Origin of the sequence: Pseudomonas sp. PS01301 (assembly GCF_029960215.1) — a bacterium.
Classification (GTDB): Bacteria; Pseudomonadota; Gammaproteobacteria; order Pseudomonadales; family Pseudomonadaceae; genus Aquipseudomonas; species Aquipseudomonas coleopterorum.
Map to the genome: position 1 here is coordinate 1 of NZ_JASCPM010000025.1, position 56331 is coordinate 56331.

General features: G+C 63.3%; 51 protein-coding genes, 2 tRNA genes and 2 pseudogenes (1 of these 55 only partly in view). 38 read left to right on the forward strand and 17 right to left on the reverse strand.

Translation table 11 applies throughout. The features are described 5' to 3' along the window. Window positions 1-83: 83 nt before the first annotated feature. The gene (gene cytX / locus QMX89_RS14225) at window positions 84-1409 is read left to right on the forward strand and encodes a putative hydroxymethylpyrimidine transporter CytX (RefSeq protein ID WP_282348679.1); all 1326 of its coding nucleotides are present in this window, start codon (window positions 84-86) and stop codon (window positions 1407-1409) included. Here the strand turns inward: cytX and QMX89_RS14230 are convergent. Continuing rightward, window positions 1378-2124, reverse strand: coding sequence for a DUF3298 and DUF4163 domain-containing protein (locus tag QMX89_RS14230; RefSeq protein WP_282348680.1), 747 nt, complete (start codon window positions 2122-2124; stop codon window positions 1378-1380). The two genes, cytX and QMX89_RS14230, sit on opposite strands and share 32 nt — an antisense overlap. 199 nt (window positions 2125-2323) lie before the next feature. On the opposite strand from QMX89_RS14230, the gene QMX89_RS14235 reads away from it, so the two are divergent. From QMX89_RS14235 to QMX89_RS14275, 9 genes are all read left to right on the forward strand, one after another. Continuing rightward, window positions 2324-2941: an NUDIX domain-containing protein gene (locus tag QMX89_RS14235; protein WP_049862069.1), complete on the forward strand. Its 618-nt coding sequence runs from the start codon at window positions 2324-2326 to the stop codon at window positions 2939-2941. Continuing rightward, on the forward strand, window positions 2932-3384 hold the full coding sequence (locus tag QMX89_RS14240; RefSeq protein ID WP_049862068.1) for a DUF1249 domain-containing protein: 453 nt from the start codon (window positions 2932-2934) through the stop codon (window positions 3382-3384). The genes QMX89_RS14235 and QMX89_RS14240 overlap by 10 nt, the downstream gene beginning before the upstream one ends. Window positions 3385-3475: 91 nt before the next feature. Next, the gene (gene cpdA / locus QMX89_RS14245) at window positions 3476-4291 is read left to right on the forward strand and encodes a 3',5'-cyclic-AMP phosphodiesterase (RefSeq protein WP_282348683.1); all 816 of its coding nucleotides are present in this window, start codon (window positions 3476-3478) and stop codon (window positions 4289-4291) included. Window positions 4292-4490: 199 nt separating this feature from the next. Continuing rightward, window positions 4491-5099, forward strand: a complete 609-nt coding sequence (locus tag QMX89_RS14250; protein WP_049862066.1) for a YqiA/YcfP family alpha/beta fold hydrolase — start codon at window positions 4491-4493, stop codon at window positions 5097-5099. Window positions 5100-5134: 35 nt separating this feature from the next. Further along, a complete protein-coding gene (gene parE, locus QMX89_RS14255) occupies window positions 5135-7039 on the forward strand; it encodes a DNA topoisomerase IV subunit B (RefSeq protein WP_282348684.1) in 1905 nt (634 codons plus the stop codon). A 20-nt stretch (window positions 7040-7059) separates the two neighbouring features. Continuing rightward, window positions 7060-8034 carry an esterase-like activity of phytase family protein gene (locus QMX89_RS14260; protein WP_282348723.1) on the forward strand — a complete coding sequence of 325 codons (975 nt, stop codon included), beginning with the start codon at window positions 7060-7062 and terminating at the stop codon, window positions 8032-8034. Further along, window positions 8031-8555, forward strand: a complete 525-nt coding sequence (locus tag QMX89_RS14265; protein WP_282348685.1) for a TIGR02281 family clan AA aspartic protease — start codon at window positions 8031-8033, stop codon at window positions 8553-8555. The genes QMX89_RS14260 and QMX89_RS14265 overlap by 4 nt, the downstream gene beginning before the upstream one ends. 7 nt (window positions 8556-8562) lie before the next feature. Next, on the forward strand, window positions 8563-10818 hold the full coding sequence (parC, locus tag QMX89_RS14270; protein ID WP_056844390.1) for a DNA topoisomerase IV subunit A: 2256 nt from the start codon (window positions 8563-8565) through the stop codon (window positions 10816-10818). Between the two features lie 170 nt (window positions 10819-10988). After that, window positions 10989-11690 carry a PqiC family protein gene (locus tag QMX89_RS14275; RefSeq protein WP_177327978.1) on the forward strand — a complete coding sequence of 234 codons (702 nt, stop codon included), beginning with the start codon at window positions 10989-10991 and terminating at the stop codon, window positions 11688-11690. Between the two features lie 51 nt (window positions 11691-11741). Here QMX89_RS14275 and QMX89_RS14280 read toward each other — a convergent pair whose 3' ends face one another. The 3 genes from QMX89_RS14280 to QMX89_RS14290 all read right to left on the reverse strand — a co-directional run bounded on the left by QMX89_RS14280 (window position 11742) and on the right by QMX89_RS14290 (window position 13980). Beyond that, on the reverse strand, window positions 11742-12047 hold the full coding sequence (locus tag QMX89_RS14280; protein ID WP_090355816.1) for a Txe/YoeB family addiction module toxin: 306 nt from the start codon (window positions 12045-12047) through the stop codon (window positions 11742-11744). Further along, on the reverse strand, window positions 12013-12297 hold the full coding sequence (locus tag QMX89_RS14285; protein WP_049862061.1) for a type II toxin-antitoxin system prevent-host-death family antitoxin: 285 nt from the start codon (window positions 12295-12297) through the stop codon (window positions 12013-12015). The genes QMX89_RS14280 and QMX89_RS14285 overlap by 35 nt, the downstream gene beginning before the upstream one ends. Before the next feature lie 183 nt (window positions 12298-12480). Next, on the reverse strand, window positions 12481-13980 hold the full coding sequence (locus QMX89_RS14290) for a histidine kinase (protein WP_282348692.1): 1500 nt from the start codon (window positions 13978-13980) through the stop codon (window positions 12481-12483). A 255-nt stretch (window positions 13981-14235) separates the two neighbouring features. On the opposite strand from QMX89_RS14290, the pseudogene serB reads away from it, so the two are divergent. Then, window positions 14236-15123: pseudogene (gene serB, locus QMX89_RS14295) on the forward strand (phosphoserine phosphatase SerB); the annotation flags it as partial. Between the two features lie 12 nt (window positions 15124-15135). On the opposite strand, the gene QMX89_RS14300 reads toward serB, so the two are convergent. The 4 genes from QMX89_RS14300 to QMX89_RS14315 form a co-directional block, all read right to left on the reverse strand. Further along, entirely contained in the window at window positions 15136-16917 is a 1782-nt protein-coding gene (locus tag QMX89_RS14300; RefSeq protein WP_282348693.1) for a molecular chaperone, read from the reverse strand. 164 nt (window positions 16918-17081) lie between these two features. Beyond that, window positions 17082-17981: an archaetidylserine decarboxylase gene (gene asd, locus QMX89_RS14305; protein ID WP_282348694.1), complete on the reverse strand. Its 900-nt coding sequence runs from the start codon at window positions 17979-17981 to the stop codon at window positions 17082-17084. A gap of 9 nt (window positions 17982-17990) precedes the next feature. Further along, a complete protein-coding gene (locus QMX89_RS14310) occupies window positions 17991-18806 on the reverse strand; it encodes a rhodanese-like domain-containing protein (protein ID WP_282348695.1) in 816 nt (271 codons plus the stop codon). Window positions 18807-18849: 43 nt separating this feature from the next. Further along, window positions 18850-20370, reverse strand: coding sequence for an HDOD domain-containing protein (locus QMX89_RS14315; protein WP_282348696.1), 1521 nt, complete (start codon window positions 20368-20370; stop codon window positions 18850-18852). Between the two features lie 169 nt (window positions 20371-20539). Between QMX89_RS14315 and motA the strand changes: the two genes are divergently transcribed. After that, complete coding sequence (motA, locus tag QMX89_RS14320; protein ID WP_049862054.1) at window positions 20540-21391, forward strand: flagellar motor stator protein MotA; 852 nt, start codon at window positions 20540-20542, stop codon at window positions 21389-21391. Between the two features lie 3 nt (window positions 21392-21394). Further along, a complete protein-coding gene (gene motB, locus QMX89_RS14325; RefSeq protein WP_282348697.1) occupies window positions 21395-22420 on the forward strand; it encodes a flagellar motor protein MotB in 1026 nt (341 codons plus the stop codon). Between the two features lie 13 nt (window positions 22421-22433). Here motB and QMX89_RS14330 read toward each other — a convergent pair whose 3' ends face one another. Next, window positions 22434-22901, reverse strand: a complete 468-nt coding sequence (locus tag QMX89_RS14330; protein WP_282348698.1) for a toll/interleukin-1 receptor domain-containing protein — start codon at window positions 22899-22901, stop codon at window positions 22434-22436. Window positions 22902-23085: 184 nt separating this feature from the next. Then, a complete protein-coding gene (locus QMX89_RS14335) occupies window positions 23086-24261 on the reverse strand; it encodes an aspartate aminotransferase family protein (protein WP_282348724.1) in 1176 nt (391 codons plus the stop codon). A 99-nt stretch (window positions 24262-24360) separates the two neighbouring features. Between QMX89_RS14335 and QMX89_RS14340 the strand changes: the two genes are divergently transcribed. After that, the gene (locus tag QMX89_RS14340) at window positions 24361-25281 is read left to right on the forward strand and encodes a LysR family transcriptional regulator (protein WP_282348699.1); all 921 of its coding nucleotides are present in this window, start codon (window positions 24361-24363) and stop codon (window positions 25279-25281) included. Here QMX89_RS14340 and rsgA read toward each other — a convergent pair. Then, the gene (gene rsgA, locus QMX89_RS14345; RefSeq protein WP_049862050.1) at window positions 25275-26306 is read right to left on the reverse strand and encodes a small ribosomal subunit biogenesis GTPase RsgA; all 1032 of its coding nucleotides are present in this window, start codon (window positions 26304-26306) and stop codon (window positions 25275-25277) included. The genes QMX89_RS14340 and rsgA overlap by 7 nt on opposite strands. Window positions 26307-26402: 96 nt before the next feature. Between rsgA and orn the strand changes: the two genes are divergently transcribed. Further along, complete coding sequence (gene orn / locus QMX89_RS14350) at window positions 26403-26945, forward strand: oligoribonuclease (RefSeq protein WP_282348701.1); 543 nt, start codon at window positions 26403-26405, stop codon at window positions 26943-26945. Window positions 26946-27126: 181 nt separating this feature from the next. Here the strand turns inward: orn and QMX89_RS14355 are convergent, their stop codons facing one another. Next, a complete protein-coding gene (locus QMX89_RS14355) occupies window positions 27127-28437 on the reverse strand; it encodes an aminotransferase class I/II-fold pyridoxal phosphate-dependent enzyme (protein WP_282348702.1) in 1311 nt (436 codons plus the stop codon). A 28-nt stretch (window positions 28438-28465) separates the two neighbouring features. Between QMX89_RS14355 and QMX89_RS14360 the strand changes: the two genes are divergently transcribed. The 6 genes from QMX89_RS14360 to QMX89_RS14385 all read left to right on the forward strand — a co-directional run bounded on the left by QMX89_RS14360 (window position 28466) and on the right by QMX89_RS14385 (window position 32861). Then, on the forward strand, window positions 28466-29164 hold the full coding sequence (locus QMX89_RS14360) for a glutamine amidotransferase (protein WP_282348703.1): 699 nt from the start codon (window positions 28466-28468) through the stop codon (window positions 29162-29164). Then, complete coding sequence (locus QMX89_RS14365) at window positions 29161-29868, forward strand: MOSC domain-containing protein (RefSeq protein WP_282348704.1); 708 nt, start codon at window positions 29161-29163, stop codon at window positions 29866-29868. The genes QMX89_RS14360 and QMX89_RS14365 overlap by 4 nt, the downstream gene beginning before the upstream one ends. 5 nt (window positions 29869-29873) lie before the next feature. Next, complete coding sequence (locus QMX89_RS14370; protein ID WP_049862045.1) at window positions 29874-30101, forward strand: hypothetical protein; 228 nt, start codon at window positions 29874-29876, stop codon at window positions 30099-30101. Between the two features lie 60 nt (window positions 30102-30161). Next, window positions 30162-31064: a diiron oxygenase gene (locus tag QMX89_RS14375; protein ID WP_049862044.1), complete on the forward strand. Its 903-nt coding sequence runs from the start codon at window positions 30162-30164 to the stop codon at window positions 31062-31064. Next, window positions 31065-32135 (forward strand): 2Fe-2S iron-sulfur cluster-binding protein, encoded by a 1071-nt coding sequence (locus QMX89_RS14380; protein WP_282348705.1) that lies wholly within the window; start codon window positions 31065-31067, stop codon window positions 32133-32135. It abuts the gene before it with no gap. 117 nt (window positions 32136-32252) lie between these two features. Beyond that, a complete protein-coding gene (locus tag QMX89_RS14385; protein WP_043191159.1) occupies window positions 32253-32861 on the forward strand; it encodes a trimeric intracellular cation channel family protein in 609 nt (202 codons plus the stop codon). Here QMX89_RS14385 and queG read toward each other — a convergent pair. Next, window positions 32846-33916, reverse strand: a complete 1071-nt coding sequence (gene queG, locus QMX89_RS14390; protein WP_282348708.1) for a tRNA epoxyqueuosine(34) reductase QueG — start codon at window positions 33914-33916, stop codon at window positions 32846-32848. The genes QMX89_RS14385 and queG overlap by 16 nt on opposite strands. A gap of 126 nt (window positions 33917-34042) precedes the next feature. Here queG and QMX89_RS14395 point away from each other — a divergent pair. The 12 genes and pseudogenes from QMX89_RS14395 to QMX89_RS14450 all read left to right on the forward strand — a co-directional run. Further along, window positions 34043-34864 (forward strand): annotated as a pseudogene (locus QMX89_RS14395) (NAD(P)H-hydrate dehydratase); the annotation flags it as partial. Next, window positions 34852-35322 (forward strand): tRNA (adenosine(37)-N6)-threonylcarbamoyltransferase complex ATPase subunit type 1 TsaE, encoded by a 471-nt coding sequence (gene tsaE / locus QMX89_RS14400; protein WP_049862040.1) that lies wholly within the window; start codon window positions 34852-34854, stop codon window positions 35320-35322. The pseudogene QMX89_RS14395 and the gene tsaE, both read left to right, overlap by 13 nt. 16 nt (window positions 35323-35338) lie before the next feature. Further along, the gene (locus QMX89_RS14405) at window positions 35339-36748 is read left to right on the forward strand and encodes an N-acetylmuramoyl-L-alanine amidase (RefSeq protein ID WP_049862039.1); all 1410 of its coding nucleotides are present in this window, start codon (window positions 35339-35341) and stop codon (window positions 36746-36748) included. Next, entirely contained in the window at window positions 36748-38643 is a 1896-nt protein-coding gene (gene mutL / locus QMX89_RS14410) for a DNA mismatch repair endonuclease MutL (RefSeq protein WP_282348709.1), read from the forward strand. The genes QMX89_RS14405 and mutL overlap by 1 nt, the downstream gene beginning before the upstream one ends. A 3-nt stretch (window positions 38644-38646) precedes the next feature. Continuing rightward, window positions 38647-39618 carry a tRNA (adenosine(37)-N6)-dimethylallyltransferase MiaA gene (gene miaA, locus QMX89_RS14415; RefSeq protein WP_282348710.1) on the forward strand — a complete coding sequence of 324 codons (972 nt, stop codon included), beginning with the start codon at window positions 38647-38649 and terminating at the stop codon, window positions 39616-39618. A 94-nt stretch (window positions 39619-39712) separates the two neighbouring features. Further along, entirely contained in the window at window positions 39713-39973 is a 261-nt protein-coding gene (gene hfq / locus QMX89_RS14420) for an RNA chaperone Hfq (RefSeq protein WP_043191144.1), read from the forward strand. 12 nt (window positions 39974-39985) lie between these two features. After that, entirely contained in the window at window positions 39986-41287 is a 1302-nt protein-coding gene (hflX, locus tag QMX89_RS14425; protein ID WP_049862036.1) for a ribosome rescue GTPase HflX, read from the forward strand. A gap of 96 nt (window positions 41288-41383) precedes the next feature. Continuing rightward, complete coding sequence (gene hflK, locus QMX89_RS14430; RefSeq protein ID WP_049862035.1) at window positions 41384-42568, forward strand: FtsH protease activity modulator HflK; 1185 nt, start codon at window positions 41384-41386, stop codon at window positions 42566-42568. Beyond that, complete coding sequence (hflC, locus tag QMX89_RS14435) at window positions 42568-43437, forward strand: protease modulator HflC (RefSeq protein ID WP_049862034.1); 870 nt, start codon at window positions 42568-42570, stop codon at window positions 43435-43437. The genes hflK and hflC overlap by 1 nt, the downstream gene beginning before the upstream one ends. Window positions 43438-43672: 235 nt before the next feature. Next, on the forward strand, window positions 43673-44860 hold the full coding sequence (locus QMX89_RS14440; protein WP_049862033.1) for an ATP phosphoribosyltransferase regulatory subunit: 1188 nt from the start codon (window positions 43673-43675) through the stop codon (window positions 44858-44860). Window positions 44861-44914: 54 nt separating this feature from the next. Then, window positions 44915-46204 carry an adenylosuccinate synthase gene (locus QMX89_RS14445; protein ID WP_282348712.1) on the forward strand — a complete coding sequence of 430 codons (1290 nt, stop codon included), beginning with the start codon at window positions 44915-44917 and terminating at the stop codon, window positions 46202-46204. A 142-nt stretch (window positions 46205-46346) separates the two neighbouring features. Further along, window positions 46347-48281 carry a methyl-accepting chemotaxis protein gene (locus QMX89_RS14450; protein ID WP_282348713.1) on the forward strand — a complete coding sequence of 645 codons (1935 nt, stop codon included), beginning with the start codon at window positions 46347-46349 and terminating at the stop codon, window positions 48279-48281. 105 nt (window positions 48282-48386) lie between these two features. On the opposite strand, the gene QMX89_RS14455 is transcribed toward QMX89_RS14450, so the two are convergent. The 4 genes from QMX89_RS14455 to QMX89_RS14470 form a co-directional block, all read right to left on the reverse strand. Further along, complete coding sequence (locus QMX89_RS14455) at window positions 48387-49940, reverse strand: iron ABC transporter permease (RefSeq protein WP_282348715.1); 1554 nt, start codon at window positions 49938-49940, stop codon at window positions 48387-48389. After that, window positions 49937-50953 carry an extracellular solute-binding protein gene (locus tag QMX89_RS14460; RefSeq protein ID WP_282348716.1) on the reverse strand — a complete coding sequence of 339 codons (1017 nt, stop codon included), beginning with the start codon at window positions 50951-50953 and terminating at the stop codon, window positions 49937-49939. The genes QMX89_RS14455 and QMX89_RS14460 overlap by 4 nt, the downstream gene beginning before the upstream one ends. Window positions 50954-51153: 200 nt before the next feature. After that, window positions 51154-51240, reverse strand: a tRNA-Leu gene (locus tag QMX89_RS14465). Between the two features lie 187 nt (window positions 51241-51427). Beyond that, a tRNA-Leu gene (locus tag QMX89_RS14470) sits at window positions 51428-51514 on the reverse strand. A gap of 226 nt (window positions 51515-51740) precedes the next feature. On the opposite strand from QMX89_RS14470, the gene rnr reads away from it, so the two are divergent. From rnr to QMX89_RS14495, 5 genes are all read left to right on the forward strand, one after another. Continuing rightward, window positions 51741-54374 (forward strand): ribonuclease R, encoded by a 2634-nt coding sequence (rnr, locus tag QMX89_RS14475; RefSeq protein ID WP_282348717.1) that lies wholly within the window; start codon window positions 51741-51743, stop codon window positions 54372-54374. After that, window positions 54371-55120 (forward strand): 23S rRNA (guanosine(2251)-2'-O)-methyltransferase RlmB, encoded by a 750-nt coding sequence (gene rlmB / locus QMX89_RS14480; RefSeq protein ID WP_049862028.1) that lies wholly within the window; start codon window positions 54371-54373, stop codon window positions 55118-55120. The genes rnr and rlmB overlap by 4 nt, the downstream gene beginning before the upstream one ends. A gap of 296 nt (window positions 55121-55416) precedes the next feature. Next, window positions 55417-55842: a 30S ribosomal protein S6 gene (gene rpsF / locus QMX89_RS14485; RefSeq protein ID WP_056844368.1), complete on the forward strand. Its 426-nt coding sequence runs from the start codon at window positions 55417-55419 to the stop codon at window positions 55840-55842. A gap of 28 nt (window positions 55843-55870) precedes the next feature. After that, a complete protein-coding gene (gene rpsR, locus QMX89_RS14490; RefSeq protein ID WP_008368574.1) occupies window positions 55871-56101 on the forward strand; it encodes a 30S ribosomal protein S18 in 231 nt (76 codons plus the stop codon). A gap of 38 nt (window positions 56102-56139) precedes the next feature. Beyond that, a protein-coding gene (locus tag QMX89_RS14495; RefSeq protein WP_049862026.1) for a hypothetical protein crosses the window boundary here: on the forward strand, window positions 56140-56331 show its 5' portion. The gene runs 705 nt beyond the window's last position; the window shows 192 of its 897 coding nt (coding positions 1-192); the start codon lies at window positions 56140-56142; the stop codon falls past the right edge of the window.

The following is a 56331-nucleotide window of genomic DNA, read 5'->3' on the forward strand; positions in this document are numbered from 1 at the left end:
GCCGATGACCGCTCCTGCGATTTCTCCGTAGGAGCGGTCATCGGCCGCGAAACCCGCACCGCGTCTGACCTGACACCTCACCAATGCTCCGACAACCCCGACTCCTTCCCATTCGAGCCCATCCATTGAAAACCTCCTACTCCCCCGATATCGCGGTCTCCACCGCCCAGCGCGTGCTGGGCGGACGTGATCTGTTCTCCCTGTGGTTTTCCCTGGGCGTCGGCCTCATGGTGCTGCAGACCGGCGCCTTGCTGGCGCCCGGCCTGGGCCTTGCCGGTGCGCTGGGCGCCATTTTTCTCGGGACCCTGGTGGGTGTGCTGCTGCTCGCTAGCGTCGGCGTGATCGGCAGCGACACCGGGCTGTCGGCCATGGCCGCCCTGCGCCTGACCCTGGGCCATGGTGCCGGCAGCGTGCCGGCGCTACTGAACCTGCTGCAACTGGTCGGCTGGGGCTCGTTCGAGATCATCGTCATGCGCGATGCCGCCAGCCTGCTGGGCACCCGCGCCTTCGGCGAAGGCAGCCTGGGCAGCAATCCGTGGTTGTGGACGCTGCTGTTCGGCGCATTGGTCACGCTGCTGGCGGTCAGTGGGCCGCTGACCTTCGTGCGCAAGGTGCTGCGCAAATGGGGCATATGGCTGCTACTGGCGGCATGCCTTTGGCTGACCTGGAACCTGTTCGCCAAGGCCGACCTGGCAGCTCTGTGGAACACTGCGGGCGACGGCTCCATGGACCTGGCCACCGGCTTTGACATCGCGATTGCCATGCCCCTGTCGTGGCTGCCGCTGATTGCCGACTACTCGCGATTCGGCAAGCGCGCTCGCAACGTGTTCGGCGGCACCGCCGTGGGCTTCTTCATCGGCAATTTCTGGTTGATGAGCCTGGGCGTCGCCTACACCCTGGCGTTCGCGCCCAGTGGTGAAGTCAATGCGCTGCTGTTGGCGCTGGCCGGTGCTGGCCTGGGCATACCGCTGCTGCTGATTCTGCTGGACGAGTCGGAGAACGCCTTCGCCGACATCCATTCGGCTGCGGTATCGACCAGCCTGTTGTCAGGCTTGAAGGTGGAGCACCTGGCCCTGGCCATCGGTATCATCTGCACGCTGATCGCCTGCCTGGCACCGCTGGCGCAGTACCAGAACTTCCTGCTGCTGATCGGCTCGGTCTTCGCGCCGCTGTTCGGCGTGGTCCTGATGGACCACTTCGTGCTGCGCAAACGCGCCATCCAGGTCGAGCCACGGGCTGTGCGCTGGAGCGCACTGCTGGCGTGGCTGGGCGGTGTGTGCCTGTATCACGTGCTGGCCAATCTGTACCCGCAGATCGGAGCAACCCTGCCCGCGCTGGTGGTGGCCGGGTTGCTGTACTACCTGATCGAGCGCGTGCTCAACCGCGACCCGGGAACAGCTCGGGCTTGATCACGCCATTGAGGCGCGGGTAGGCGATCTTCACTTCCGGGTGGCCCATGGCGTAGGGGGCGATGCTGTACACGTTGTACTTGAGCACCACGCCCCCATAGGTCAAGGCAATGTTCGGCGTCTGCTGGAAAGGCCACTGACGAATGAAGTCGGCATCCTTGTCCAGCTTGCTGGCGACCAGCCAGCCACGGTGGGCTTCTTCGGCAGCCTGCCAGAACGCGCGTTCCTGGCCCGGTACCAGCATGTCCTTCAGGGTCAGTTCGCGATGCTCGCGACGCGACCAGTTGATGAAGCCGCGTCCCGGCATGCCGTGGGCGCCACCGGTCATGACGTAGCTGGACAGCTCGACCACCACGATACCGTCATGCTGCTCGCGTACCTTGGCTTGCAGGTAGCTGCTGTAGCGCGGGTGGGCCTCGCGCATGAATTGATCTTCATAGGCCTTAAGGGTCGCCGGTACGCGGGCGTCGGGCGTGTTGACGGTCATCTCGCGCAAGCGTTTGTCGATGGCTGCATCCAGGCCGGGCTCGTCGGGAAAATGCACCACGTCGATGTTCACCAGTGGGCAGTCCTGATTGTCGCAGCCGGGCTTGATGTGCTCGAAAGCCTCGCGCTTGGTCTCCAGCGGCGCCCGGTAGTTGGTTTGGAAGACACTGGCGCAGGCACCCAGGGTCAAGGCGACGCAGGCCACGGAGGTGAACTTGAGAAACGACATGATGGTCCTTGGCGGATGATTGAATTGTCGTGCTTGGACTGCCGGTCGAACCGTCGGTTCGCACGTAGCACAATCTTAATGCCTGCTCGCCCAACCGCCTATCCCGAGGCTTGCGGCTTACCTTCGAAGGGGGGCTGCAATACGGGCGCATCGCGGTTAGGATGGCCCCATGCTGCACGCACGAGTACGAGGTTTTTCCATGCCAGATTCATCCCGATCCACCCCCAAGGCGGTCGAGATCGACAAGACCGAACGTTGCTTCCAGGGCTTCTACAGACTGGACAAGCTGTTCCTGCGCCACGAGCTGTTCAACGGTGGCATGAGCAAACAGATCAGCCGCGAACTGTTCGTGCGCCACGACGCCGTGTGCGTGTTGCCCTACGATGCCGTTCGCGACGAAGTGGTCCTGATCGAGCAGTTCCGGGTCGGCGCGGTGGGAAAGGTCGACAACCCCTGGCTGATCGAAATGGTCGCCGGGTTGATCGACAAGGACGAGCAGCCCGAGGAAGTCGCCCATCGCGAAGCCGACGAGGAAGCGGGGCTGCAGATCGAAGCGCTGTGGCCAGTCACCAAGTACTTCCCGTCGCCCGGCGGCAGCGATGAATACGTGCATCTGTACCTGGGCCGCTGCAGCAGCGAAGGCGCGGGCGGCCTGCATGGGCTGGAGGAGGAGGGCGAGGACATCCGCGTCAAGGTCTGGGCGTTCGACGATGCACTGCAGGCCGTGCGCGATGGTCGGATCATCAACGCGGCAGCGATCATCGCCATTCAATGGCTGGCGCTGAACCGCGACGAAGTCAGGGGGCTGTGGTCGTGAGTCCGTTGCGCGAGCGCTACCGCGTCGATCTGGTTGGCTTGCAAGCCGCCTGCGAGGCCAATTATGCGCGACTCATGCGGCTGTTGCCGGACATGCGCAGCCAGCAGTTGTCGCGCCGCATCGCCATGACCCAGGCCGACCAGATGCTCGGCGTGCTGACCCTCGAGGTGATGCTGGCCTGTCCGTACACCACCACCCTGCGCGTGCGCCAGGAACACAGCCTGCCCTGGCTGCCCGTGCCGCAGATGGAAGTGCAGGTGTACCACGATGCGCGCATGGCCGAGGTCATCAGCGCCGAGCATGCCCGTCGTTTCCGCAGCGTCTATCCCTATCCCAACGAGGCCATGCACCAACCCGACGAAAAGGCCCAGCTCAACCTGTTCCTCGGCGAATGGCTCAGCCACTGCCTGGCCTGCGGCCACGAGTACGAAGCGGTGCGCTGAGCGCCGACCGGCCCCGGGCGCTGGACCCTGCATTGCCCTCGTCATCCAGGCTGCGCATAATTCCTCGATCAACCCCTGCCTGGAGACGGCCTTGTCGAGCCCATCTGATCGCGCTTTCGATGCCCCGGTGCTGCTCGTGCAGCTGTCGGACAGCCACCTGGTGGCCGAAGCCGACGGAGCCATGTTCGGCTTGAATACCCGGCAGAGCCTGGCGCAGGTCGTCAGCCAGGTGCAAGCGGAACAGCCGCACATCGATTTGCTGGTCGCCACCGGCGACCTGTCTCAGGACGGCACGCTGGCTTCCTATCAGGCGTTTGCCCAGGCTACAGCGGGAATTGCCGCGCCGATGCGCTGGCTGCCCGGGAATCACGACGAACCGGCGGTCATGCAGCAGGCCGCGCGGGGTACGCAGTGGCTGGAGCCGGTGGTGGACATCGGTGCCTGGCGAGTGACGCTGCTCGATTCCGCCATCGCAGGTTCGGCGGCGGGTCATCTGGCCGACGAGCAGTTGCAGCTGCTCGAACGGTCGCTTGCCGAGGCACCGCACAAGCATCACCTGGTGTGTCTGCACCATCATCCAGTGTCCATCGACAGTTCCTGGATGGAGCCCATCGGCCTGCGCAATCGGCATGCCCTGTTCGAACTGCTTGCCCGCTTTGCGCAAGTGCGGGGTGTGCTCTGGGGACACGTGCATCAGGAGATCGACCGGCAGGCTCATGGCGTGCGCCTGCTGGCATCGCCCTCGACCTGCATCCAGTTTCTGCCGCGCAGCGAGGACTTCGCCCTGGACGACCGTGCGCCGGGCTACCGCTGGCTGCGTCTGATGCCGGATGGACAGATCGAAACCGGCGTCTCGCGCCTGGCGGACTTCAGCTTCACCCCGGATCTGGACGCGGCGGGTTATTGATTCAGGGGCGGTAGCGTGGCCTTCGCGGGCAGAGCCCGCTCCCACAGGGTTTCGTGCCAGGATTGTGGCTTGCCGGAGCGGAGCGGGCGGCAAGCCTTCTGTTCACGAAGGCCGCACCGCCCATATACCGACGCACCAACACCCCAACAGCATCCCCGACAAGGTAAACTGCGCGCCATCTCTATGCCCGGAGGCCCCCATGCCCGGTTCGATCCTCTACATTCATGGTCTGAACAGCTCGCCGGATTCACAGAAAGCCCGCCAGTTGAGTGCGCTGATGCAACGCATCGGCCTGGCTGATCAACTGCGCGCGCCCGCCTTGCACCACCATCCGCGCCAGGCCATCGCCCAACTGGAAGCGGCACTGGCGCAGCTCGATGCACCCTTGCTGGTGGGAAGCTCACTGGGCGGCTACTATGCGACACACCTGGCCCAGCGCTTTGGGCTCAAGGCAGTGCTGATCAACCCGGTGGTCAACCCGCACCGCCTGTTCGATGGCTACCTGGGCGAACAGACCAACCATTACACGGGCGAGCGCTGGCAGCTGACCCACGACCACGTCACAGCCCTGGCCGAGCTGGAAGTGCCGGCCCCCACGGACCGCGAGCGGCTCCAGGTGTGGCTGCAGACCGGCGACGAGACCCTCGACTATCGCCAGGCGGCGGCCTTCTACCAAGCCTGCAGCGTGCACATCGAAAACGGCGGCGACCACGGCTTCCAGGGCTTTGCACAGAAGTTGCCGGCGCTGCTGGCATTCGCCGGCATCGACGCCGAGCGCCTGGATGGCATCGACCTTGCCCAGCTTTGACCACTCATTTCACGAACGACTGACGACGAGACCCCATGGCCAATCCCAGCGCTAGCTCCTATAACGCAGACGCCATCGAAGTCCTCTCGGGCCTCGACCCGGTGCGCAAGCGCCCGGGCATGTACACCGACACCAGTCGGCCCAATCACCTGGCCCAGGAAGTCATCGACAACAGTGTCGACGAAGCCCTGGCGGGCCACGCACGGTCGATCCAGGTCATCCTGCACGCCGACCACTCCCTGGAAGTGTCCGACGACGGCCGCGGCATGCCTGTGGACATCCACCCGGAGGAAGGCGTCAGCGGCGTCGAGCTGATCCTCACCAAGCTGCACGCCGGCGGCAAGTTCTCCAACAAGAACTACCAGTTCTCCGGCGGTCTGCACGGGGTCGGTATCTCCGTGGTCAACGCCCTGTCCAATCAAGTGCGGGTCAGGGTCAAGCGCGACGGCAACGAGTATCAGATGACCTTCGCCGATGGCTTCAAGGCCACCGACCTGGAAGTCATCGGTACGGTCGGCAAGCGCAACACCGGCACCAGCGTGTACTTCGCCCCGGACCCGAAATACTTCGATTCGCCCAAGTTTTCCGTCAGCCGCCTCAAGCATGTGCTCAAGGCCAAGGCGGTGCTCTGTCCTGGCCTGCTGGTCAGCTTCGAGGACAAGGGCAGCGGCGAGAAGGTCGAGTGGCATTATGAAGATGGCCTGCGTTCGTACCTGATCGATGCGGTCACCGAATTCGCCCGCCTGCCGGACGAGCCGTTCTGCGGCATCCTGGCGGGCAACAAGGAAGCCGTGGACTGGGCGCTGCTGTGGTTGCCCGAAGGCGGCGACAGCGTTCAGGAAAGCTACGTCAACCTGATTCCGACGGCCCAGGGCGGTACCCACGTCAACGGCCTGCGCCAGGGCCTGCTCGATGCCATGCGCGAATTCTGCGAGTTCCGCAACCTGCTGCCGCGCGGGCTGAAGCTGGCGCCCGAAGACATCTGGGAACGCATCGCCTTCGTCCTGTCGATGAAGATGCAGGATGCGCAGTTCTCCGGCCAGACCAAGGAGCGGCTGTCCTCGCGTGAAGCCGCAGCGTTCGTGTCCGGCGTGGTCAAGGATGCCTTCAGCCTGTGGCTCAACGCGCATCCTGAATTGGGCATGCAGCTGGCCGAGCTGGCGATCAGCAACGCCGGGCGCCGCCTCAAGGCAAGCAAGAAAGTCGAGCGCAAGCGCATCACCCAAGGCCCGGCATTGCCCGGCAAGCTGGCCGACTGTGCCGGCCAGGACCCGGCCCGCTCCGAGCTGTTCCTGGTCGAAGGTGACTCGGCAGGTGGCTCGGCCAAACAGGCGCGGGACAAGGAATTCCAGGCGATCCTGCCGTTGCGCGGCAAGATCCTCAACACCTGGGAAGTGGACGGCAGCGAGGTCCTGGCCAGCCAGGAAGTGCACAACATCGCCGTGGCCATCGGGGTCGATCCCGGTGCCGCCGATATCAGCCAGCTGCGCTACGGCAAGGTGTGCATCCTCGCCGACGCCGACTCCGACGGCCTGCACATCGCAACCCTGCTCTGCGCGCTGTTCGTCCAGCACTTCCGTCCCCTGGTGGACGCCGGGCACGTCTATGTCGCCATGCCGCCGCTGTACCGCATCGACTTGGGCAAGGAGATCTTCTACGCCCTGGACGAAGCCGAGCGCGATGGCATCCTCGACCGCCTGGTGGCCGAAAAGAAACGCGGCAAGCCGCAGGTCACGCGCTTCAAGGGCCTGGGGGAGATGAACCCACCGCAGCTGCGCGAAACCACCATGGACCCCAACACCCGCCGCCTGGTGCAACTGACCCTGGACGACTTCGCCGGCACCACCGAGATCATGGACATGCTGCTGGCCAAGAAACGTGCGGGCGACCGCAAGGCGTGGCTCGAGTCCAAGGGTAATCTGGCCGAGGTGCTGGCTTGATCGCAGCGCTGCTGACAGCCCTGTTCGCCCTGGCCCTGCCGACGCTGGCCGAGGCGTCGGCGCAGCCCGCTGTGCCCGAATTGACGTTGATCGGCGAGCATGCGGTCGATGGCATGCCCACGGGCAATCTGTCCGGTCTGGCGCTGTGCGGCAAGGCGTTGTGGGCCGTGTCCGACCGCGAAGACGGGACGGTCTATCGCCTCGATACCTCGACGCCCGTCTGGCAGGCCAGGGCGGTGACGTTCAAGGCACCGCCGGTCCCGCCCAGCGGGCTGCCCGCTCGTCTGCGCATGAGCAGTTGGGCCGCGTCTTTCGTGCGCGGCGGCGATCTGGATTTTGAAGGCATCAGCTGTGATGCCCAAGGCAACCAATACCTGGTCAGCGAAGCTCACGTCGCGGTCTTGCAGATTCCCGTTTCAGGCGAGCCGAAATGGTTGCCTCTGGATCCGACGCTGGTCAGTCAGGCGCGCGCCAGCCACTTGCTGTTGCACTTCAATGCCCTGTTCGAAGGGCTGACCGTCAACCCGGCCGGCGACCGCCTGTGGCTGGCCGCCGAACGTCAGCAGCGCGGTCTGTTGGCTGTTCGCAAGCGGCCGGTGAGCTGGAGCTGCGAGGGGCGTTGCGTGCTGCTCGCCGAAGGCGGTGCGGAAACGCTGCCGGTGCAGGTGCCTCGCACCAGGACCATGCCGCGCGACTTCGCTGACCTGGCCTACTTCGACGGCAAGCTGTTCACCCTGGAACGCAATGCCTACCGCATCTGCCGCCGAGACGCCGATACGGCGAAGCGGGAACGTTGCTGGTCGTTCGCCGCCGAAGCCCTGTTGCCCGCGCGCCGCTATGATGCGCCCTACGGCCTGACCGAAGCGCTGAGCGTGGACGCCGACGGCGCCTGGGTCGGCACCGACAACAACCAATGGGCCCGCGCCGATGGCGAACGCCGTCCGGTGGTCTGGCGCTTCGCAGCCCCGGCCGGTGGCTGGAGTGCGGCACCATGAGCCAGGCGGCACCCGGCAAGCGGGCGGGCAAACTGCTGATGCTGCTGGCCTGGGCCGCGGCGTTGTACCTGGCCACGCAGTTCTTCGGCGACTGGGAACAGCGTCGGGAAAATCCCAATGCCGTGCCGGTGTCCCAGCACGGCGACGGCTATGTGGAAGTGCAGCTGGCCGGCAATGGCCAGGGACACTTCGTCAGTGGCGGCTTCATCAACGGCCAGCCGGTGCAGTTCATGCTCGACACCGGCGCCACCGATGTGGCGATGCCCGAAGCCGTGGCGCGCAAGCTTGAATTGGCGCGCGGGGCACCGGTGCTGCTCACCACCGCCAATGGCAAGACCCAAGGCTATCGCACCGAGATCGCCAGCCTGCAATTGGGCGACATTCGCCTGAGCAATGTCCGCGCCCTTGTAGTGCCGGGCTTCGAAGGCAACCAGGTGCTGCTGGGCATGAGCGCTCTGAAACAACTTGAATTCACTCAGCGCGGCGGCAACTTGTTGCTGCGCCAGACCACGAAACGATGAGGCTTGCATGAGCGACTCCCTCGATCTCAGTCTCGACGGCGTAGAACGCCGGTCCCTGGCTGACTTCACCGAACAGGCCTACCTCAACTACTCCATGTACGTGATCATGGACCGCGCCTTGCCGCACATCGGCGATGGCCTCAAGCCGGTCCAGCGACGCATCGTCTATGCCATGAGCGAGTTGGGGCTCGACGCCGACGCCAAGCACAAGAAATCCGCGCGCACCGTGGGTGACGTGCTCGGCAAGTTCCACCCCCATGGCGACTCGGCCTGTTACGAGGCCATGGTGTTGATGGCGCAGCCGTTCAGCTATCGCTACACCCTGGTCGATGGCCAAGGCAACTGGGGGGCGCCGGACGATCCCAAGTCCTTCGCTGCCATGCGCTACACCGAAGCGCGCCTGTCGCGCTATTCCGAAGTGCTGCTCACCGAACTGGGCCAGGGCACTGCCGACTGGGTACCGAACTTCGACGGCACCCTGGACGAGCCTGCGGTGCTGCCAGCGCGCTTGCCCAACATCCTGCTCAACGGCACCACCGGCATTGCCGTGGGCATGGCCACCGACGTGCCACCGCACAACCTGCGCGAAGTGGCCAGCGCCTGCGTCCGTCTGCTCGACGAGCCCAAGGCCACGGTCGAGCAGCTGTGCGAGCACATCCAGGGTCCGGATTACCCGACCGAAGCGGAAATCATCACGCCGCGTGCCGAACTGCTGAAGATCTACCAGACCGGCCGCGGTTCGGTGCGCATGCGCGCGGTGTATCGTCTGGAAGACGGCGACGTGGTCGTCACCGCTCTGCCGCACCAGGTGTCCGGTGCCAAGGTGCTGGAACAGATCGCCGCGCAGATGCAGGCCAAGAAGCTGCCGATGGTGGCCGACCTGCGTGACGAATCCGACCACGAGCATCCGTGCCGCATCGTCATCATTCCGCGCTCCAATCGGGTCGAAGTCGACGAACTGATGCAGCATCTGTTCGCCACCACGGATCTGGAGTCGACCTACCGGGTCAACGTCAACATCATCGGCCTCGACGGCCGCCCGCAGCTGAAGAACCTGCGCGCGTTGCTGGTCGAGTGGCTGGAGTTCCGCGTCAACACCGTGCGGCGCCGCCTGCAATTCCGCCTGGACAAGGTCGAGCGCCGCCTGCACCTGTTGGACGGCTTGCTGATTGCCTTCCTCAACCTGGACGAAGTGATCCACATCATCCGCACCGAGGACCATCCCAAGGCACGCCTGATCGAGCGTTTCGCGCTGACCGAGATCCAGGCCGACTACATTCTCGATACGCGCCTGCGCCAGCTCGCGCGTCTGGAAGAAATGAAGATCCGTGGCGAACAGGAAGAACTGGCCAAGGAACGCGCCAAGCTGCAGGCCCTTTTGGGCAGCGAGGCCAAGCTGAAGAAACTGGTGCGTGCCGAGCTGATCAAGGACGCCGAAACCTATGGCGACGCTCGCCGCTCGCCGATCGTGGCGCGCAGCGAAGCCCGTGCGCTGTCGGAAAACGAGCTGATGCCCACCGAGCCTGTGACGGTAGTGCTGTCCGAGAAGGGCTGGGTGCGCTGTGGCAAAGGCCACGACATCGATGCCACCGGGCTGTCCTACAAGGCCGGTGACGGCTACAAGACGGCAGCGACCGGGCGCTCGAATCAGTTCGCGGTGTTCATCGACTCGACCGGGCGCAGCTACTCGGTGGCTGCCCATACGCTGCCCTCGGCCCGTGGCCAGGGCGAGCCGCTGACAGGCCGCCTGACGCCGCCACCGGGTGCGACGTTCGAATGCGTGATGCTGCCCGACGACGACGCGCTGTATGTCATCGCGTCGGACGCCGGCTACGGTTTCGTGGTCAAGGGCGAAGACCTGCAAGCCAAGAACAAGGCCGGCAAGGCGCTGCTCAGCCTGCCCAAGGGCGCCAAGGTGATCAACCCCCGCGCCGTGCCGGACCGTGAGCAGAACTGGCTGGCCGCCGTGACCACCGAAGGTCGACTGCTGGTGTTCAAGATCAGCGACTTGCCACAGCTGGGCAAGGGCAAGGGCAACAAGATCATCGGCATTCCCGGCGATCGAGTCGCCAGCCGTGAAGAATTCGTCACCGACCTTGCGGTCGTTGCCGAAGGCTCGACGTTGGTGTTGCAGGCAGGCAAGCGCACGTTGTCGCTCAAGCCCGACGACCTCGAGCACTACCGTGGCGAGCGTGGCCGCCGCGGCAACAAGCTGCCTCGCGGTTTCCAGCGCGTCGACGCTCTGGTCGTGGAAAACCCCTGACTGCCAACCGCGTGCGGACGGCGGCATGGCTGCCGTTCGACGCAAGCACTGGAGTCAGGGCGCGGATTCACGGATGATAGGCCCTTTCGCGGCGCCGCCAAGCGGCAGCGTCCAGACGACTCGGTCAAGTATTGCTGTGGTTGCCGTGTGGCAGCCGCCTGGATGAAATGATGAAACTGTTGCGTCTTCCCGTGATTTTATTGCTCGGCGGCGTGCTGGGCCTGGCCGGATGCAGCACGCATCAACCCGTGGCCTTGTACCAGCTCGACAGCGGCAACCCCGGCCTGCCCAAGGAAAGCCGCGGCATGGCCGTGCTGCTGGGGCCGGTGTCGGTGGCCGACTATCTGCAGCGCGAAACGCTGCTGCAGCGCCAGGCCGACGGTAGCCTGAGAGCGTCCACCGATGGCCGCTGGGCCGGAAGCCTTTCCGCCGACATCGACCAACTGCTGTTGCGCCAGATGGCCTGGCGCCTGGACAGCCAGCGCGTGGTACTGGCGCCTACGCCCGCCAACTTCACGCCCGATGCTCAGGTGCTGCTGTCGATCACCCGTCTTGATTCAGGCAGCCGCCAGCCTGCGATTCTCGACGCCCAGTGGCGCGTTCTGGATCGCCGTGGACAAGTGCGCGACAACCGCATCGTTCACCTTGAAGAAAAGCACGACGGCGGCACCGCCGCTCAAGTCCAGGCGCAAGGGGTGCTGTTGCAGCGTCTGGCTGCGCAGTTGACTGCAGCGCTCAAACCGCTGGCCAATCAACCCGCACTGGTCGAAGAGCGCAAGCCAGCGCCGGCGCAGGTGCGCCGGGAAGAAGAAAAACCACAGATTCCGCTGGCGACCCCCATCCGTACCGACCTGGAAGTGTTCCGCTTCTAGAGCGACACCCAACAAAAAGCCCGCACTGGATGCGGGCTTTTTGTTGGGTGTTCAGCCGTAGTGGTAGCGACAGGCAATCACCGTAAGCACATCATTGTCGTAGAAGTAGACCAGCCGGTGCTCCTTGTCGATGCGCCGCGACCAGTATCCGGTGAGGTCACCTTTCAGTGGTTCGGGGCGACCTATTCCCTTGAAGGGATCACGCAGGATATGGGAAATGAGGTTATCGACAGCTTCATGTTTACCGGGGTCATTCTCGGACCAGTGCTGATAGTCAGCCCAACCATTGGCAGTGAATGAAACGGCGACACTGGTGCGAGCTTTAGTCTTGTTCTGCTGCTTCTTGCTCTGCGACATTCAAGGAGATCTCCTTGGTGACGGCTCCCCCGGCCTTATGCTGAGCAATGGATTCGCGCAGGCGCTTGGCGTTCTCCGCTGAACCAAGCAGGTACAGGGTTTCCTCCATGGCGTTGTAGTCTTCCAGCGATAGGATGACTACGTGTTCACCACGCTGGCGGGTGATGACTGCCGGCTCGTGATCACGGCACACATCATCCATTGTCTGCTTCAAACCGGCACGGGCCTGGCTAAAGGTAAGTACATTCATGGATATCGATTCCTTCCCGGGAACATCCCATGGGAGAACGCCAAGGCAGTGCATAGCATACCCCTGGCGAGATCAGCCGCATCTGCGGCGAAACGGAAAGAGGCTGCGGCACAGCCGGCAGCCTCGTTCGGTCGAGCTGAAAATGTACAATGCTTTGTACAATGACGTCAAGTCGGCTGCCAGTCAGCCGATGCGCGCCAACTGCCGTTCCAGCAGCGACGGGTAGGGCTCCAGCAGGCGCTCGACGCAGCAGGCCCCTTCGGGGCTGGCGATCGAGCGGATGCGCGCGCGCTGGCGGATCAGCGGGTCTTCGCCGATCTCGCGTACCACCAGCAACAGGTTGCGGCTGTGCTGCGAGAGCGCCAGTGCATCCTGCGCCGATTCGGTCAGCAGCAGGTCGATGGAGTTCAGGCCATGGACCTCGTCGCTGAGCACCAGACCCAACTGCAATTGCAGGGTGATACCGCTGTCGGCGACCTGGATCTGCAAGGCATGACCCAGGGCGCGCAACAGTTCGCCACAGCAGATCGCATTGGTCAGGTAGTCATCGCCGCTGGTTTCGCTGTGGAACAGCATCAAGGTGCTGCCATCCTGGAGCATGTGCACTTCGCTCTCATAGAGCGAGGCGGCCTGCTGCAGGCAGTCGTGGTAGCGCTCCAGCAACTCTGCCAGGCGTGCCTTGGGCAGGCGCCGCAGTTGTTCCTGAGCACCCAGCTGCACCGCCAGCACGGCGCTGTCGGTGTGCACCTTGGCCACGGCAGTGGCGGGTTGCTTGATCACCGCCACCGGAGTTTCGCGCAGATCCGCGAACGGATCGTCGCCGAAGTCTTCTTCGTCCTCGTCGGCCTGGATCTGACGCATGACCGGTTTCGCGGGCTTTGCGGCCACCGGCGGGAACGGGCCGGGCTTGCTGGCGGTGCGCACGGGCAAGGCTGGCTGCGGCTCATCGTCTTCGTCGATGTCGTCGGGTTCGACTTCGGGCTCACGGGGCTCTGGAGCCAACTGCGCGTGCAGCTGGCGCGCCAGATCGCCGATCTCGTCGGTGCGCTGGGTCGCCGGCGTATACTCGTCGGGGTTGCGCAGCCAGACCCGCAACTGCAGCAGCGGCGTCGAGATGTAGCGACCCAGGCGCAGGCTCAGCGCCAACGCAAGCACCAGCAGGATCCCGGCCAGCACGCCCATGCTCTGCAGGCTGATGGTCAGCGGCTGCTGGAACTGATTCATGTCCAGGCTGATGCGCAACTGTCCGGCCAGGGCGTCCTGGAAGTTGATCTTGGTCTCGTACAGCCCTTGGCTTTGCCCAAGCAGGCCACTTTTGGGGCGCTGGCCGGCTTCGGCAAGGATGCGGTTGTCCGGGCTGAAGATCGCCGCGTGTGCCACCAGTGGGTTTTTCACCAGGTTGTTGAGCAGCACGTTGAGGCTGAGGATGTCGTTGGACACCAGCAGCTCGGTGGCGGACGTGGCCGTCTGCGTGGTCAGGCTCTGGCCCACCGCATCGGCTTGCTCGTGCATGGCCTGCTTGAACTGCAGACCCATCACGCAGGCGTAGATCACCAGGGCGATGGCAACCAGCACGATGTTGGTGAACGCGATGCGCAAAGCCAGCGGCACTCGACGGTGGCGCACGGCTCGGAAGATCAGCAGGAAGAAGTTGTCGGTTTTGACTGGCGTAGGCCGGTTCACTGAGCGCGGCTCTTTGTCCGTGAAGTTGGCGCGCAGTATAACGACCGCCCTCCGAGCGGCAAAGCGCTGCCTGTGCCCGATGGTCACTGAAAGTGGTTAGAATGCGTTTTTTTTCATGAAACGGGGTGCCTCTTGCGCGAAATCGTCCTGATCAACATCACCGCTCAGGAGCAGTCGGGCATCGTCGATGCACTGGGCGGCGCCCTGACCGCCGAGACCACCTTCAGCACCGCGCTGAACGCTGAGCCGGCCGACCACGTGGTCAGCGTGATGGGGCGCCAGGTCGGCTACCCGGCGCTGCGGCAGGTGATCACGCTGCTGGCCGAGCATGGCTTGTCGCTTTCCAGCCTGGAGCGCCTGTCAGCGGCCACGGGTGGCAATGCCTGTTTCGAGCTGTGCCTGCAGGGCCCGTTGGAGCAGCCACTGCCATTGCGTGCCCAGGTACTCGAACTCAGCGCCGCGCTGGGTCTGGACATCGTCTACCAGCCCGAGTCGGCACAGCGCCGCCATCCGCGCCTGGCCGTGTTCGACATGGATTCGACACTGATCGAAGCCGAGGTGATCGACGAACTGGCCAAGGCGGCCGGCATCGGCGAACGTGTCGCGGCGATCACCGAACAGGCCATGCGCGGCGAGATCGATTTTCGCGCCAGCTTCAAGGCCCGTCTGGCGTTGCTCGACGGCCTCGACGTTGCGGTGCTCGATGACATTGGTGCGCAACTGCGCCTGAGCGAAGGCGCGGAGCGCCTGTTCGCCGAACTCAATCGCATGGGGGTAAAAACTGCCATTCTGTCCGGCGGCTTCACCTATTTCGCCAAGCAGTTGCAGAAGCGTCTGGGCATCACTTATGTCTTCGCCAACGAACTGCAGGTGGTCGACGGTAAATGCACCGGAGTGGCGGTCGAGCCTATCGTCGACGCCCAACGCAAAGCCGACCTGCTGCAGCAGTTGGCCCGTGAGCACGGTATCGACTTGAGCGAAACCATCGCAGTGGGTGACGGGGCCAACGACCTGGCCATGCTGGCCATTGCAGGGCTGGGCGTGGCGTTCCGTGCCAAGCCGCTGGTCCGCCAGTCGGCGCGTCAGGCCATCAGTGTGCTGGGGCTGGATGCGGTGCTGTACCTGCTCGGTCGCCGCGACTGAGCAACGATTCGTCTACAGATCTTTCCAGAGCGAAGCGAAGTCTTCTTCGGGCGCAACATCTTCGGCACCGGTCGACGTCGGTTTGGCCACTTCCAGCAGGTGGTATTCGAACTGATTGAAACTGCCGGTGCCGGCCATCCGCGTGCCCAGGCCCGCAGGCTGTTCGTCACCCTGGTTGTTGATGATGACCTTGTTGCCTTCCTGAAAAGGCATGCGCGGGGCGAGCAGGGAGGCAGGAATGTCGATGGCGCGTATCTCCGGCAGCAGCAGGCCGCGCAGGAACTGGCTGTTCTGCTCGCTGACGCGCACCAGCTGCAGGCCGCACGGCTGGGCGTGCGGTGCCACCAGCTCGATGCCCATCTGCGTGCCGCCACTGCGCACCTGCCGAATCCAGCGCACCACGGCCACGCTCCAGCCCTGGGCCTGAGTGTCCTGGATGCCGACCATCTCACCGGCCTGCAGTTGCGGCGGAACCTCCTTGGGCCACGCCAGGCAGTAGCCACCGGGGCTGTGATTGACGATCTGCAGGGCATAGGTCGGGAAGTGCTGATCGTGATTGGAGGCACTGCCAGCGCTGCTGCCGTCGCCGCGCGGCAGGTCGTACTGGATCTCCTCGTAGTCGCCGTGGCGATCGCCCTCGGTCGGCCTGCTCCACGATTGTGTGGCAGCGCCCGGTACGAACTGTGCGCTCTGCGAAGGGCCAGGGCGCTTGAGGATCTCACTGAAGGAGCGCTCGCCGCCAATGTAGTAATGCAGCGCGCTCATGCCGATGCACAGGCTCAGGTTGCCTTGGCCGGGCGTTCGGGTAAAAGTGCGTTCCGCCACATCGCCCCAGGCCGCGGCTACGTGCTGGAGCAGATCGATACTGAAGTTGCTGGGGATCAGCCGCGACTGCGCGCGCTGCTCGACCGGCAAGTCCAGGTAGGCCTTGATGGCCTGAACCAGGTCGCTCGGGTCGAGCCCGATCAGGTGCGGCAGTTGGTCGTCGCCATACAGGGTCTTGTAGCGGGGCCCGCTGTCTTCACCGGGCGCTACGGCGAACAGGCTCGAAGTCAGGCTGGCCGGCTGCACACGGACCAGTGGGCTCCACGCATCCAGCACTTCGGCCAGACGCAGGATCGCCTGTTGACGCATCTGGTTGCAGCGAGAGCTGCCCAGCAGCAACGAGGCCGCGTAGCTTTGCTGAACGGTCGAGCTACGGCCTGGAGGAATCAGCGGATCGTTGATGGAAAGATTCTGCAACTGATGCGCCAGGGCTGCCTGATACAACTGGTGCAACTCCAGCCATACCCCATCGGGCACCGGACAGTACAGCAGACTGGCGCGCAACACAGGCCCGTTCAGGCAGTGCAGGGCACGCTGTGCAGCGGTGGCCAGAAGGATGGCCCGCTCCTTGGCAACACGATCCTTGGTAGCGGTTGCGGAAATACGCAGCACGATCTGCTTGTAACCGATCGCCAGATGGTTCTGCAGGGCCTGGCACAGGTTGGCGACCTTGCGCGAGCGTTCGTCGAGCACGATGGACTGGTTGAGGAAGTGTCGTTCCAGATGCTTGCAGACGAAATAGACCTCGGGCCTGAGCAGCTCAAGCAGTTGCAGGCGATTGTCGCTGGGCGTGAGCAGTTGGTTGAGCTCGCCCAGGCCCTGGTACAGCAACCGGGCAGTTTCCCCCAGATTGGCCTTGGGCAGCGTGGCAATCCAGCGTTTGAGGTCGCGCGGGGTCGCTTCGCAGAAGGTCAGGCTCAACTGCGATGGCGTCGGAGCGCGCAACAACAGATGGGGGCGTGGCGACATCGGTCGTTTCCTGGTTCGACTCAGGTCATCGTGCAACAGCGTGAACGATGACGAAAGACAGGCCATTCATTTGGCCGTATGCGAAGACTCTAACAGCATTGGATAACGGTCGCAGCCTCGATGTCGCCAAGGCTGCGCCGTGCCAGCCGCAAGCGGCTCAGATATCAGACAATAGTTGCAGGTGTCGCTGGCGCCACGTCCTGCGCAATGGCCGGGCGCCCCAGGCCTTGACCCATGTTCACGGGTGACAGGTTGGCCAGGTGGTGAGCCCACTCGACCTGTTCCGGGCCGAACAGCATGACCACGGTCGAACCCAGTTTGAAACGGCCCATCTCGGCGCCTTTTTCCAGATGGATCGGCGCCCGTGCCGCCTCGTCGTAGCGAAAGGTCTTGAGTTCGCGCTTGGGCGGCGTTACCAGACCGGCCCAGACGGTTTCGATCGAGGCGACGATCATCGCGCCCACCAGCACCATGGCCATCGGCCCGCGCTCGGTGTCGAAGATGCACACCACGCGCTCGTTGCGCGCGAACAGCTCGGGGACGTTCTCGGCGGTAGTCTGGTTGACCGAGAAGATACGCCCTGGCACGTAGATCATTTCGCGCAGGGTGCCGGCCAGCGGCATGTGCACTCGATGGTAGTCACGTGGCGACAGGTAGATGGTGGCGAACTTGCCCCCCATGAAGGGCGCTGCGTTGGCAGGATCGCCGCCCAGCAGTTCGAGCACGCTGAAGCTGTGGCCCTTGGCCTGGAAGATGCGACCGTGTTCGATGGTACCCAGCTGACTGACGGCTCCGTCGGCTGGGGAGAGGATCGCACCGGGCGTTGGGTCCAGTGGACGTGCGTCGGGTTTCAGGGCGCGGGTGAAGAACGCGTTGAAATTCTCGTAGGCGCTCAGGTCCTCGACCTCGGCCAGGGACATGTCGACATCGTAGCGCTTGGCGAACCAGCGGGTGAACGCATCCTTGAACCAGCGCGAACGACATTCGGCCACACAGCCGGCCAGGCGCGAGAGCAGGTGATGGGGCAGCAGGTACTGACTGATGATGAATAAGCGATCTTTCATTGAGTGTCCTTAAACTTCGATAGGGGTGTCGGGGTGGTTGCCCCATTCGCCCCAGGAACCGGCATAGCCCTTGACGCGTGGATAGCCAAGCGCCTTGGCCACCAGATAGGTGAAACCAGAGCGGTGATGTGTCTGGCAGTGCGTGATGATTTCCTTGTCGGCGGTGATGCCCAGGCCATCGAGCATAGGTGCGACGTCTCTGCGAATGCGCAACTGACGCGCCGGATCCATGGCCGCGGTCCACTCCAGGTTGATTGCACCGGGAATGTGCCCTGCCTTGGCTGCCAGCACCTTCTCACCGGTGTATTCCAGCGGGCCGCGGGCATCCCAGATGGCCAGGTCGGCGGCGCCCAGACGGCTCTGGAGATACTCGCGGGTGGCGATGGGCTCGTCGTGCAGGGTGAGCGGTACCGGACCGCCTGCGCTGGCCGGTGTGTCCTGGCTCAGCGGCAGGCCGGCGGCCTCCCAGGCCAGGATGCCGCCGTCGAGGTAGTGATAGCGTTCATGGCCGATGACGTCGAGCAGCCAGATGAAGCGCCCGGCCCAGCCGCCGCCTTCATCGTCGTAGACCACATAGGTCGCCTCGGGCGTATGCCCCAGCTCACCGAACAGCTGTTCCAGGGACGACAATCCAGGCAGCAGCCCCGGCGCCGGCGGCTGGCCCAGCTGGGTACGCTTGGGATCGACGAAATGCGCCCCGCGAATGTGCCCGGACGCGTAGCGTGCTGCGCTGGTCAAGTCGACCACGATCAGGTTGGCGGCATCGAGCCGGGCGTTCAGCTCATCGGGCTCGATCACCAGGGGCAGGCCGGAAAAGTCAGGCATTCGGGTCTCCAGACGAAACGGAACGGCGATTGTAGCGCAAGCCTCAGCGGCTGCGGTTGGTAAAGGTGTCCAGGGCGCGCTCGATGCACTGCGCACTCTTGCCGAAGCCCTGCACGCTGATCTCGGAGAACGGGCGCCCGCCCTGGTCGGCCACCAGCAGCGTATGCACTCGCCCATCGACACCCAGCGAGCGCAGCAGCAGGTGCTCACCGCGGAACAGCGCGCGCAGGGTCGCCGGCAACAGGGCCTGCAACTGCGCGCTGTTGGCGGCGCCCATGCGCAGTTGCGTCGGTTGCGCGAGCAGTCGCTGCAGCAGGCCGTTGTGCTCGATGCCCAGGCTCAGCGCCGCGACTTCCTTGGGCAGCCCGGCGCTCTGGTGCACGCGCAGGCTGCCGTGATTGCGGTCGACCATCAGCAGCAGCACGCGCTGCATGCCGCACGCCAGCAGGGCATCGCGCGCGCAAGTGGTCAGGTGCAAGGCATTGTTGAACGGCGTCGGCGTGGTCAGCAGTTGCGTGCACAGCTGCCGCCAATGCGCCAGCGCCTCTTCGCTCGGTGCCGGGGCTGGATCGGTGTCGGGCGCCGGACCCTTGTGTGGTGGCGGCCACAGCAGGTTGCGTGCCGGATGCCACAGGTCAGCGGCGCAGTGCACCCGCGCACTGTGCACCGCGTGTTGATGGATCTGCTGCTGAACCTGTTCCAGCGGCACTTGCAGGTACAGGCAACTCAGGTACTGCCAGCGCTGCAGGTGGGGCGTGAACCAGCCCTGTTGCGCGGCCAGGGCCAGGCCGTTGGCCATCAGAATGGTGTTGGCGGGCTGGTTCAACCAGCGCCGCAACGCCGGCTCGTCGTCCAACTGCTGTTGCTGGCGCAAGCGATGCTGATTGTCGCGGGCAATGTGCAGCGCCTGCACCAGCGCCCGACGCTCCTCCAGCAGCAGCCGATAGCCATGCAGCACCCAGGCGGGAAGGCGCCATTTCTGCGCCAGTGCCTGACACAGCACCAGCAACGGCACACCGAACAGCTCCTGCTCGACCTTGACCGCCGCTTCGCCTTCACCAGTGACGCGCCGCTGCCATTCATCGAGCAGCTCGGGGTAGGTCGCCGCCAACGGCCACAGCGGCGAAAGAAACAGCAGGCTGCCCCAGTGGATTTCCTGCCACAGCCGCGCCAGCCTTGCGGCGAACAGACCATTGGCCTGCTGGCTGGCATGCTGGCTGATCATCTGCAGTTGGCGCAAGGTCAGGGGCATCTGCTGCGGCTCCTGGGCCGGCAGGCGCATCAGCAACTCTTCGGCCCGCGACAGGCCCAGCCGGTTCAGTGCCACTTCAAGGCTTTCCGCCGGCTCCGCCAGGCTGTTGCTGGCATGCCGGTTGGCCTCGCGCATCACGCTCAGGACCAGCGCCGGACTGTGTTGCATCAGGTCGGCGATGTCGCGCAGCGAACGGCGTCGATCCTTGATCGCAGCGCGAACCTTGTCGTGGTACAGCTTGGGAATGGGCAGACGCACGCCGTCGAGCAGTGCGAGCCAGGTGTCTAGGGTTTGAGGCTTGGCGTTGGACACTATGCTTATCCTGATGCATGCCTGAATGCAGGCCGACTACACGAACGGACCAAACTGGCTTTTGAAAACCGCTGCCTATAGTCTGGCGCAGTTCTGCCGATAAGGAGAACAACAGATTCCACACCACCTTTTTCGTCCTTGAACCCGACTTCTGAAGTGTTTTTTATCCATGGCTAAAATCATTGGCATCATTGTCGTGTTCGCGAGCGTGCTGGGCGGATACGTTCTTTCACATGGTCAACTGGCCGCCCTGGTCCAACCCTTCGAGGTGATGATCATCGGCGGTGCGGCCTTGGGCGCGTTTCTGCAGGCCAACCCCGGCAGCACCACCATGATCGTGCTGAAGAAGTCGTTGAAGATGTTCAAGTCGCGCTTCAGCCATGCCTACTATCTGGAAGTGCTGAGCCTGCTGTTCGAGATTCTCAACAAGAGTCGCCGCGAGGGCATGATGTCCATCGAGGCCGACATCGAAGACGTCGCCGCCAGCCCGATCTTCGCCAAGTACCCCACCATCCTCAAGGACGAGCAGATGATCGCGTTCATCTGCGATTACCTGCGCATCATGTCGTCGGGCAACATGGCGCCGCACGAACTCGAAGGCCTGTTCGACATGGAGCTGCTGAGCATGAAGGAAGAGCTCGAGCATCCGTCCCACGCCGTGACCGGTATCGCCGATGCGCTGCCCGGTTTCGGTATCGTTGCGGCGGTATTGGGCATCGTGGTGACCATGGCGTCGCTGGGTGACGGCGACAAGGCGGCGATCGGTGGTCACGTCGGCGCTGCACTGGTCGGTACCTTCCTGGGGATCCTGGCGGCCTACGGCTTCTTCGGCCCGCTGGCGACCTGCCTGGGCCACGACGCCAAGGAAGAGTTGAACGTCTACGAAGCCATCAAGGCGTCGCTGGTGGCCTCGGCTTCGGGCATGCCGCCGTCGCTGGCCGTGGAGTTCGGGCGCAAGGTGCTGTACCCGGCACACCGCCCAAGCTTCGCCGAACTCGAACAAGCCGTACGCGGTCGCTGAGTCATGGAAAACAACCAGCCCATCATCGTCAAGCGGGTCAAGCGCTTTGGCGGCGGCCACCACGGTGGCGCCTGGAAGATCGCTTTCGCCGACTTCGCGACGGCGATGATGGCGTTTTTCCTGGTGCTCTGGCTGTTGTCCAACGCCACACCCGAGCAGAAGATCGCCATTGCCGGTTACTTCAAGGACCCGATCGGCTTCTCCGAAAGCGGCACGCCCTATGTCATCGACCTGGGCGGCTCTCCGCAGCTCTCGCCCGAGAAAACCCTGAATCCGGACGTCGAGGTCTCGCCGCCCAAGCCGGAAACCTCGAATCAGGTGGAAGCCGAACAGGCCCAGCAAATAGCTGAACAGGTTGAAAAGGAACGCCTGGAACTGCTCCTGCAGGAGCTGCAGAACAAGGTTGACGAAAATCCCCAGCTGCAGAAATTCAAGGACCAGATCCTTTTCGAAATCACGCAGGACGGCTTGCGCATCCAGATCACCGATGCCGAGAACCGACCGATGTTCGACCTGGGCAGTGCGCGGCTCAAGCCTTATTTCGAGGACATCCTGCTGGCCATGGCCGACACCATCAAGGCGGTGCCGAACAAGATCAGCATCAGCGGCCATACCGATGCCAAGCCCTACGCCGGCAGTGCGGCGGGCGGCTTCGGCAACTGGGAGCTGTCGTCCAACCGCGCCAATGCCGCGCGTCGGGCCCTGGTGGCGGGCAGCTATCCGGAGGATCAGATCGCTCGCGTGGTCGGCTATGGTTCATCGTCGTTGTTCGACCGCAAGGATCCGCTGAACTCCATCAATCGCCGCATCGACATCGTGGTGCTGACCAAAAAGGCCCAGCGCGACATCGAAGGTGATCAGCCGGCATTGGAAGCGCCCAATCCCGGTACGGCCCCCGGTGCTGCGCCACCAGGCGCTTCGATCGGCGACCCCAGCGCACCGGTGCAGCCGCGCGAACTGCGGCAGCGCCTGAACCTGTTCGAAGACGGCTCGGCCAAGCTGGTCGAGCCGGGCAAGCCTGCGCCCTGAGACAAAAAGCCCGTTAGAAGCCCCGGCCGATGCGTTCGCGCAGGCCCCTGTGGATATCACGCGCTTGCACCGGCAGTGGCGTCTCGCGTTGGCCTGCCGGCAGGCGCATGGCCGCCTCGCGGTGATAGGCCTCGATGAGAAAGTCCAACTGCTGCGGGCGCGTCAGAGTCGGCCAATGCGCCAGGTATTCGGGCAGTGCCTGATCGCCCAGCCGATACAGGCACAGGCGCCGGTCCCACGAGGTGGCCTCGCCAATGCAGAACGGTATCCACCAGCGCCGCGCGCTGCAGTGCGAGATCATCAGGATCACATGGGTGCAATCGCGGATGTGCGCAGTGAGCGTTTCGGTGACGTGCAGCGTGGTCAACGAATCGAAGTCCATCACGTCCATGCCCACCTCGATCCCGGCCCTGCGCAAGTATTTCCTGACCCGCAAGGCCTGGGGCAGATCGACATGCTGATAGCCAATGAACACGCTCATCGCCCAGGTCCGCCGGCAATGAATTGAGCAAGTCGCAGGCAAGCAACGGGCAGGTGGGACATGGAAAGCCTTCATCGTGGGTGCTGAAGGCTGAAAGATTGTTCAATGCCGTTTAAGCGGCAAGGGATGTCATCGAAAAGAGACAAGCCCTACTGCTGCCGGTAATTATCCTTACAGACGAAGCCTATAGCGTGTGCACCAGCGCGCGGACGGTGCCTACGATGCGCTCCACTTCGGCATGGTTCAGGGTCAGGGGTGGCAGCAACCGAATGGTGGTGCCGCGGGTCACGTTGATCAGCAGGCCATGCTCTTCTGCGGCTCGCTGCATCAGTTCGCGGCAGGGCCGGTCCAGCTCCACGCCGATCATCAGGCCCAGGCCCCGAACGGCTTTGACGCCAGGCATGCTTCCCACTTCGCTACGCAGCCGTTCGAGCAGCGCATGCCCCTGGCGCGCGGCGTTATCCAGCAGCTGCTCGCGCTCGATGATGTCGAGCACCGTACAACCGACCCGGCACGCCAGGGGGTTGCCGCCAAAGGTGCTGCCATGGCCACCGGGCTGGAACAGGCAGCCCACGGCCTCGGTGGCCAGACAGGCACCGATCGGAATGCCATTGGCCAAGGCCTTGGCCAGAGTGACCACATCGGGCTGGATGTCGGCATGCTGGTAGGCAAACCATTGACCAGTGCGGCCGATGCCGGTCTGGATCTCATCGAGCATCAACAACCAGCCGTGACTGTCGCAATGCTCGCGCAAGGCCCGCAGGTAGGATGTCGAGGCGACGTGCACACCGCTTTCGCCCTGGATCGGCTCGAGCAGCACCGCCACGATGCGCTGGCCGAATGCCTGGGTGACAGTGGCCAGCGCATCCAGATCGCCGAAGGGAATCTTGATGCAGTCTCCAGGCAGTTGGCCCAGGCCGGCGCTCAGGTGCGCGCCGTCACTGGCCGCCAGCGTGGCCAGGGTGCGGCCGTGAAAGGCGTTGTCCATGACCACCACCAGGGGCTTGGCGATACCGCGGCTATGGCCATGCAAACGGGCCAGCTTCAACGCGGTCTCGTTCGCTTCCGCGCCGGAATTATTGAAGAACGCCAGGGCGAGCCCGGACTTCTCGGCCAGCTTCGCGCCCAGCCGCTGTTGCCAGTCGATGGCGTACAGGTTGGAGGTGTGCAGCAACAGCCCGGCCTGCTCGACGATGGCGGCCACCACCTCCGGGTGGCTATGCCCCACGTTGGTCACCGCCACCCCGGCCAGCGCATCGAGGTACTCGCGACCGGCGATATCCCACAGGCGAGTGCCGCTACCATGGCTGAACGTCAGCGGCAACGGTTGATAGGTGGGCATCAGGTGGCTTGCGCTCATCATGGAAGTCTCGGCGGTGAAATGAATGCGCAGTATTCCTTTCAACCCCAGGTGGATAAATGGCGTTAAGCTGGATGCACCTTTCACCGGGAGTTGATAATGGACCTGTTCCAGGCGATGCAGGTATACGTAAAAGTGGTGGAGCTGGGCACCATGACTGCAGCGGCCAAGGCGTGCGATCTGTCCACGACCATGGTCAGCAACCACTTGCAGGCACTGGAGCGGCGTCTGGGAGTGAGCCTGTTGCTGCGCACCACGCGCCGCCAGCAGGTGACCGACGCCGGGCAGGCCTACTATCAGCGTTGTCTTGAGGTGCTGGGGCTGGTCGCCGATTCGGAGCGCTGGGCCGAACGCGCCCAAGGCACCGCGCAGGGACTGTTACGCATCACTGCGCCGCCGACCTTCGGCGCCGAGTGCCTGACCCCTGCACTGGCGGGATTTCTCCAGCGTTATCCACAGATCAGTGTCAGTCTCAGCCTCAGTGACCAGGTACACGACATGCTCGACGGTCAGTTCGACGCCGCACTACGGCTGGGCAATCTCGAACCCTCGACCTTGATCGCCCGTCCGCTGGACGACTATCGATTAAGTATCTGTGCGTCCCCGGACTACTTGCGTCGCCATGGCACGCCTTGCGATCCCGAGGAGTTGACTGCGCATGAGTGCCTGCAATTCATGTACAACCCGGGCGATGAATGGCGCGGGACGCAGAAACGTTGGTCCATGCAGGGGCCGGATGGATTGATTGGCGTCGAGGTGCAAGGGCGACTGGTCACCAACAGCAGCGCGGGACTGCGTCAGGCCGCCCTGGCGGGCATGGGCCTGGTCATGCTTCCTGATGTACTGGTGCGCCGCGACCTGGAAGAGGGCAAGCTGGTCCAGGTGCTGGCTCGATACGCACTGCCCGGCAGACCCATGCACCTGCTTTATCCACAGGCGCGCTACCGTTCGCCGAAGCTGCGCGCCTTCGTGGACTACATCGTCCAGGCGCTGAGGCCTCAGGACAGGAGCGGTCAGTAGGTGTCCTGGGTCAGGCTGGCGATGATCGAGCGGTAGCTGTTCATGCGCTGTTGTTGCACACGGCCGTCTTCCAGCGCCCCGAGCAGGGCGCAACCCGGTTCGCGGTCATGCTTGCAGTCGCGGAAACGGCAGGTGCCCAGCAGGTCGGCGAACTCGATGAAGCCGGCCTCGACATCCGCCCGGCTGACGTGGCCCAGGCCGAATTCACGGATGCCGGGTGAGTCGATCAGCTCGCCGCCGCCCGGGAAGTGGAACAAGCGTGCGGTGGTGGTGGTGTGCGTGCCCTGGCCGGACCATTCCGACAGCGCACCCACCCGCGCCTGCACTTCGGGCAGCAGGCTGTTGACCAGCGACGACTTGCCCACCCCCGACTGACCGACGAACACGCTGATATGGCCGTCCAGACGTGCCTGCAACTGCTGCATGCCATCGCCTTGATGCGCCGATACTTCCAGCAACGGATAACCCAACTGCCGATAGACCGCCAGCAGCGCGTTGAGCGCGGGCGCGTTCTGCTCGTCGATCAGGTCGGCCTTGTTCAGCAGCAACAGGGGATGGATGCCGGCGTGTTCAGCGGCCACCAGGTAGCGGTCGATCAGGTTGGCATGGGGTTCGGGCATGGGCGCGAACACGATGACGATCAGATCGACGTTGGCCGCGACCGGCTTGAGCTGCCCGCGGCTGTCGGGACGGCACAGTTCGGTGCTGCGCGGCAGCTGCGCGACGATGACCCCGATGCCTTGGTTGCCGGCGCGCCAGACCACCTTGTCGCCGGTGACCAGCGAGGGCAGGTTGGCCCTGAGATAGCAACGGCAGACCTGACCGGCGTGCTCGCCTTCCAGTGCCTCGACTTCCACCTGAACACCGAAGTGGGCGATGACCAGACCCGTCTGCTCTGGGCCCAGATCGCCGCCTTCGAGGGTCTCCAGGGCCTGGGACTCGCGCTTGGCGGCGCGTGCGGCGCGCTCGCCCTGGATTTTTTCGATGCGCCAGTTCTGGCGGCGGTTCAGTTGGCGTTTGGCCATGTGTGTTCCGTGTAAATGAGTTCAAGCGTGAACGAAGGCGGGATACTAGCACGCCCGGCTACGCTAGACTGCGCAGCTACGCCGAGGAGACCCCCAATGCAGAACCCACAGAACCTGATCTGGATCGACCTGGAAATGACCGGTCTGGACCCGGACCATGACGTCATCATCGAAATGGCCACCATCGTCACCGACAGCGACCTCAATACCCTGGCCGAAGGCCCGGTCATCGCCATCCACCAGAGCGACGAGATCCTGGCCGGCATGGACGAGTGGAACACCCGCCAGCACGGCGGCTCGGGCCTGACCCAGCGCGTTCGCGAAAGCACTGTCAGCATGGCCCAGGCCGAAGCACAGACCATCGCCTTTCTGGAGCAGTGGGTGCCCAAAGGCAAGTCGCCGATCTGCGGCAACAGCATCTGCCAGGATCGCCGCTTCCTCTACCGCCACATGCGTGGGCTGGAAAACTACTTCCACTACCGCAACCTGGACGTCTCGACCCTCAAGGAACTGGCCGCCCGCTGGGCCCCCGAGGTCAAGGACAGCTTCAAGAAGGGCAGCACCCACCTTGCCCTGGACGACATCCGCGAATCGATCGCCGAGCTGCAGCACTACCGCAAGCACTTCATCAAGTTCTGACGCCCGGAAAACCCTGCAGCGGAAACGAAGCGGGCGGCGATCCCTCTGCCCGCGAAGAGGCCGGTGTGGGAGCGGGTTCTCAGCCCATGACGAGCCCTTTGTGGGAGCGGGTTCTCAGCCCATGACAAGCCCTTTGTGGGAGCGGGCTCTGCCCGCGAAGAGGCCCTCAAGCCAACCTCCCTCAATACACCCGACGCCGCGCTGCCTGCAATGCACTGGCAATATCGGCAGCCAGTCGCGCGATATCGGCCTCGGCCAGATTACCGACACTGACGCGCACCGCCGGCCCACTCTGCAGTCGAAACGGACTGCCTGCCTGGACTGCCCAGCCTGCGGAGGCCAGGGCCTGCACCGTCGATGTTTCGTCAATGACCGGTAGCCACAGGTGCAGGCCTTCGCTTGAGCTGGACAGGCTCACACCCATGAGTTCGAGTGCCTCGACCAGCGATTGTCGACGGCTTCGATAGGCCGCACCCACTTCCGTCAAGCGGCCCGCTTGCAACATCCTGCTCCACAGATGGGCGGTCAGTCGCTGCAGCAGCAGGCTGACCCAGCGCGGCCCGACCCGCTGCTGGCGTTGCATCTCGCCATGCAGGGACGCGCTGGCGCCCGCAATCGAGACGCGCAGGTCGGGCCCGATGAACTTGCTGGTCGACAGCACATAGAGCCAATGCTGCGGCAGCGGTTGCAGGTCGATGGCCGGGGCCTGGCTCAACGGTCCCCAATGATCGTCGATCACCAGCAGGGTGTGCGGTGCGTCCTGCAGGACCGCTGACCATTGCTGCCAGCGCGGGGTATCGAACGAGCAGCCGGTCGGGTTCTGTGCGCGGGGCGTCAGTACCACAGCCGCCGCGCCACGCAGCACCTCCGGCGCCGGGGCCAGCGCGCCATGCTCGTCCATGCTCAATCCCCCTGGCTTGAGCTGTAGCCCGGTCAGCAGGTCGCGCAACGGTGGCCAGCATGGGTCTTCGATCAGCACCGTGGCGCCCGGGCGGCAGCGTGCACGAAGCGCTCTCTCGACCGCATCCAGCGCGCCGCAATACACACCCACCTGCTCGCTGGGCAGTTGCTGGCTGTCGAGCCAGTCGCGGGCCAGGCCCGACAACTGCGGGTCATCGCCGAACGGGTCGAAACCACTCTGGGTGACGTTGCGCAGCAGCCATTCGGGATCGGGCGCTGGCAGCAGCGAGGCATCGAGGTTGCCGCTGGCCATGTCGTACAGCCCTTCAGGAAGCACGAAGCCGTACTCGACAATTTCCGAAGCCGGCGCGCTGACCCGAGTCCCGCGACGCCCGTCGGTCACCACGATGCCGCTGTCACGCAACCTTCTGTACGCCGCCGCGACGGTATTGGGGCTGACCTTTAGCTGCACGGCCAGGTCGCGCACCGAAGGCAGTGAAGCGTTTTGAAGCAAATCACCTTGGCGTATCTGCCGCTCAATGGCCTCCGCGATCTCGACGGCAGTGGACGCATTCGTCAATAATGTATTCATACATTCATATTATTGTATTGGTACATAAATGAAAAGTGCGTTGGTAGTGCGGCATCTTGCCTTCGAAGACCTGGGCAGTCTGGCCCCGGTGCTAAAAGCCGAGGGGTATGAAATCGAAATAATAGAAGCGCCACTGCACCCGCTGGCGTCCCTCGATGTGATCTCGGCAGACTTGTTGATCATTCTGGGCGGGCCCATCGGCGCTTTCGAGGAGGCGCTGTACCCATTCCTGCTGGACGAGCTCGAACTCATTGGCCAACGCCTGGAAAGCGGCAAACCTTTGTTGGGTATCTGCCTGGGCGCACAGCTGATCGCCCGTGCCCTGGGTGCGGGCGTCGCTGCCATGGGCCACAAGGAAATCGGTTTCGGCCCCATCACGTTGACCGACGCCGGACACAACTCTGTCCTCGCGCCCTTGGCACAGGGAACCCCCGTGTTGCACTGGCACGGCGATCAGTTCGACATCCCCGCTCAGGCCGTGGCGCTCGCCGCCACCGACGCCTGTCCCCATCAGGCGTTCAGCCTGGGCAATCAGGTCCTGGCCCTGCAATTTCATCTCGAGGTGGCACCGCAGATGCTCGAAGCATGGCTGGTCGGCCATGCCAACGAGCTGCATCAGCAGCGTATCGACCCCCGCGAACTCCGTGCCCAGGCGCAGGCACTAGGCTGCACAGGCGCACAGGTAGCCAGCGTGATCCTGACCGACTGGCTGGTACGGCTGCGATGAGTGAGGAGCTGCCCACCATCGAATTGCGGCACGTGCTCGCCGGCACGTCGCGCCCCTTCACGCGCCCAGGCAGTTTCACCGGCATCGACAAGGTCCCGCTTCCCGGGCCGGTTGAAGTGGGAACACTGGGAATCATGGGCGATGAGCAGGGGGATCGCCGCATTCACGGCGGCCCCGACAAAGCCATCCACCATTATCCGTTCGAGCACTACCACGCATGGAAGCGGCTCATCGGCGAGCATCCACGCCTGGCACAGCCAGGTGCATTCGGCGAGAACCTGTCGACTGTCGGTGTAGACGAAACCCAGGTGTGCCTCGGCGACATCTTTCGATGTGGCAGCGTGTTGCTGGAAGTCAGCCAGACCCGGCAGCCTTGCTGGAAGCTCAACGATCGCTTCGAAGTGAGCGATATGGCCTTGCGCATGCAAGCCAGTGCGATGACCGGCTGGTATTACCGGGTGCTCGAAAGCGGTGCCCTGCAGGCAGGCGACCCCATCGTGCTTCAGGATCGCCCAATCCCTCGGTGGCCACTGCGCAAAGTCATCGCGCTGTTGTACGAGCGCTCGCTGGACTGCGATGAATTGAGCCAATTCGCGCAGTTGCCGCTCGTACCTTCCTGGCGCGCACTGGTGGAGCGACGCCTGGCAACGGGCCAGATCGAGAACTGGGCCAGCCGAGTGCTGGGTCCCCCTTCAGGAGAATAGAAACCATGCAGCACTTTCGCGTCATCGTTCAATTGCACCGGGCGTACTGGTGCCAGTTCGATATCGAGCATGCCGCTGCCGAGCATGCATTGGCCGATGTAGTCCGCCGCTTCCCCGAAGGCGAGGGCTACACCCTCGATATACAACGCAAGACGGGTGAGCGCCGGCTGCTGGAATCCACGCCCGACGGGATTCGGTTGCTGTATGCGCAGGGCATGTTTGCAAAGACTTGAATGCCAGTAATGGCGTCATTGGTTGAACATCACAGGTAAAGAGGTACGCAGCACGTGAATATGGAAGTTGGTCCGCAAAGCCATGATGGCGTCAGGAACATGCTGGAGAAGTTGTCTTCTTTATGGGACGTACGGGCAGCAGTCAATAATGATGCGACCCCGTACAGTGAATTGCTCTTCGAGCACGGCAGGTTGGACTTTAGCGAGTCGCTCGTTCCTTTTCGAAGCCATCCAAACTGGCAGGCGGCTTCGGCTGAGATGAAATCCAGATGTCTGTCCTACGGCTGGATTATCTATAACCTCAAAACCATCTATATCGAATGCGACATCGTGACACCGGCCTGCGAGGACATCATCAAAAGGCCGCCTGTCGAGTCTAGCAACCGTGACATCCTGCAACGCGTGATGTCGGAGGCGCTGCTCGATGAAGCGCTCCATACCAAGATGTCGGTCACGGCATGCAATTACATCTATCTGAACCGAAAGCTGCCCTATCTCGATTTCACTGATTTCAATCTTATCCGCTGGCGAGATCAGATATTGGCCACGTGCACGGCTGAGTGGCAGCGGCGGCTGACTCGATTCGGTATTGCCTGTGCTAGCGAAACCTTGATTACCGACTATCTCAAAACCTTGTCCGAGGATGATTCCATCCAGCAGGTGTGCCATGAGGTAACCCGCACTCACGCAGTGGACGAGTGGAGTCATTCAAGCGTTTTCAGCTTTGTGGCGTGCGATATCGTTCATACGCTCAGCGTTCGCGAGCGGGCGTACTTGCAGGCGGTCATTGCCAAGACCGTGGAGATGTTTGCCGACAACGAAATGGGTGCCTGGGCTCAGGCACTTTCTCTGGCCGGATTCCAAGGCCATGAAGCCATGCTGGTGGATTGTTCCCGATCTAGCGAGGTAGAAGTTTACACGGAGTCGGTTTTCAGTCTGCTCGCACGTATAGGTCTGGAATAGATGGCCCTTTCGGTCAAGGAAGGCCCCACTGCTCAGAAGCCTCTTGAGCCAGGTTTTCTGCGCTGTGATGTGGCGTGCGATATTGCCAAGAACGCAAGAAGGTTCGTTCTCACGGTACTTAATGAGCAACAGGCAGAGGAGTGTGTCCCAGGTCGGTATCTGATACTGGAATACGCAGACGTGAACGGCCATGTGCGTAGGGCCTGCTATTCGATAGTGGCATGCCCTGGGCCGCTGCAAGTCGAGATAATTGTCCAGCGTGTGCCTTCCAAGGGAGTTTCAGAGGCGATGTTCGGTCATCTGATGGTCGGCGCTCTGGTGCGCTGCGTGGGCATTGCAGGGGACATCACCGCACAGCAGCTGTCCGGCTTCGATAGCGTGGCGCTGTTGGCCGGTGGTATCGGTTTTACCTTGCCCTTGGCATTGATACGCGAATTCAGGCATCGGGTACGGCAAGGTGGCCCAGTGCCTCGGACCACTTTGCTGTTGTGCACGCCCTCTCTGGACACTGTACCTTGCCTCGCCGAACTCATGATTCTGGAGCTTGCCGAGCGCTGGTTCACCTTGCGCATCCATATAACCCGTCAGTCGTTGTACCAAGACAATGGATGCTTGTTGCGAGGGCGGCCAAGCCAGGCCGCACTGGATGCTCTGCAAGCGCCGCAGGGTGTAGTGATTTGCGGTAGCCAGGCATTTGCCGACCAAATGCACCGGGCCATGACGATTCGACATGGTGCTGCCCGGTACTTCATCGAAGCATTCAGCTCGTCCGACTCGCCGCTGCCCGCGGCTCAGGGCAACACTGGAACGGTGCGTTTGAAGATACCTGCGGCAGGTGTCGAGTTCGACGCGGTCCAGTCGTTGACGCTGCTTGAGCAGCTGGAAGCCCAGGGCCAGAAAGTGCGCAGTCAATGCCGTGCTGGAATCTGTGGTGCCTGCAAGATCAAGGTTCTGAATGGCGAGTGTCGTCGCGACGCGGATTTCGCCCTGAGTGCGAAGGAGCGCGCAGATGGATACGCCTTGGCGTGCTGTACTTATCCTATGGGCAATGAGCTCACTCTGTGCATCTAGGCCTCGTGAAGCGGACAGCACATGGGGGCGCCCGGTATGATGGGCGTCCACCGCGGCACCCATGTTCCACTTCATACCGCGCCCATCACACTACGTGTCTTCTGTCCTCCGGTTCCCATGCTACTGACCCTCTACCTCATCGCCATCACCGCTGAAGCCATGACCGGTGCCCTTTCCGCAGGACGACGTGGGATGGACTGGTTCGGCGTGGTGCTGATCGCCTGTGTGACGGCATTGGGCGGCGGGTCGATGCGCGATGTGTTGCTGGGTCACTACCCGCTGACGTGGGTCAAGCACCCTGAATATCTGGTGCTGACCAGTGTTGCGGCGTTGGTCACGATCTTCATCGCGCCGCTCATGCGCCGCTTGCGGTCGTTGTTTCTTGTGCTCGATGCGCTGGGGCTGGTGGCGTTCACGCTGATCGGCACCATGACCGCGCTGGAGCTGGGTCACGATTATCTGGTGGCGTCCATCAGCGGCATGATCACCGGGGTGTTCGGCGGTATCCTGCGTGACATCCTCTGCAACGACATTCCCCTGGTGTTCCGCCGTGAGCTGTATGCCAGCGTTTCATTCGCCTCGGCCTGGTGCTTTCTGGGCTGCACCTATCTGGAACTGGTGCCGATCCAGGCGCTGTCGATCACCTTGTTCGGTGGCTTCCTGCTGCGCCTGTTGGCGATCCGTTTCCACTGGGAAATGCCCAAGTTCGTCTACGACGACCGTTGAGCATGGGCCGCCAGGGCCCATTCGACGTGTTCGCGGACCAGCTCGCTGGGGTCTTCGCGGCGCGTCTTCAGGGCTTCGAGTACCGGAATGCTCGATGGCGCGTTGCCCAATCCCACTGCCAGGTTACGCAGGAAACGCTCGTAACCGGCGCGACGCAGGGGCGAGCCCTCGGTGCTGCTCAGGAAGCGCTCTTCATCCCACAGGAACAGCTGGGCCAGCTCGGCGTTGTCCAACTGATGCCGCGGCTGGAAATCGCCTTCGCCCGAGGGGCGGGCGAAGCGGTTCCAGGGGCAGACGATCTGGCAGTCGTCACAACCGAACACGCGGTTGCCGATCAGCGGCCGCAACTCCGTGGGAATGGGGCCCTTGAGCTCGATGGTCAGGTAGGAAATGCAGCGGCGGGCGTCCAGCACATAGGGCCCGACGAAGGCAGCGGTGGGACAGATCTCCAGGCAGGCCGTGCAGCGTCCGCAGTGTTCGCTGGCGTGCGCCTCGTCGACCGGCAACGGGAGGTCGACGAACAGTTCGGCGAGGAAGAAGTAGCTGCCCGCCTTGCGGTTGAGGACCAAGGTGTTCTTGCCGATCCAGCCCAGCCCAGCCTCCTGCGCGATGGCTTTCTCCAGCACCGGTGCACTGTCGACGAAGGCACGAAAGCCGAACGGGCCGATGTCCTGCTGGATGCGCTCGGCCAGGTGCTGCACCCGTTTGCGGATCAACTTGTGGTAATCGCGGCCAAGGGCATAGCGCGAGACGTAGGCTTTTTCCGGCTCGGCCAGGCGTTGCGCCATGTGCGTGTCGCCGGGCAGGTAGTCCATGCGCAGCGAAACGACGCGCAAGGTGCCGGGTACCAGTTGCTCGGGGTGTGAACGCTTGCTGCCGTGGGCGGCCATGTAGTCCATTTCGCCATGGTAGCCAGCTTCCAGCCAACGTTGCAGGTGTTGTTCATGCTCGGCCAGGTCCAGGCCGGCGATGCCGACTTGCTGGAAACCCAGTTCGCGCCCCCATTGCTTGATGGAGAGCGCCAGGGCGGGAAGGTCGATGGTGAGAGCAGACATGCGAGCGAGGAAACCGGTGCGGAGGTGGGTATAATTCTGCCAGACATCGACAGCAAAGGTTCAAGCATGCCGCCAGACACGCAAATACCCGACGTAGTGCACAGTCAGCCAGCGGCCGCCGTGCCGCTCACCCCGGCCACCTTGCCGGTCCCGTCGGCGCGGCCGATGGATGCGCACAAGGGCATGTACGGCCGTGTGCTGGTGATCGGCGGCGACCACGGCACCGGCGGCGCGGCACTGCTCAGCGCCCAGAGTGCCCTGCGCAGCGGGGCCGGCATGGTCTCGCTGGCCACCCGCGGCGAGCACGTAGCGCCGGCGCTGGCGCGCCTGCCGGAAGTGATGGTGGCCGATATCGCCTCGGCCAATCAGCTCCTGCCAATGGCCGAGGCTGCTAGCGTGCTGGTGGTCGGGCCCGGCCTGGGCCAGGCCGGTTGGGGGCGCAGCCTGCTGTCGGTGGCGGCAAGCCAGGACAAGCCGCAGGTGTGGGACGCCGATGCGCTGAACCAGTTGGCCCAAGGCGCCGTCACGCTGCCCGCCGATGCGGTATTGACCCCACACCCCGGCGAAGCGGCGCGGCTGCTGGGCATTTCTACCCAGCAGGTGCAGGCAGATCGCCCGGCGGCAGCCCTGCGCCTGGCCCGGCAATACGCGGCGGTGTGTGTACTCAAGGGCGCCGGCAGCCTGATCGCGGCGCCCGACGGTCGCCTGGCGATCTGCGAGCACGGTCATCCGGCCATGGCCACCGGCGGGCTGGGCGATGTCCTCGCCGGGCTGATCGGCGCACTGCGTGCCCAGGGTCTGGACGGCTTCGATGCGGCGTGTCTGGGCGTATGGCTGCACGCCTGTGCCGGAGAACGGTCGGGCGAGGGCGGCCGCGGCCTGGCCGCCAGCGATCTGATCCCTGCCATTCGTCAGTTGCTCGAGGAGCATTACCCGTGTCAGAAGTAGAGATTTTCATCGAGGGCGAGGACGCGATGGTTGCGTTCGGTGCACGCATGGCAGAGGTCACTCAAGGCCATGGACTGATCTTTCTGGAAGGTGATCTGGGCGCTGGCAAGACCACCTTTTCCCGGGGCTTGATCCGCGGCCTCGGGCACGTCGGGGCGGTCAAGAGTCCGACCTTCACCCTGGTCGAGCCTTACGAAATCGGAACTATAAAAGCCTTTCACTTCGACCTGTATCGCCTTGTTGATCCTGAGGAATTGGAGTATCTGGGCATCCGCGACTACTTTGAAGAGGACGCCTTGTGCCTGATCGAGTGGCCCCAGCAGGGTGCGGGCTTTTTGCCAAAGCCTGACCTGACCATTACCATAAGCCCGCAAGCGGCCGGAAGGCTGTTGAAGTTATCGCCACAGGGCCCGCGCGGTGTGTCCTGGTGTGCCGCTGTGGCACAGAAATCCAAATAATTTGATGGGGTTAGGTATGCGCATTCGCGCGCTGGTCGCGGTCGTTGGTCTGATGTTGACGGGTTTTGTCGTCAATGCCGTGGCCGCTACACAAGTCAAGAGCGTGCGCTTGTGGCGAGCGCCGGACAATACCCGGCTGGTCTTCGACCTCACCGGCCCGGTCCAGCACAGCGTGTTCACGCTCACATCGCCCGACCGGCTGGTGATCGACATCAACGGCGCCACTGCGTCCGCCCCGCTCAGCGTCGCTCCAGGCGACTCGCCCGTTACCAGCGTGCGTTCGGCCCAGCGCACGCCCAACGATTTGCGTGTGGTGGTGGACCTGAAAAAGGCCGTCACCCCAAAAAGCTTCACCCTGGCGCCCAACCAGCAATACGGCAACCGACTGGTGGTCGACCTGTTCGACTCGGCCGCCGATGCCGAACCAGCGCCGCCTCAGCCGGTCGTGGCCACCACACCGGCGGTGCCAGTCACGCCAACGCGCCCAGCTATCAAACTGACGCCAGTGCCCAGCGGCAAGCGCGATATCGTCATCGCCATCGATGCCGGTCATGGCGGCGAAGACCCCGGCGCTTCGGGCCCGCGAGGCCAGCACGAGAAGGACGTGGTGTTGCAGATCGCCAAGGAACTGCAACGCCAGATCAACGCCGAACAAGGCTTTCGTGCCGAGCTGACGCGCACTGGCGACTACTTCATCCCGCTGCGCGGACGTACCGAAATTGCCCGCAAGAAGGGCGCCGACCTGTTCGTTTCCATTCACGCCGACGCCGCGCCGTCCTCGGCCGCCTTCGGTGCCTCGGTGTTTGCGCTGTCCGAGCGCGGCGCCACCTCGGAAACCGCGCGCTGGCTGGCCGATACCGAAAACCGTTCCGACTTGATCGGCGGTGCTGGCAACGTCAGCCTGGACGACAAGGACCGCATGCTGGCCGGTGTACTGCTGGACCTGTCGATGACCGCTTCGCTGACCTCCAGCCTCAACGTGGGCCAGAAGGTGTTGAGCAACATCGGCCAGGTGACGCCGCTGCACAAGCGCCGTGTCGAGCAGGCCGGGTTCATGGTGCTGAAATCGCCGGACATTCCTTCGATCCTGGTGGAAACCGGGTTCATCTCAAACTCCAACGAAGCCAACAAGCTGCAGAGCTCGGGTCACCAGCAGGCTCTGGCGCGCTCCATTCGTACCGGTGTGAAGCAGTTCTTCCAGCAGAACCCGCCGCCCGGGACCTACATGGCCTGGCTGCGTGACACCGGCAAGATCGCACGGGGCCCCAGCACCCACGTAGTGCGTCCCGGCGAAACGCTGGCCATGCTGGCCGCGCGCTACGACCTGGGCATTGCCACCCTGCGCAGCGCCAACGACCTGAAGACCGACGAACTGAAAATTGGCCAGGAAGTCACCATTCCCAGCACTGCCCTGGCGTCCCAGTAATGACTGAATCGGCCCGTATCGAGCTGCTCAGCCCGCGGCTCGCCAACCAGATCGCCGCCGGCGAGGTGGTCGAACGCCCAGCCTCGGTGATCAAGGAACTGCTGGAAAACAGCCTGGACTCGGGCGCTCGCCGCATCGACATCGAGGTCGAACAGGGTGGCGTCAAGCTGCTGCGCGTGCGCGACGACGGCAGCGGTATCTCCGCCGACGACCTGCCCCTGGCGCTGGCACGCCATGCGACCAGCAAGATCCGCGACCTTGAGGATCTGGAACGGGTGATGAGCCTGGGCTTCCGTGGGGAAGCGCTGGCCTCGATCAGCTCGGTGGCCCGTCTGACCCTGACGTCGCGCACGGCCGCTGCCGACCAGGCTTGGCAGGTCGAAACCGAAGGTCGCGACATGGATGCCCGCGTGCAGCCTGCCGCGCACCCGGTAGGCACCTCTGTCGAGGTCCGCGACCTGTTCTTCAATACCCCGGCGCGACGCAAGTTTCTCAAAACCGAGAAGACTGAATTCGACCACCTGCAGGAGGTCATCAAACGCCTGGCGCTGGCGCGCTTCGACGTCGGCTTCCACCTGCGACACAACGGCAAGAGCATCCTCGGCCTGCACGAAGCGCATGACGAAACCGCCCGCGCCCGAAGGGTCGCTGCGGTCTGTGGCCCGGCATTTCTCGAACAGGCGATGCCGATCGAGGTCGAGCGCAATGGCCTGCGTCTGTGGGGCTGGGTCGGTTTGCCGACGTTTTCCCGGAGTCAGGCCGACCTGCAATATTTCTTCGTCAACGGTCGAGCGGTGCGCGACAAGCTGGTCGCCCATGCGGTGCGCCAGGCCTACCGCGATGTGCTGTTCAATGGCCGTCATCCGACCTTCGTTCTGTTTCTGGAAGTGGATCCGGCGGTCGTCGACGTCAACGTGCACCCGACCAAACATGAAGTGCGCTTTCGCGACGGGCGCATGGTGCATGACTTCTTGTACGGCACATTGCACCGTGCCCTGGCCGACGTGCGTCCCGAAGACCAGTTGGCAACCGCGCCGACGCAATCGCAGGCGCCGCGACCCAGTGGCGCGCAGGCCGGCGAGTTCGGTCCTCAGGGTGAAATGGGCCTGTCGGCGAATCTGCTGCAGCCGCCCATGGCTGCGCCGCAGTCGAACGGTGGTTCTGGTGGCGGTTACTCGTACACGCCGCGGCCGACCGCCGCCTTGCCGGTGGCCGAGGCGCAAAGCGCCTACCGGGAATTCTTCGCGCCGTTGCCGACCGCAGGCAGCAGTACCGCACCGATCCCGAGCCTGCCGCAGAGCCAGGGTGACATTCCCCCGCTGGGTTATGCCCTGGCGCAACTGAAGGGCATCTACATCCTGGCCGAAAACGCACAAGGGCTGGTGCTGGTGGACATGCATGCGGCTCATGAACGGATCATGTACGAGCGCCTGAAGATCGCCATGGCCAGTGAGGGACTGAGCGGGCAGCCGTTGCTGGTGCCCGAGTCGCTGGCCATGAGCCAGCGGGAAGCGGACTGCGCCGAAGAACACGCGACCTGGTTCCAGCGCCTGGGCTTCGAGTTGCAGCGTCTGGGGCCGGAAACCGTGGCCATCCGCCAGATTCCGGCGCTGCTCAAACAGGCCGAAGCCAATCGTCTGGTCAGCGATGTGCTCGCCGACCTCATGGAGTACGGCACCAGTGACCGTATCCAGGCGCACTTGAACGAATTGCTGGGTACGATGGCCTGTCACGGGGCGATTCGCGCCAACCGGCGCCTGGCCCTGCCGGAGATGAATGCCCTGTTGCGTGACATGGAAAACACCGAGCGCAGCGGCCAGTGCAATCATGGCCGACCGACCTGGACCCAGATGGGCCTGGACGATCTGGACAAACTCTTCCTGCGCGGGCGTTGATCGATGAGTGGCCTACCTCCGGCGATCTTCCTCATGGGACCCACCGCCGCCGGCAAGACCGACCTGGCCATCGAGCTGAGCAAGGTGTTGCCCTGCGAGCTGATCAGCGTCGACTCGGCGCTGGTCTACCGCGGCATGGACATCGGCACCGCCAAGCCGTCGCCCGCGGTGCTCAAGGCCCACCCGCATGCCTTGATCGACATCCTCGACCCTGCGCAGAGCTACAGCGCCGCCGACTTCCGGCGCGACGCCCTGCAAGCCATGGCGCAGATCACCGCGCGCGGCAATATCCCGCTGCTGGTCGGCGGCACCATGCTGTATTTCAAGACGTTGCTAGAAGGGCTGGCGGACATGCCCGGCGCCGACGCCCAGGTGCGCGCTGACCTGGAAGCGCAGGCCGCCCGCGAAGGCTGGCAGGCATTGCACGACCAGCTCGCGGCGGTCGATCCGGTGTCCGCCGCGCGCATTCATCCCAACGATCCGCAACGCCTGATCCGGGCGCTGGAGGTGTATCGCGTAAGTGGTTCGAGCATGACCGAGCTGCGCGCGCGACAATCTGCGCAAAGTACCGAACCAGGCGCATTGGCAAGCGGGCAATTGCCCTATACTGTGGCCAACCTGGCCATCGCGCCCGCCGATCGCTCGGTGCTGCATGAGCGAATTGCCATGCGTTTCGAACAAATGCTGGAACAAGGCTTCGTCCAAGAGGTCACTGCCTTGCGTGCTCGAAGTGACTTGCATGCTGGGCTCGCGTCTATACGAGCGGTGGGCTATCGGCAAGTCTGGGATCATCTGGATGGCAAGCTGACCGAGGTGCAGATGCGCGAACGCGGCATCATCGCCACTCGCCAATTGGCCAAACGGCAGTTCACCTGGTTGCGCGGTTGGGCCGATCTGCACTGGCTCGACAGCCTGGCGGGCGACAATCTGCCTCGCACCTTGAAATACCTGGGCTCGGCCTCCATATTGAGCTGAGTCCCGCAATTGCCGTCTATCCTTGGGGTCTGACGGTCAAAGCCTTCATCTTTTTACAGCTTTTCCACTATTGATCCTTAAAGGAGTGCGGCACATGTCAAAAGGGCATTCGCTACAAGACCCTTACTTGAACACCTTGCGTAAAGAGAAGGTCGGCGTCTCGATCTATCTGGTGAACGGTATCAAGTTGCAGGGCCAGATCGAATCGTTCGACCAGTTCGTCATCCTGCTGAAGAACACTGTCAGCCAGATGGTCTACAAACACGCGATCTCCACAGTTGTACCGGTGCGTCCGATTCGTCTGCCAAGCGCGACCGAATCCGAGCAGGGCGACACCGACCCAGGTAACGCTTGATAGGAGTCTGCCTTGTTCTTTGAGCGCCACGGTGGTGGTGAACGAGCGATCCTCGTTCATCTGGATGGTCAGGACCCTGAGGCGCGCGAAGACCCGCAGGAGTTTCAGGAGCTGGCCATCTCGGCCGGCGCCGAAACTGTCGCATTCGTCAATGTCGCCCGTCATCGGCCCAGTGCCAAATTTCTGATCGGCAGCGGCAAGGTCGAGGAACTGCGTGATCAGGTCAAGACCGAACACGCGGATCTGGTGATCTTCAATCACACCCTCACACCCAGCCAGGAACGCAACCTCGAGAAGATCTTCGAGTGCCGCGTGCTGGACCGTACCGGTCTGATCCTGGACATCTTTGCGCAACGCGCCCGTACCCATGAAGGCAAGCTGCAGGTCGAACTGGCCCAGCTCGAGCACATGAGCACGCGGCTGGTTCGCGGTTGGACTCACCTCGAGCGCCAAGGTGGCGGTATCGGCCTGCGCGGTCCCGGGGAAACCCAGCTGGAAACCGACCGGCGCCTGCTGCGTGTACGCCTGCGCCAGATCAAGCAACGCCTGGAGAAGGTCCGCAGCCAGCGCGAGCAGGCTCGGCGGGGGCGTCGGCGTGCCGACATCCCGTCGGTGTCCCTTGTGGGCTACACCAACGCTGGCAAGTCGACCTTGTTCAACGCGATCACTCGTTCCGAGGTGTACGCAGCCGACCAGTTGTTCGCCACGCTCGATCCGACCTTGCGCCGGCTCGAGTTGAACGATCTGGGGCCGGTGATTCTGGCCGACACGGTGGGCTTCATACGCCACCTGCCGCACAAGCTGGTCGAAGCGTTTCGCGCCACCCTCGAAGAGTCGAGCAACTCCGACCTGCTGCTGCACGTGATCGACGCCCATGAGCCCGAGCGCATGGCGCAGATCGAGCAGGTCATGGCGGTGCTCACCGAGATCGGTGCACAAGGCTTGCCGATCCTCGAGGTGTATAACAAACTCGATCTGCTCGAAAACGTCGAGCCGCAGATACAGCGCGATGCGGACGGCAAGCCGGTCCGGGTCTGGGTATCGGCGCGCGACGGTCGCGGTCTCGAGCTGGTCAAGCAGGCGGTCGCCGAACTGCTGGGCGAGGACCTGTTCGTCGGGACGTTGCAGCTGGGCCAGAAACTGGGCCGTCTGCGTGCCCAGCTGTTTTCGCTGGGCGCGGTGCAAAGCGAAGCGCATGATGAGCAAGGTGGCAGTCTGCTGGCAATCCGCCTGCCACGTGCGGAACTCAATCGCCTGGTCAGTCGCGAAGGCATGGAGCCCGCTGAATTCATCGAGCAACACACTTTGCAATAAAAGCCTGACGTGGCAGCTGTGCTGTCGTGTCGGGCATTCTGTAGCATTGGTCGGCGCGCCGTGGGTGCGTCTTTGCTTTATCAGATGGAGAGCGCTATGGCTTGGAATGAGCCGGGTGGCAACTCGAACAATCAAGATCCTTGGGGTGGAAAACGCCGTGGAGGCGACCGCAAGGGGCCACCGGATCTCGACGAGGCCTTCCGCAAACTGCAGGACAGCCTGAACGGTCTGTTCGGTGGTGGAAAGAAACGCACAGGTGGTGGTGGCGACGGGGGAGGCACGTCCAAGGGCGGTGGTCTCGGCCTGTTGGGCATCGGCCTTGCCGTGCTCGGCGCTATCTGGCTGTACAGCGCGGTGTATGTGGTGGACGAGCAGGAACAGGCCGTTGTACTGCGCTTCGGCAAGTACTACGAAACCGTGGGTCCGGGTCTGAACATCTACTTCCCGCCGATCGACCGCAAGTACCTGGAAAACGTCACGCGCGAGCGTTCGTATACCAAGCAGGGCCAGATGCTCACCGAAGACGAGAACATCGTCGAGGTGCCGCTGACCGTGCAGTACAAGATCACCAACCTGCAGGATTTCGTCCTGCGCGTCGACCAGCCTGAAATCAGCCTGCAGCACGCCACCGACAGTGCGCTGCGCCATGTGGTGGGTTCCACCGCCATGGACCAGGTGCTGACCGAAGGCCGCGAGCAGATGGCTGGCGAGATCAAGGAGCGCCTGCAGCGGTTCCTCGACACCTACCAGACCGGTATCACCGTCACCCAGGTCAACGTACAGAGCGCGGCAGCCCCGCGTGAAGTGCAGGAAGCCTTCGACGACGTGATCCGTGCCCGTGAAGACGAGCAGCGCTCGCGCAACCAGGCCGAAGGCTATGCCAATGGCGTGATTCCCGAGGCTCGCGGTCAGGCCCAGCGCATCATCGAAGATGCCAACGGCTACCGCGACGAAGTGGTTTCGCGTGCCAAGGGTGAGGCCGATCGCTTCACCAAGCTGGTCACCGAGTACCGCAAGGCGCCCGACGTGACCCGCCAGCGTCTGTACCTGGAAACCATGCAGGACGTCTACAGCAACACCAGCAAGGTGCTGGTGGCCAGCAAGGAAGGTCAGAACAACCTGATCTACCTGCCACTGGACAAGATGGTCGGTGGTGACCGCAACAACAGCAGCACGCCTGCCGCCAGCACGCCGTCATCGGCGAGCGACGCCGCCGGCGCCCGCGCCGCGGCCGACCTGCAGCAGCAACAGCGTGAAATGCGTTCAAGGGAGAGTCGCTGATGGGCAATAAATCTGTGATCGCCCTGATCGTCGCCGTCGTTCTGGCGGTGGCAGCATGGAACTGCTTCTACATCGTGGCGCAAACCGAACGTGCGGTTCTGCTGCAATTCGGTCGCGTGGTTCAGGCTGATGTCCAGCCTGGCCTGCATGTGAAGCTGCCGTACGTCAACCAGGTGCGCAAGTTCGATGCGCGGCTGATGACCCTCGACGCGCCGACCCAGCGGTTTCTGACCCTGGAGAAGAAAGCGGTGATGGTCGACGCCTATGCCAAATGGCGTGTGAAGGATGCCGAGCGCTACTACACCGCCACTTCCGGCATGAAGCAGATCGCCGACGAGCGTCTGTCGCGTCGTCTCGAATCGGGTCTGCGTGACCAGTTCGGCAAGCGCACGCTGCATGAAGTGGTGTCGGGTGAGCGGGATGCGTTGATGTCCGACATCACCACCTCACTCAACCGCATGGCCGACAAGGAGTTGGGTATCGAAGTCATTGACGTGCGCGTCAAGGCCATCGACCTGCCCAAGGAAGTCAACCGCAGCGTGTTCGAGCGCATGAGCACCGAGCGTGAGCGCGAGGCGCGCGAGCATCGTGCCAAGGGTAACGAGCTGGCCGAAGGTATCCGTGCCGATGCCGATCGTCAGCGTCGCGTCCTGCTGGCCGAAGCCTATCGCGAGTCCGAGGAAGCGCGTGGTGACGGTGACGCCCAGGCCGCAGCCATCTATGCCCAGGCCTATGGTCAGGATCAGGAGTTCTACTCCTTCTTCCGCAGCCTGCAGGCTTACCGCCAGAGCTTCGCTAACAAGAGCGACGTGATGGTGCTCGACTCCAAGAGCGATTTCTTCCGCTTCATGGAGAAGTACAAGCCCTGATCGGCTTTCCCCGCCGGGCGGTTTAACCGTTCGGCGGGGTGAACGATCGGCAAAACGTGTGTATGATGCGGCAGCCGGGAAATTCCCGGCTTTTTTGCGTCTGCAAGATCGATTGGCCGATTCATAGGCCCGGTTCATGAGGACATTGCCCCGCGACGTGCTTGCGGTGGGCGATTTCTGCTTCACTCAAGGCTAGCCCGACGGCAGGCCACCCGGATCATAGGGGAAAGGCGTAATGGCAACGGTAGACCGCTGGCTGCTGCCAGATGGCATCGAAGAAGTACTGCCGCCTGAGGCTGCGCGCATCGAAGTCGCGCGGCGCCAGGTGTTGGACCTGTTCCAGAGCTGGGGTTACGAGTTCGTCGTGACTCCGCATATCGAATACCTCGAATCGCTGCTGACCGGCGCCGGCCAGGACCTTGACCTGCGCACTTTCAAGGTGATCGACCCGCAATCGGGTCGGCAGATGGGTTTCCGTGCCGATATCACGCCCCAGGTGGCGCGTATCGATGCGCATACCTTGCGTCGTGAAGGGCCGAACCGTCTGTGCTATGCCGGCAGTGTCCTGCATGCGCAGCCTCGCGCCCTGTCCAGCTCGCGCAGCCCTATCCAGTTGGGTGCTGAGCTGTATGGCGATGCCAGCCCCAGCAGCGACGTGGAAGTCATCAGCCTGATGCTGACCATGCTCGAAATGGCCGATGTGCCAGACGTGCACATGGATCTGGGGCATGTCGGTATCTACCGTGGCCTGGCTCGCGCGGCGGGCCTGTCGGGGGATGTCGAGCAACAGCTGTTCGATGCCCTGCAGCGCAAGGCCATCGACGAAGTGATCACCCTGACCGAAGGGCTGCAGGCCGATCTGGCCGAGATGCTGCGAGCTCTGGTCGGGCTGTGTGGCGGGCGGGAAGTGCTGGCCCAGGCCAAGGTACGCCTGGCCAATGCCCCGGCGGCGGTGCTGACCGCGCTGGACGACCTGCTGACGATCGCCGAGCGCCTGGCGTTGCGTTTTCCGCAATTGCCGCTGTACTTCGACTTGGGCGAACTGCGCGGTTATCACTATCACACCGGCGTGGTGTTTGCCGTGTTCGTTCCAGGCATGGGCCAGTCCATCGCTCAGGGCGGCCGCTACGACGACATCGGCGCGGATTTCGGCCGCGCTCGCCCGGCTACCGGATTTTCCACGGACCTCAAGTCCCTGGTCACCCTGGGCCAGGCTCGAATCGAACTGCCGTGCGGTGGCGTCTGGATGCCCGATAGCACTGATGCAGCACTGTGGCAGGCGGTCTGCCAGCTGCGCCGCGAGGGCCAGCGCGTGGTCCAGGCCCTGCCGGGCCAGACGATCGAAGCTGCTGGCGAGGCAGATTGCGACCGTCAATTGATTCAGCAGAACGGGCAATGGCAAGTGCTGCCACTGGCCTCTTGAGTATTCCTGCCGGCCGCTGCCGGCACCAAGTTTGCGCGAATGAGGACAAGTGTTATGGGTAAGAATGTCGTAGTCCTGGGCACCCAATGGGGTGATGAGGGCAAAGGCAAGATCGTTGATCTGCTGACCGAACATGCTGCCGCGGTAGTGCGCTATCAAGGCGGTCACAACGCTGGCCACACACTGGTGATCGACGGCGAGAAAACCGTCCTGCACCTGATTCCTTCGGGCGTGCTGCGCGAAGGCGTGCAGTGCCTGATCGGCAACGGCGTGGTCGTTGCACCCGACGCTCTGATGCGCGAGATCACCAAGCTGGAAGAGAAGGGCGTACCGGTGCGCGAGCGCCTGCGTATCAGCCCGTCCTGCCCGTTGATCCTGTCCTTCCATGTGGCGCTGGATCAGGCCCGTGAAAAGGCCCGTGGCGAGCTGAAGATCGGCACCACCGGCCGCGGCATCGGCCCGGCGTACGAAGACAAGGTTGCACGTCGCGGCCTGCGCGTGGGCGACCTGCTCAACATGCCGCGCTTCGAAGACAAGCTGCGTGAACTGGTGGATTACCACAACTTCATGCTGGTCGGTTACTACAAAGAGCCGGCCATCGAGTTCGAAAAGACCTTGGCCGAGTGCAAGGAATACGCTGAGCTGCTCAAGCCGCTGATGCTGGACGTGACGGCCGAGCTGCACGAACTGCGTCGCGCTGGCAAAGACATCATGTTCGAAGGCGCCCAGGGTTCGTTGCTGGACATCGACCACGGCACCTACCCCTACGTGACCAGCTCCAATACCACCGCAGGTGGCGTGGCGACCGGCTCCGGTGTAGGCCCCATGTTCCTGGACTATATCCTGGGCATCACCAAGGCCTACACCACCCGTGTAGGTTCGGGTCCGTTCCCGACCGAGCTGTTCGACGACGTCGGCGCGCACCTGGCCAAACAGGGCCATGAATTCGGCGCAACCACCGGCCGTGCCCGTCGCTGTGGCTGGTTCGACGCTGTCATCCTGCGCCGCGCGATCGATGTGAACAGCATCTCGGGCATCTGCCTGACCAAGCTGGACGTACTCGATGGTCTGGAAACCATCAACATCTGCACCGGCTACAAAGATGCAGAAGGCAATGACGTTGCCCCCACCGACGCCGACAGCTACGTAGGCCTGCAGCCAGTGTACGAAGAAGTGCCGGGCTGGTCCGAGTCGACCGTGGGTGCCAAAACCCTGGAAGAGCTGCCAGCCAATGCCCGTGCCTACATCAAGCGTGTCGAAGCGCTGATCGGCGCACCGATCGATATCATCTCGACCGGTCCTGATCGCAACGAGACTATCGTGCTGCGTCATCCGTTCGGCTGATAGCGGTTCGTGCATCACAGCAAAAGGCCCTTCGGGGCCTTTTGTCGTTTCAGGGACAGGTCGGCCGTCCGGCACGGCGTTTGCTGTGTGATTCCGAATCAGGTGCCAGTATTACGATGGCGTCAATAAAAAGGGGATCCACATGTCCGCTGTCCTTTCTCTTCTGCGCAGCCGCTTGCTGCGTCCGGTTTTCATTGCCTTGGGTATCGCTCTTTTGGTGCAGGTGCTGGCCGCCATTGCGCTGACCCGAAGCACCGTCACTGCACTCGAAGCCGACCTGGATCAGCGCATGGCCCAGGACAGCCAGCGGCTGACAGGGGAACTGCAAAGCGCCAGTGCGGAGGTCTCCTCCGGGCTCGAAAGTCTTTCCGCGAACACGCGTCAGCGCCTGAGTGCCGGTTTGTCGGCGCGCCTGACCCAGGAACAGGCGCAGATTCGAGCGACCCTGGACAAGGACCTGCAGGATTCGGCCACCGATATGGCCGAGCTGCTGGCCTCGGTCGCGCCGCGGGCCATGTGGGACAACGATGTACCGACGCTGTCCGAGTTCGCCCGCCGCGCTCAGCGCAATCCCAACGTGCTGTTCGTGATCTACAACGACGCGCAGGGCGAGCACCTGACCCGTTACCTGAATCGCGACAACCCGATCAACCAGGCGCTGATGGCCAAGGGAGCCGGTGAGCGTGCTTTGGACAAGGTGCTCGATGCGGCCAGGAATGATCCTGGGGTGATCTATGTCGAAGCCTCGATCAATCCCAACGGCGTGGAGATCGGTCGTGTATTGATGGCCGTTTCGCGCACGGGCGTCGAAGCGCAGGTAGCCGAACTCGACAAGCGTTTTGCTGCGCTGATTGCTAGTGCCGGGCAACTGGTGGGCGAAAGTCTGCAAGGCGCCTCGACCGAAAGCGCCAAGGCCCTGCAGGCCCGTCTGCAGTCGGCAGAATCGGCGGCAGCGACCATGCAGGCCAATACCCACAGCACAGTGCAGGACGCTGCGGCTCAGTTGCGCTGGCGCATCGGGCTGTGCCTGGCCCTGGTAGGGCTGGCCATGCTGGTGGTGCTGGCCGCCGTGCTGGGCCGTCGTGTGGTGCATCGCCTGCGCCTGCTGGTCGGCGCGCTGGATGACCTGGCTGCGGGGGAAGGCGACCTGACCAAGCGGGTGGCGATTCACAGCCGCGACGAGATCGGCGACATGGCGTCGGCCGTCAACCGTTTCGTCGACAAGCTGCAGCCCATCGTTCGCGAAGCGGGCGAGGTGGCGCACAAGACCGGAGTCGAGATTGGCAGCATGGCCCAGCGCAATGCGGGGGCCGACGATGCCGCCCAATTGCAGCGCGATGAAGTGGCGCAGAGCCTGCAAGACCTGTCGCAGATGGCCGATGAGGCCCAGGCCGAGAGTCAGGCGATGCAGTCGGCCTTGCAACAAGTGGCGGAGATCCGTCAGGCCACGGACGACAACACTCGGGCCTCGCAACAAGTCGGCGGCTTGATCGAAGCGTTGGCCGGGCAGGTGCAGAGTGGGTCCAAGGTGATCGAGCGATTGGCCGAGCAGAGTCAGCAGATCGAGGTGGTGTTGACGGTGATCCACGGAATCGCCGAGCAGACCAATCTGCTGGCGCTCAATGCCGCCATCGAAGCGGCACGAGCCGGTGAAACCGGACGTGGATTCGCTGTGGTGGCCGACGAGGTGCGTGCGCTGGCGAGCAAGACGCAGAGTTCGACCGGCGACATTCAAGCCCATATCGGCGCTTTGCAGGCCGGCGCGCGCGAGGCAGTGGCGGCCATCGGCCAGGCCGGACGTCAGGCGGACGAAGGTCTGGCGGTGCTGCGCGACAGCGCGCGGCTGCAGCAGGCGGTGCAGACTTCGGTGGAGCAGGTACACGCGGCGATCGGCCTGGCGACCCAGGCCGCCGAGCAGCAGGCCCGCGGCGCGCAGGCTGTGAAGGGCAGGGTGCAGGTGATTCATGCGCAGGCAGAGAAAGCGGCTTTCGCCGTGCAGCAAACCACGGCCAGCAGCCGAGAACTGGACAAGCTCGCGGCCCAGCTGAAAGCCAGCCTGGGTCAGTTCCGCGCCTAGATGCCCGCCTGTAGGAGCGGTCATAGGCCGCGAAAGGCGCATTGCGGTCTACCTGACGAACCGCGTTGCCCTTTTCGCGGCCACGGACCGCTCCTACAGGAGGGCCTAACGTGTGTGGCTCAGGTACATGCGAGTCGTGAGCAGGTACACCGGCACCCCGGAGATCAGGATCAGCAAGGCCGCATAGGGCGCGGCAGCGGCGAACTCCATGTTCGAGGTGTGTGACCACACTTCGGTTGCCAGGGTGGTCATGCCGGTGGGGGCCAGAACCAGCGTGGCGGTGAGTTCCTTCATGCCGTCCAGGAACACCAGCGCGAATGCCGCCGCCATGGCCGGGAAAATGATGGGTAACGTCACCCGGCAGAACGCCGTGAAGGGCGTAGCACCCAGCGTGCGCGCAGCTTCTTCCAGCTGGGGCGCAGCCTTGTTCAAAGCATTACGGACAGGCGCCTGCGCCAGGGGCAGAAACAGCAGTGCGTAGGCCAGCAACAGCAAACCTGTGGTTTGGTACATCGCCGGAACGTAGTGCAGGGCGAAATACACCAGGGTCAAGGCGATCACCAGTCCGGGCAGTGCATGCAGCAGGTACGGCAAACGTTCCGCCCAGATCGCCAAGCGGCCGCGATGGCGCACGACCAGCAAACCGACGGGCAATGCCAATGCCAGGCACAACGCCGCACCACCCAACGCCAGTGACAGCGAGGTCAGCAACGCCTCGCCAATGGCCGCCACCGGAAAGGCGGCCGACGATCCTTTCACCAGCCAATACCCCAGCATGCCCAGCGGCACGCCACTGCCGACGGCCACCAGCAGCAGGCAGTACAGCTGCGCCACTACACACCACGGCCCCAGCCGCAACGGTGTTGCCCGGCGGGCTGCGCCTTGACCGGTACGGATGTGGCGCGCGGTACCCCGCACCCTCAGCTCCAGCCACAGCAGCAACAGGCACAGAACCAGCAGCAGCGCCGACAGCATCGCCGCATTGGTATTGCTGAATTCGAGCTCGAACTGTTGGTAGATCGCCGTGGTGAAGGTCTGCAATCCCATGATCGACAGCGCGCCGAACTCCACCAGCATGTGCAGCGCGATCAGCAGTGCCCCGCCCAGCACTGCAGGCCACAGCAGCGGCAGGGTCACCTTGAAGAACACACCGGTGCGGTTCTGCCCCAGCGTACGGGCTGACTCTTCCAGCGAGGTATCCAGATTGCGCAGCGTCGCCGCGACCGGAAGAAACACCAGTGGGTATTTCGACAGCGTCATGACCAGGATGGCGCCGCCCAACCCCTCGAATCCAGAGCTCAACGAAACCCAGGTGAAGCCGCTGACGAAGGCGGGGACCGCGAACGGCAGGCACAGGATCACGCCCCAAAGCCGCCGACCGGCCAGGTCGCTGCGCTCCAGCAGCCAGGCCAGGCTCACACCGATCACCACGCACGCCGCGGTCACCCCAGCCATCAACATCAGGGTGTTGCCCAGCAAACGCAGGACGTAGGGGCGCCAGAGCAACCTGATCGCTTCGTGCAAGCCGGCCTGCCATGCTTTAAGGCCGACGTAGAGCAGGGGCAGCAGGCTCAGTCCGACCAGCAGCAGGACGGGCGCGAGCACCCAGATCGAGGGGCGCTTGCGCCGCCCCGTGACACTGACAGAGGGGGTGATCAATTCAGGCCGACGTCCCGTTCCATGTCCAGCGCGTCCTCGGCATTGCCGATGTCCGCCGGGGTGATGGCAGGTGCCTGCAATTCGTCGAATGGCTTGAGGCCACGATCCGAGACCATGCCTTTGTGCAGCGGGTATTCAGCGGTAGTCTGGGTGATCACGCGCTGGCCCTCTTCGCTGGCCATGTAGGCGAGCAGTGCCTGGGCCTCGCGTGGGTGCTTGCTGGACTTGAGGACCGCAGCCGAGGAAATGGTGATCAGGCCGCCGGCGTCGCCGTTGCTGAAGTAGTGCAGCTTGGAGTCGAGTTGGCCTTTCTCGCGCTGCAGTGCGAACCAGTAGTAGTTGTTCACCAGCACGGTGGCGATTTCGCCGTTTTCCACTGCCTTGAGGGCGACCATGTTGTTGGTGTAGGTCTTGCCGAAGGCGCGCAGGCCGGTAAGCCATTCTTCGGCAGCTTCTCGCCCGTGCAGCTTGATGATGGCAACGGCCTGCTCCTGGAAGGCGCCGCTGGTCGGTACGAAGCCGACCTTGCCCTGCCATTGCGGCTCGGCGAATTCCAGCACCGTTTCAGGCAGGTCCTTTTCGTCGATCAGCTTTGGGTTGTAGGCCACAACCCGTACGCGAGCGGTCACGCCTATCCAAGAGCCGTCCTTGGCGACGTACTCGGGCGGGAGCATGTTCAGGGTGCTGTCGTCGGTCTTGGCCAGGAAGCCTTTTTCGCCCAGGTTGTTCAGGGGCGGGGACTCTTCGGTGTAGATCAGGTCTGCTGGAGAGCGTTCGCCTTCCTCCATCACCTGGCTGGCCAGTTGATTGCTGCTGCCCTTGCGGACATTGACATGAATCCCGGTCTTGGCCTCGTAGGCCTTGGCGATGGCTTCGCCAATTTCCTTGTGCTGACCGTTGTAGAGGGTCAGTTCGACCTTGTCGGCGGCCTGGGCCAATGGAACGGCCAGGGCGGTGCTCAGCAGGCATGCAGCCAATGCACGTAGCAGGGACCGGGGGTTTCGAGACGTCATGGACTACTTCCTTACGGCAGGGCAGCGGAATCTTGAAACAATTGTAAACGATATGGGTTCTCAGGTGCTCGTGCGCCGTACGAGCCCGCTGTAGGAGCGGTCATCGGCCGCGAAGGGTGCGCCGTGGATACGGAGAGAGAGGACGGATTTTCGAAACCCGAAAACGCAAAAACCCGCTTTCGCGGGTTCTTGTGAAGAATTGGTGCCCAGAAGAAGACTCGAACTTCCACGACCGTAAGGTCACCAGCACCTGAAGCTGGCGTGTCTACCAATTTCACCATCTGGGCAGCATCAGCAGCGTTGTACGCCGTTGATGGGGCGCACTATACGGCGGCCTTTTTGATCTGTAAACCCCTGTTTTGATTTTGTTAATTCAAATCATCGTGCAGGGCGCGCGGAGGCCTGAAACGCAAAAACCCGCTTTCGCGGGTTTTTGTGAGTGACGCAAGATTGTTGTAATCTCGTGTCATGAATTGGTGCCCAGAAGAAGACTCGAACTTCCACGACCGTAAGGTCACCAGCACCTGAAGCTGGCGTGTCTACCAATTTCACCATCTGGGCAGCATCTGCAACGCTGTGCGTTGTCGATGGCGCGCACTATACGGAGCGCTCTTTGTGCTGTAAACCCCTCTAGCGAGAAAAATCGACTAAAATTCTGCAGTGGCGTCCCGGACACTGTTTTCGACCTCGGGGCAGGGCTTTTAACTGGCAGGCAGCGCCTGAAATTTCCCGTTTCAATACGCGTATGCCAAACTAACGCCTATATAGACAAGGTGAATTCTCTCTAATGGCCGATTGGCAGACCCTCGATCCCGAGGCCGCTCGTGAAGCGGAAAAATACGAAAACCCCATTCCCAGCCGCGAGCTGATCCTCAAGCACCTCGACGAGCGCGGCTCCCCCGCCAGCCGCGAGGAGCTGGTGGACGAGTTCGGCCTCACCACCGAGGACCAACTGGAAGCCTTGCGCCGCCGTCTGCGAGCCATGGAGCGCGATGCGCAATTGATCTACACCCGCCGCGGCACCTATGCCCCGGTGGACAAGCTCGACCTGATCGCCGGCCGCATCAGCGGCCACCGCGACGGTTTCGGCTTCCTGATTCCCGACGACGGCAGCGACGACCTGTTCATGAGCCCGGCGCAGATGCGTCTGGTGTTCGACGGCGACCGTGCCCTGGCCCGCGTCTCCGGTCTGGACCGTCGCGGCCGCCGCGAAGGCGTGATCGTCGAAGTGGTGTCCCGTGCTCATGAAACCATCGTTGGCCGCTACTTCGAAGAAGGCGGCATCGGTTTCGTGACGCCGGACAACCCCAAGGTGCAGCAGGAAGTGCTGATCACCCCCGGCCGCCACGGCGCTGCGAAGATCGGCCAGTTCGTCGGGGTGAAGATCACCCACTGGCCCACCGCGCGCTTCCAGCCCCAGGGTGACATCGTCGAAGTGCTGGGCAACTACATGGCCCCGGGCATGGAAATCGATGTAGCCCTGCGCACCTACGACATTCCCCATGTATGGCCCGAGGCCGTGCTCAAGGAAGCCGCCAAGCTCAAGCCTCAGGTGGAAGACAAGGACAAGGAAAAGCGCATCGACCTGCGCCACCTGCCGTTCGTCACCATCGACGGCGAAGACGCCCGCGACTTCGACGATGCCGTCTATTGCGAAGCCAAGAGCAAGCTGCGCCTGTTCAATGGCGGCTGGACTCTGTACGTCGCCATCGCCGACGTTTCCAGCTACGTGAAACTGGGCTCGGCACTGGATGCCGAGGCGCAGGTGCGTGGCAACTCGGTGTACTTCCCCGAGCGCGTGATCCCGATGCTGCCCGAGCAGCTGTCCAACGGCCTGTGCTCGCTGAACCCCAAGGTCGACCGCCTGGCCATGGTCTGCGAGATGACCATCTCCAAGACCGGCGAGATGACCGACTACTGCTTCTATGAAGCGGTGATCCACTCTCACGCGCGTCTGACCTACAACAAGGTCAGCACCATGCTCGAGCACTCGCGCACCAGCGAGGCCAAGGCCTTGCGCGGCGAGTTCGGCGAAGTGCTGCCCCATCTCAAGCAGCTGTATGCGCTGTACAAGGTATTGCTGTCGGCTCGTCACGTGCGTGGCGCCATCGATTTCGAGACCCAGGAAACCCGTATCGTCTTCGGCTCCGAGCGCAAGATCGCCGAGATCAAGCCGACCGTGCGCAACGACGCCCACAAGCTGATCGAGGAATGCATGCTGGCGGCCAACGTGGCCACCGCCGAGTTTCTCAAGAAGCACGAGATTCCGGCCCTGTATCGCGTTCACGACGGCCCGCCGCCGGAGCGTCTGGAAAAACTGCGTGCCTTCCTCGGCGAGCTTGGTCTGTCGCTGAACAAGGGCAAGGACGGTCCATCGCCAAAGGATTACCGTGCGCTGCTGGAAACCATCCAGGGTCGCCCGGATTTCCACGTGATCCAGACCGTGATGCTGCGCTCCCTGAGCCAGGCGGTGTACAGCGCCGACAACCATGGCCACTTCGGCCTGAATTACGAGGCGTACACCCACTTTACTTCGCCGATCCGTCGCTATCCCGACCTGCTCACGCACCGGGCGATCCGCAGCGTGATCCACTCCAAGCAGGATACCCCGCACGTCAAGCGCGCCGGTGCCCCGACCATTCCCAAGGCGCGTATCTACCCGTACGACGAAGCCGCGCTGGAGCAGTTGGGCGAAGAGTGCTCGATGAGCGAGCGTCGGGCCGACGAAGCCACCCGTGACGTGGTCAACTGGCTCAAGTGCGAGTTCATGAAGGATCGCGTTGGCGAAACCTTCCCGGGCGTGATCACGGCAGTGACCGGTTTCGGCCTGTTCGTTGAGCTGACCGACATCTTCGTCGAAGGCCTGGTGCACGTCACCGCGCTGCCGGGCGACTACTACCATTTTGATCCGATCCACCATCGCCTGGCCGGCGAGCGCACCGGGCGCAATTTCCGCTTGGGCGACACGGTCGAAGTGCAGGTCATGCGGGTCGACCTGGACGAGCGCAAGATCGATTTCGGCATTGGCGAAGCGACGCTCAATCAGCCGATCGGTCGCAAGAACCGCAAGGCCGATGCGCCAGCGGGCAAGCCTAAAAGCTACCCGACCACGCCTGCCGTGGAAAAAACCGTTGCCGAGAAGCCAGCTGCTTCGGCCAAGCGCAGCTCGGCACCGAGCAAGCGCAAGGCCGAAAGCGACGAGGTCTACCGGGCATCGGACGCCGCGGCCAAGAATGCCGAAGTGCGCAAGAGCCGGGAAATGAAGAAGGCTTTGCTGGCCGACGCAGCCAAGGGCGGCTCGGCCAAGGCCAGCAACAGCCGCGGCAGCGCTGGCAGCAGTGCTGGAGGCGATTCCAAACCGAGCAAGCATCGCAAGGGTCCGTCTAAGTCGGGCAGCCGCAAACCCAAGGCCAAGTCATGAGTCAGCTGGAAAAGATCTACGGCGTGCACGCCGTGGAAGCGTTGTTGCGTCATCACCCGAAACGGGTCAAGCAGATCTGGTTGTCCGATGGCCGCAGCGAGCCGCGGGTACAGACCTTGGTCGAACTGGCCACGCAGAATCGCATTTCGGTGGGCCAGGCCGAGCGTCGTGAGCTGGATGCCTGGGTCGAAGGCGTGCATCAGGGCGTCGTGGCGGAAGTCAGCCCCAGCCAGGTGTGGGGCGAGGCGATGCTCGATGAGTTGCTCGACCGCACCGACGGCCCGCCCCTGTTGCTGGTGCTGGACGGCGTGACCGATCCGCACAACCTGGGGGCCTGCCTGCGCACCGCCGATGCGGCCGGAGCGCTGGCCGTGATCGTGCCCAAGGACAAGTCCGCCACCCTCACGCCGGCCGTGCGCAAGGTGGCCTGCGGCGCGGCGGAAGTGATTCCGCTGGTGGCGGTGACCAACCTGGCACGTACCCTGGAAAAGCTCCAGCAGCGTGGCCTGTGGGTCGTGGGCACCGCTGGCGAGGCGGAAGTCGAGATCTACCAGCAGGACCTGACCGGGCCTACCATCCTGATCATGGGGGCTGAGGGCAAGGGCATGCGCCGCCTGACCCGCGAGCACTGTGACTACCTGGTGAAACTGCCGATGGCCGGCAGCGTGAGCAGCCTGAACGTGTCGGTCGCGACCGGGGTGTGCCTGTTCGAAGCGGTTCGGCAGCGTAACGCCAAAAAGAAGTGATCCGACCGAGCTGGCCCCTTCGCGGGCAGAGCCCGCTCCCACACATATGACCGATATGTGGGGCGGGCGGCGAGCGCTCCGCCCGCGAATGCGGTGGCAGAGACATTGCCGCCGCTGTTCAAATATTCACCAATCCTCTTGCTTCCCCCCAACCCCTTCTCTACAATTGCGCCCCTTGCCGTGATGGCTGGCGCACTTGTGCGCATTTACCGGCGCACCACCCAGCAAGACATACAATGTCATTCACTCCTTGTCTGACCGCTCTGGCGGCAGGCTACAACCCGTAAGGAGCATTCATGCGTCATTACGAAATCATCTTTCTGGTCCACCCGGATCAGAGCGAGCAAGTCGGCGGCATGGTTGAGCGTTACACCAAGCTGATCGAAGAAGACGGCGGCAAGATCCACCGTCTGGAAGATTGGGGCCGTCGTCAACTGGCCTACGCCATCAACAACGTTCACAAGGCTCACTACGTGATGCTGAACGTTGAGTGCACCGGCAAGGCCCTGGCCGAGCTGGAAGACAACTTCCGCTACAACGATGCCGTGATCCGTAACCTTGTCATCCGTCGCGACGAAGCCGTCACCGACCAGTCCGAGATGCTCAAGGCAGAAGAAAACCGCAGCGAGCGCCGTGAGCGTCGTGACCGTCCTGAGCACTCTGACAACGCCGATGGCGATGACAGCGACAACAGCGACGCCAGCGATAACGCTGACGAGTAATCCACGGACCTTTTGAGGAGCCCATTACATGGCACGTTTCTTCCGTCGTCGTAAATTTTGCCGCTTCACCGCTGAAGATGTGAAGGAGATCGACTACAAAGATCTCAACACTCTGAAAGCCTACGTATCCGAAACCGGCAAGATCGTTCCAAGCCGTATCACCGGTACCAAGGCTCGTTATCAGCGTCAGCTGGCCGTCGCTATCAAGCGCGCCCGCTTCCTGGCCCTGCTGGCCTACACCGACAGCCACGGCCGCTGAGACCGGGTTGTCGACAAGTAGTAAAAGGATAGATACGCATGCGTGCCCTGGCTGATTTCATCATGCGCGGTCGCATGCAGGCCACACTGGTTGTGGTCGGATGTGCGGCATTGCCGCTGTTGTTCTGGTTGAGTGCTGCCGCAGCGTGCCTGGTGTACCTGCGGCGCGGCATGAGTGACGCTTTTGGCGTCCTCGTCTGGGCTCTGCTGCCGGCTCTGGCCTGGTGGTAT

What these genes read in the sequence shown, in the direction of transcription:
- QMX89_RS14355 (WP_282348702.1), bottom strand. Translation starts at nt 28,437, where the DNA reads ATGAATACATTATTGACGAATGCGTCCACTGCCGTCGAGATCGCGGAG.
- QMX89_RS14300 (WP_282348693.1), bottom strand. Translation starts at nt 16,917, where the DNA reads ATGTCGCCACGCCCCCATCTGTTGTTGCGCGCTCCGACGCCATCGCAG.
- QMX89_RS14460 (WP_282348716.1), bottom strand. Translation starts at nt 50,953, where the DNA reads ATGACGTCTCGAAACCCCCGGTCCCTGCTACGTGCATTGGCTGCATGC.
- hfq (WP_043191144.1), top strand. Translation starts at nt 39,713, where the DNA reads ATGTCAAAAGGGCATTCGCTACAAGACCCTTACTTGAACACCTTGCGT.
- QMX89_RS14365 (WP_282348704.1), top strand. Translation starts at nt 29,161, where the DNA reads ATGAGTGAGGAGCTGCCCACCATCGAATTGCGGCACGTGCTCGCCGGC.
- QMX89_RS14370 (WP_049862045.1), top strand. Translation starts at nt 29,874, where the DNA reads ATGCAGCACTTTCGCGTCATCGTTCAATTGCACCGGGCGTACTGGTGC.
- QMX89_RS14450 (WP_282348713.1), top strand. Translation starts at nt 46,347, where the DNA reads ATGTCCGCTGTCCTTTCTCTTCTGCGCAGCCGCTTGCTGCGTCCGGTT.
- QMX89_RS14285 (WP_049862061.1), bottom strand. Translation starts at nt 12,297, where the DNA reads ATGAATGTACTTACCTTTAGCCAGGCCCGTGCCGGTTTGAAGCAGACA.
- cytX (WP_282348679.1), top strand. Translation starts at nt 84, where the DNA reads ATGCTCCGACAACCCCGACTCCTTCCCATTCGAGCCCATCCATTGAAA.
- QMX89_RS14335 (WP_282348724.1), bottom strand. Translation starts at nt 24,261, where the DNA reads ATGAGCGCAAGCCACCTGATGCCCACCTATCAACCGTTGCCGCTGACG.
- mutL (WP_282348709.1), top strand. Translation starts at nt 36,748, where the DNA reads ATGACTGAATCGGCCCGTATCGAGCTGCTCAGCCCGCGGCTCGCCAAC.
- QMX89_RS14230 (WP_282348680.1), bottom strand. Translation starts at nt 2,124, where the DNA reads ATGTCGTTTCTCAAGTTCACCTCCGTGGCCTGCGTCGCCTTGACCCTG.
- QMX89_RS14445 (WP_282348712.1), top strand. Translation starts at nt 44,915, where the DNA reads ATGGGTAAGAATGTCGTAGTCCTGGGCACCCAATGGGGTGATGAGGGC.
- QMX89_RS14360 (WP_282348703.1), top strand. Translation starts at nt 28,466, where the DNA reads ATGAAAAGTGCGTTGGTAGTGCGGCATCTTGCCTTCGAAGACCTGGGC.
- motB (WP_282348697.1), top strand. Translation starts at nt 21,395, where the DNA reads ATGGAAAACAACCAGCCCATCATCGTCAAGCGGGTCAAGCGCTTTGGC.
- parC (WP_056844390.1), top strand. Translation starts at nt 8,563, where the DNA reads ATGAGCGACTCCCTCGATCTCAGTCTCGACGGCGTAGAACGCCGGTCC.
- motA (WP_049862054.1), top strand. Translation starts at nt 20,540, where the DNA reads ATGGCTAAAATCATTGGCATCATTGTCGTGTTCGCGAGCGTGCTGGGC.
- QMX89_RS14440 (WP_049862033.1), top strand. Translation starts at nt 43,673, where the DNA reads ATGGCAACGGTAGACCGCTGGCTGCTGCCAGATGGCATCGAAGAAGTA.
- QMX89_RS14275 (WP_177327978.1), top strand. Translation starts at nt 10,989, where the DNA reads ATGAAACTGTTGCGTCTTCCCGTGATTTTATTGCTCGGCGGCGTGCTG.
- QMX89_RS14405 (WP_049862039.1), top strand. Translation starts at nt 35,339, where the DNA reads ATGCGCATTCGCGCGCTGGTCGCGGTCGTTGGTCTGATGTTGACGGGT.
- QMX89_RS14265 (WP_282348685.1), top strand. Translation starts at nt 8,031, where the DNA reads ATGAGCCAGGCGGCACCCGGCAAGCGGGCGGGCAAACTGCTGATGCTG.
- QMX89_RS14330 (WP_282348698.1), bottom strand. Translation starts at nt 22,901, where the DNA reads ATGAGCGTGTTCATTGGCTATCAGCATGTCGATCTGCCCCAGGCCTTG.
- rsgA (WP_049862050.1), bottom strand. Translation starts at nt 26,306, where the DNA reads ATGGCCAAACGCCAACTGAACCGCCGCCAGAACTGGCGCATCGAAAAA.
- QMX89_RS14340 (WP_282348699.1), top strand. Translation starts at nt 24,361, where the DNA reads ATGGACCTGTTCCAGGCGATGCAGGTATACGTAAAAGTGGTGGAGCTG.
- QMX89_RS14250 (WP_049862066.1), top strand. Translation starts at nt 4,491, where the DNA reads ATGCCCGGTTCGATCCTCTACATTCATGGTCTGAACAGCTCGCCGGAT.
- rlmB (WP_049862028.1), top strand. Translation starts at nt 54,371, where the DNA reads ATGAGTCAGCTGGAAAAGATCTACGGCGTGCACGCCGTGGAAGCGTTG.
- miaA (WP_282348710.1), top strand. Translation starts at nt 38,647, where the DNA reads ATGAGTGGCCTACCTCCGGCGATCTTCCTCATGGGACCCACCGCCGCC.
- QMX89_RS14280 (WP_090355816.1), bottom strand. Translation starts at nt 12,047, where the DNA reads ATGTCGCAGAGCAAGAAGCAGCAGAACAAGACTAAAGCTCGCACCAGT.
- orn (WP_282348701.1), top strand. Translation starts at nt 26,403, where the DNA reads ATGCAGAACCCACAGAACCTGATCTGGATCGACCTGGAAATGACCGGT.
- hflK (WP_049862035.1), top strand. Translation starts at nt 41,384, where the DNA reads ATGGCTTGGAATGAGCCGGGTGGCAACTCGAACAATCAAGATCCTTGG.
- asd (WP_282348694.1), bottom strand. Translation starts at nt 17,981, where the DNA reads ATGAAAGATCGCTTATTCATCATCAGTCAGTACCTGCTGCCCCATCAC.
- rnr (WP_282348717.1), top strand. Translation starts at nt 51,741, where the DNA reads ATGGCCGATTGGCAGACCCTCGATCCCGAGGCCGCTCGTGAAGCGGAA.
- queG (WP_282348708.1), bottom strand. Translation starts at nt 33,916, where the DNA reads ATGTCTGCTCTCACCATCGACCTTCCCGCCCTGGCGCTCTCCATCAAG.
- QMX89_RS14375 (WP_049862044.1), top strand. Translation starts at nt 30,162, where the DNA reads ATGGAAGTTGGTCCGCAAAGCCATGATGGCGTCAGGAACATGCTGGAG.
- QMX89_RS14235 (WP_049862069.1), top strand. Translation starts at nt 2,324, where the DNA reads ATGCCAGATTCATCCCGATCCACCCCCAAGGCGGTCGAGATCGACAAG.
- parE (WP_282348684.1), top strand. Translation starts at nt 5,135, where the DNA reads ATGGCCAATCCCAGCGCTAGCTCCTATAACGCAGACGCCATCGAAGTC.
- rpsF (WP_056844368.1), top strand. Translation starts at nt 55,417, where the DNA reads ATGCGTCATTACGAAATCATCTTTCTGGTCCACCCGGATCAGAGCGAG.
- rpsR (WP_008368574.1), top strand. Translation starts at nt 55,871, where the DNA reads ATGGCACGTTTCTTCCGTCGTCGTAAATTTTGCCGCTTCACCGCTGAA.
- QMX89_RS14385 (WP_043191159.1), top strand. Translation starts at nt 32,253, where the DNA reads ATGCTACTGACCCTCTACCTCATCGCCATCACCGCTGAAGCCATGACC.
- QMX89_RS14310 (WP_282348695.1), bottom strand. Translation starts at nt 18,806, where the DNA reads ATGCCTGACTTTTCCGGCCTGCCCCTGGTGATCGAGCCCGATGAGCTG.
- hflC (WP_049862034.1), top strand. Translation starts at nt 42,568, where the DNA reads ATGGGCAATAAATCTGTGATCGCCCTGATCGTCGCCGTCGTTCTGGCG.
- QMX89_RS14380 (WP_282348705.1), top strand. Translation starts at nt 31,065, where the DNA reads ATGGCCCTTTCGGTCAAGGAAGGCCCCACTGCTCAGAAGCCTCTTGAG.